The sequence below is a fragment of the Kribbella qitaiheensis genome (genome assembly GCF_042657745.1).
Classification (GTDB): domain Bacteria; phylum Actinomycetota; class Actinomycetes; order Propionibacteriales; family Kribbellaceae; genus Kribbella; species Kribbella qitaiheensis.
Genome location: NZ_JBHSKE010000002.1, coordinates 56,732 through 112,394, shown reverse-complemented (window position 1 = coordinate 112,394; position 55,663 = coordinate 56,732). Strand labels below are relative to the sequence as shown.

At 68.5% G+C, this 55,663-nt stretch carries 53 protein-coding genes and 1 tRNA gene; 36 read left to right on the top strand and 18 right to left on the bottom strand.

Annotation, left to right across the window (positions count from 1 at the left end; genetic code table 11):
- Positions 1–118: 118 nt before the first annotated feature.
- From hppD to ACFPJ1_RS00600, 6 genes are all read left to right on the top strand, one after another.
- On the top strand, positions 119–1,321 hold the full coding sequence (gene hppD, locus ACFPJ1_RS00625) for a 4-hydroxyphenylpyruvate dioxygenase (protein ID WP_380100712.1): 1,203 nt from the start codon (positions 119–121) through the stop codon (positions 1,319–1,321).
- A gap of 167 nt (positions 1,322–1,488) precedes the next feature.
- Entirely contained in the window at positions 1,489–1,959 is a 471-nt protein-coding gene (locus ACFPJ1_RS00620) for a hypothetical protein (protein WP_380100711.1), read from the top strand.
- 43 nt (positions 1,960–2,002) lie between these two features.
- Positions 2,003–3,376, top strand: coding sequence for an FAD-binding oxidoreductase (locus tag ACFPJ1_RS00615; RefSeq protein ID WP_380100710.1), 1,374 nt, complete (start codon positions 2,003–2,005; stop codon positions 3,374–3,376).
- A gap of 150 nt (positions 3,377–3,526) precedes the next feature.
- Positions 3,527–4,135 carry a hypothetical protein gene (locus ACFPJ1_RS00610; RefSeq protein WP_380100709.1) on the top strand — a complete coding sequence of 203 codons (609 nt, stop codon included), beginning with the start codon at positions 3,527–3,529 and terminating at the stop codon, positions 4,133–4,135.
- A gap of 6 nt (positions 4,136–4,141) precedes the next feature.
- A complete protein-coding gene (gene cseB, locus ACFPJ1_RS00605; RefSeq protein WP_380100708.1) occupies positions 4,142–4,840 on the top strand; it encodes a two-component system response regulator CseB in 699 nt (232 codons plus the stop codon).
- Between the two features lie 163 nt (positions 4,841–5,003).
- A complete protein-coding gene (locus ACFPJ1_RS00600) occupies positions 5,004–6,248 on the top strand; it encodes a HAMP domain-containing sensor histidine kinase (protein WP_380100707.1) in 1,245 nt (414 codons plus the stop codon).
- 144 nt (positions 6,249–6,392) lie between these two features.
- Here the strand turns inward: ACFPJ1_RS00600 and ACFPJ1_RS00595 are convergent, their stop codons facing one another.
- The 3 genes from ACFPJ1_RS00595 to ACFPJ1_RS00585 form a co-directional block, all read right to left on the bottom strand.
- Positions 6,393–10,178, bottom strand: a complete 3,786-nt coding sequence (locus ACFPJ1_RS00595; protein ID WP_380100706.1) for an endo-alpha-N-acetylgalactosaminidase family protein — start codon at positions 10,176–10,178, stop codon at positions 6,393–6,395.
- Between the two features lie 160 nt (positions 10,179–10,338).
- Positions 10,339–11,541 (bottom strand): fumarylacetoacetase, encoded by a 1,203-nt coding sequence (fahA, locus tag ACFPJ1_RS00590; RefSeq protein WP_380100705.1) that lies wholly within the window; start codon positions 11,539–11,541, stop codon positions 10,339–10,341.
- The gene (locus ACFPJ1_RS00585) at positions 11,538–12,392 is read right to left on the bottom strand and encodes a hypothetical protein (RefSeq protein ID WP_380100704.1); all 855 of its coding nucleotides are present in this window, start codon (positions 12,390–12,392) and stop codon (positions 11,538–11,540) included. Before ACFPJ1_RS00585 ends, fahA begins: the two co-directional genes overlap by 4 nt.
- A gap of 102 nt (positions 12,393–12,494) precedes the next feature.
- Here ACFPJ1_RS00585 and ACFPJ1_RS00580 point away from each other — a divergent pair, with 102 nt between their 5' ends.
- Positions 12,495–13,685, top strand: coding sequence for a homogentisate 1,2-dioxygenase (locus tag ACFPJ1_RS00580; RefSeq protein ID WP_380100703.1), 1,191 nt, complete (start codon positions 12,495–12,497; stop codon positions 13,683–13,685).
- A 416-nt stretch (positions 13,686–14,101) separates the two neighbouring features.
- On the top strand, positions 14,102–14,728 hold the full coding sequence (locus ACFPJ1_RS00575; RefSeq protein ID WP_380100702.1) for a hypothetical protein: 627 nt from the start codon (positions 14,102–14,104) through the stop codon (positions 14,726–14,728).
- Between the two features lie 24 nt (positions 14,729–14,752).
- Here ACFPJ1_RS00575 and ACFPJ1_RS00570 read toward each other — a convergent pair whose 3' ends face one another.
- Positions 14,753–15,541: a polysaccharide deacetylase family protein gene (locus ACFPJ1_RS00570; RefSeq protein WP_380100701.1), complete on the bottom strand. Its 789-nt coding sequence runs from the start codon at positions 15,539–15,541 to the stop codon at positions 14,753–14,755.
- Between the two features lie 183 nt (positions 15,542–15,724).
- Here ACFPJ1_RS00570 and ACFPJ1_RS00565 point away from each other — a divergent pair, with 183 nt between their 5' ends.
- The 4 genes from ACFPJ1_RS00565 to ACFPJ1_RS00550 all read left to right on the top strand — a co-directional run bounded on the left by ACFPJ1_RS00565 (position 15,725) and on the right by ACFPJ1_RS00550 (position 19,834).
- The gene (locus tag ACFPJ1_RS00565) at positions 15,725–17,560 is read left to right on the top strand and encodes a bifunctional metallophosphatase/5'-nucleotidase (RefSeq protein WP_380100700.1); all 1,836 of its coding nucleotides are present in this window, start codon (positions 15,725–15,727) and stop codon (positions 17,558–17,560) included.
- Between the two features lie 352 nt (positions 17,561–17,912).
- Positions 17,913–18,263: a VOC family protein gene (locus tag ACFPJ1_RS00560; protein ID WP_380100698.1), complete on the top strand. Its 351-nt coding sequence runs from the start codon at positions 17,913–17,915 to the stop codon at positions 18,261–18,263.
- Between the two features lie 120 nt (positions 18,264–18,383).
- Entirely contained in the window at positions 18,384–19,163 is a 780-nt protein-coding gene (locus ACFPJ1_RS00555) for an SDR family NAD(P)-dependent oxidoreductase (protein WP_380100697.1), read from the top strand.
- 92 nt (positions 19,164–19,255) lie between these two features.
- Positions 19,256–19,834: an isochorismatase family protein gene (locus tag ACFPJ1_RS00550; RefSeq protein WP_380100696.1), complete on the top strand. Its 579-nt coding sequence runs from the start codon at positions 19,256–19,258 to the stop codon at positions 19,832–19,834.
- Here the strand turns inward: ACFPJ1_RS00550 and ACFPJ1_RS00545 are convergent.
- Together ACFPJ1_RS00545 and ACFPJ1_RS00540 are read right to left on the bottom strand one after the other, a co-directional pair.
- Complete coding sequence (locus tag ACFPJ1_RS00545) at positions 19,827–20,057, bottom strand: AbgT family transporter (RefSeq protein ID WP_380100695.1); 231 nt, start codon at positions 20,055–20,057, stop codon at positions 19,827–19,829. The genes ACFPJ1_RS00550 and ACFPJ1_RS00545 overlap by 8 nt on opposite strands.
- A 263-nt stretch (positions 20,058–20,320) precedes the next feature.
- Positions 20,321–20,749, bottom strand: coding sequence for a peptidase inhibitor family I36 protein (locus ACFPJ1_RS00540; RefSeq protein WP_380100694.1), 429 nt, complete (start codon positions 20,747–20,749; stop codon positions 20,321–20,323).
- A gap of 93 nt (positions 20,750–20,842) precedes the next feature.
- Here ACFPJ1_RS00540 and ACFPJ1_RS00535 point away from each other — a divergent pair, with 93 nt between their 5' ends.
- Entirely contained in the window at positions 20,843–21,199 is a 357-nt protein-coding gene (locus tag ACFPJ1_RS00535; RefSeq protein WP_380100693.1) for a YciI family protein, read from the top strand.
- Between the two features lie 39 nt (positions 21,200–21,238).
- The gene (locus tag ACFPJ1_RS00530; RefSeq protein WP_380100692.1) at positions 21,239–21,883 is read left to right on the top strand and encodes a class I SAM-dependent methyltransferase; all 645 of its coding nucleotides are present in this window, start codon (positions 21,239–21,241) and stop codon (positions 21,881–21,883) included.
- 442 nt (positions 21,884–22,325) lie between these two features.
- On the opposite strand, the gene ACFPJ1_RS00525 is transcribed toward ACFPJ1_RS00530, so the two are convergent.
- Positions 22,326–22,469, bottom strand: a complete 144-nt coding sequence (locus ACFPJ1_RS00525; RefSeq protein WP_380100690.1) for a CoA transferase — start codon at positions 22,467–22,469, stop codon at positions 22,326–22,328.
- Positions 22,470–22,554: 85 nt separating this feature from the next.
- On the opposite strand from ACFPJ1_RS00525, the gene ACFPJ1_RS00520 reads away from it, so the two are divergent.
- Together ACFPJ1_RS00520 and ACFPJ1_RS00515 are read left to right on the top strand one after the other, a co-directional pair.
- Positions 22,555–22,707 carry an FCD domain-containing protein gene (locus ACFPJ1_RS00520; RefSeq protein WP_380100689.1) on the top strand — a complete coding sequence of 51 codons (153 nt, stop codon included), beginning with the start codon at positions 22,555–22,557 and terminating at the stop codon, positions 22,705–22,707.
- On the top strand, positions 22,704–23,471 hold the full coding sequence (locus tag ACFPJ1_RS00515) for a sulfite exporter TauE/SafE family protein (RefSeq protein ID WP_380100687.1): 768 nt from the start codon (positions 22,704–22,706) through the stop codon (positions 23,469–23,471). Before ACFPJ1_RS00520 ends, ACFPJ1_RS00515 begins: the two co-directional genes overlap by 4 nt.
- A gap of 26 nt (positions 23,472–23,497) precedes the next feature.
- Here the strand turns inward: ACFPJ1_RS00515 and ACFPJ1_RS00510 are convergent, their stop codons facing one another.
- On the bottom strand, positions 23,498–24,496 hold the full coding sequence (locus ACFPJ1_RS00510; protein ID WP_380100686.1) for a YdcF family protein: 999 nt from the start codon (positions 24,494–24,496) through the stop codon (positions 23,498–23,500).
- A gap of 39 nt (positions 24,497–24,535) precedes the next feature.
- Positions 24,536–25,840 carry an ADP-ribosylglycohydrolase family protein gene (locus ACFPJ1_RS00505; RefSeq protein ID WP_380100684.1) on the bottom strand — a complete coding sequence of 435 codons (1,305 nt, stop codon included), beginning with the start codon at positions 25,838–25,840 and terminating at the stop codon, positions 24,536–24,538.
- 174 nt (positions 25,841–26,014) lie between these two features.
- Between ACFPJ1_RS00505 and ACFPJ1_RS00500 the strand changes: the two genes are divergently transcribed.
- Positions 26,015–27,259: a D-arabinono-1,4-lactone oxidase gene (locus tag ACFPJ1_RS00500; RefSeq protein ID WP_380100681.1), complete on the top strand. Its 1,245-nt coding sequence runs from the start codon at positions 26,015–26,017 to the stop codon at positions 27,257–27,259.
- Here the strand turns inward: ACFPJ1_RS00500 and ACFPJ1_RS00495 are convergent.
- Both ACFPJ1_RS00495 and ACFPJ1_RS00490 read right to left on the bottom strand, forming a co-directional pair.
- The gene (locus ACFPJ1_RS00495; RefSeq protein WP_380100679.1) at positions 27,256–30,933 is read right to left on the bottom strand and encodes an AAA family ATPase; all 3,678 of its coding nucleotides are present in this window, start codon (positions 30,931–30,933) and stop codon (positions 27,256–27,258) included. The genes ACFPJ1_RS00500 and ACFPJ1_RS00495 overlap by 4 nt on opposite strands.
- Positions 30,930–32,399 (bottom strand): lipase/acyltransferase domain-containing protein, encoded by a 1,470-nt coding sequence (locus ACFPJ1_RS00490; RefSeq protein ID WP_380100678.1) that lies wholly within the window; start codon positions 32,397–32,399, stop codon positions 30,930–30,932. Before ACFPJ1_RS00490 ends, ACFPJ1_RS00495 begins: the two co-directional genes overlap by 4 nt.
- Positions 32,400–32,517: 118 nt before the next feature.
- On the opposite strand from ACFPJ1_RS00490, the gene ACFPJ1_RS00485 reads away from it, so the two are divergent.
- Genes ACFPJ1_RS00485 through ACFPJ1_RS00475 form a run of 3 tightly spaced genes read left to right on the top strand, consistent with a single transcriptional unit; the run spans position 32,518 to position 37,759 of the window.
- On the top strand, positions 32,518–33,600 hold the full coding sequence (locus ACFPJ1_RS00485; protein ID WP_380100676.1) for a LacI family DNA-binding transcriptional regulator: 1,083 nt from the start codon (positions 32,518–32,520) through the stop codon (positions 33,598–33,600).
- Positions 33,601–35,832 carry an alpha-xylosidase gene (gene yicI / locus ACFPJ1_RS00480; protein WP_380100674.1) on the top strand — a complete coding sequence of 744 codons (2,232 nt, stop codon included), beginning with the start codon at positions 33,601–33,603 and terminating at the stop codon, positions 35,830–35,832. It abuts the gene before it with no gap.
- On the top strand, positions 35,825–37,759 hold the full coding sequence (locus ACFPJ1_RS00475) for a beta-galactosidase (RefSeq protein ID WP_380100671.1): 1,935 nt from the start codon (positions 35,825–35,827) through the stop codon (positions 37,757–37,759). The genes yicI and ACFPJ1_RS00475 overlap by 8 nt, the downstream gene beginning before the upstream one ends.
- A gap of 779 nt (positions 37,760–38,538) precedes the next feature.
- Here the strand turns inward: ACFPJ1_RS00475 and ACFPJ1_RS00470 are convergent.
- A complete protein-coding gene (locus ACFPJ1_RS00470) occupies positions 38,539–39,081 on the bottom strand; it encodes a MarR family winged helix-turn-helix transcriptional regulator (RefSeq protein ID WP_380100669.1) in 543 nt (180 codons plus the stop codon).
- Positions 39,078–40,448: a nicotinate phosphoribosyltransferase gene (locus ACFPJ1_RS00465; protein WP_380100667.1), complete on the bottom strand. Its 1,371-nt coding sequence runs from the start codon at positions 40,446–40,448 to the stop codon at positions 39,078–39,080. Before ACFPJ1_RS00465 ends, ACFPJ1_RS00470 begins: the two co-directional genes overlap by 4 nt.
- Positions 40,449–40,624: 176 nt before the next feature.
- Between ACFPJ1_RS00465 and clpS the strand changes: the two genes are divergently transcribed.
- The 6 genes from clpS (at position 40,625) to ACFPJ1_RS00435 (ending at position 44,314) form a co-directional block, all read left to right on the top strand.
- Complete coding sequence (clpS, locus tag ACFPJ1_RS00460; protein WP_132187310.1) at positions 40,625–40,912, top strand: ATP-dependent Clp protease adapter ClpS; 288 nt, start codon at positions 40,625–40,627, stop codon at positions 40,910–40,912.
- A complete protein-coding gene (locus ACFPJ1_RS00455; RefSeq protein WP_380100663.1) occupies positions 40,909–41,466 on the top strand; it encodes a DUF2017 domain-containing protein in 558 nt (185 codons plus the stop codon). The genes clpS and ACFPJ1_RS00455 overlap by 4 nt, the downstream gene beginning before the upstream one ends.
- A 58-nt stretch (positions 41,467–41,524) precedes the next feature.
- Positions 41,525–42,508 (top strand): aldo/keto reductase, encoded by a 984-nt coding sequence (locus tag ACFPJ1_RS00450; RefSeq protein ID WP_380100662.1) that lies wholly within the window; start codon positions 41,525–41,527, stop codon positions 42,506–42,508.
- Between the two features lie 70 nt (positions 42,509–42,578).
- Positions 42,579–43,022, top strand: a complete 444-nt coding sequence (locus ACFPJ1_RS00445; protein ID WP_380100660.1) for a M67 family metallopeptidase — start codon at positions 42,579–42,581, stop codon at positions 43,020–43,022.
- Positions 43,023–43,074: 52 nt separating this feature from the next.
- The gene (locus ACFPJ1_RS00440; RefSeq protein ID WP_380100658.1) at positions 43,075–43,353 is read left to right on the top strand and encodes a MoaD/ThiS family protein; all 279 of its coding nucleotides are present in this window, start codon (positions 43,075–43,077) and stop codon (positions 43,351–43,353) included.
- A 13-nt stretch (positions 43,354–43,366) separates the two neighbouring features.
- Complete coding sequence (locus ACFPJ1_RS00435; RefSeq protein ID WP_380100656.1) at positions 43,367–44,314, top strand: PLP-dependent cysteine synthase family protein; 948 nt, start codon at positions 43,367–43,369, stop codon at positions 44,312–44,314.
- 34 nt (positions 44,315–44,348) lie between these two features.
- Here ACFPJ1_RS00435 and ACFPJ1_RS00430 read toward each other — a convergent pair whose 3' ends face one another.
- Positions 44,349–44,714 (bottom strand): hypothetical protein, encoded by a 366-nt coding sequence (locus ACFPJ1_RS00430; RefSeq protein ID WP_380100654.1) that lies wholly within the window; start codon positions 44,712–44,714, stop codon positions 44,349–44,351.
- A gap of 180 nt (positions 44,715–44,894) precedes the next feature.
- Between ACFPJ1_RS00430 and murI the strand changes: the two genes are divergently transcribed.
- The 3 genes from murI (at position 44,895) to ACFPJ1_RS00415 (ending at position 46,689) form a co-directional block, all read left to right on the top strand.
- Positions 44,895–45,698, top strand: coding sequence for a glutamate racemase (murI, locus tag ACFPJ1_RS00425; protein ID WP_380100652.1), 804 nt, complete (start codon positions 44,895–44,897; stop codon positions 45,696–45,698).
- Between the two features lie 63 nt (positions 45,699–45,761).
- The gene (locus tag ACFPJ1_RS00420) at positions 45,762–46,508 is read left to right on the top strand and encodes an MBL fold metallo-hydrolase (protein WP_380100650.1); all 747 of its coding nucleotides are present in this window, start codon (positions 45,762–45,764) and stop codon (positions 46,506–46,508) included.
- Positions 46,509–46,533: 25 nt separating this feature from the next.
- The gene (locus ACFPJ1_RS00415) at positions 46,534–46,689 is read left to right on the top strand and encodes an alpha/beta fold hydrolase (RefSeq protein WP_380100648.1); all 156 of its coding nucleotides are present in this window, start codon (positions 46,534–46,536) and stop codon (positions 46,687–46,689) included.
- Here ACFPJ1_RS00415 and ACFPJ1_RS00410 read toward each other — a convergent pair.
- Positions 46,682–47,863 (bottom strand): Gfo/Idh/MocA family protein, encoded by a 1,182-nt coding sequence (locus tag ACFPJ1_RS00410; protein WP_380100646.1) that lies wholly within the window; start codon positions 47,861–47,863, stop codon positions 46,682–46,684. The two genes, ACFPJ1_RS00415 and ACFPJ1_RS00410, sit on opposite strands and share 8 nt — an antisense overlap.
- Positions 47,864–48,008: 145 nt before the next feature.
- Here ACFPJ1_RS00410 and ACFPJ1_RS00405 point away from each other — a divergent pair, with 145 nt between their 5' ends.
- From ACFPJ1_RS00405 to ACFPJ1_RS00390, 4 genes are read left to right on the top strand one after another with little or no spacing between them, the layout of a single operon-like run.
- Entirely contained in the window at positions 48,009–48,896 is an 888-nt protein-coding gene (locus tag ACFPJ1_RS00405) for an SGNH/GDSL hydrolase family protein (RefSeq protein ID WP_380100644.1), read from the top strand.
- Between the two features lie 10 nt (positions 48,897–48,906).
- Positions 48,907–49,623: a ribonuclease PH gene (gene rph / locus ACFPJ1_RS00400; RefSeq protein ID WP_380100642.1), complete on the top strand. Its 717-nt coding sequence runs from the start codon at positions 48,907–48,909 to the stop codon at positions 49,621–49,623.
- The gene (gene rdgB, locus ACFPJ1_RS00395; protein WP_380100640.1) at positions 49,620–50,225 is read left to right on the top strand and encodes an RdgB/HAM1 family non-canonical purine NTP pyrophosphatase; all 606 of its coding nucleotides are present in this window, start codon (positions 49,620–49,622) and stop codon (positions 50,223–50,225) included. The genes rph and rdgB overlap by 4 nt, the downstream gene beginning before the upstream one ends.
- 1 nt (position 50,226) lies before the next feature.
- A complete protein-coding gene (locus ACFPJ1_RS00390; protein ID WP_380100638.1) occupies positions 50,227–50,811 on the top strand; it encodes a hypothetical protein in 585 nt (194 codons plus the stop codon).
- A gap of 171 nt (positions 50,812–50,982) precedes the next feature.
- On the opposite strand, the gene ACFPJ1_RS00385 is transcribed toward ACFPJ1_RS00390, so the two are convergent.
- The 3 genes from ACFPJ1_RS00385 to bcp all read right to left on the bottom strand — a co-directional run bounded on the left by ACFPJ1_RS00385 (position 50,983) and on the right by bcp (position 53,648).
- Positions 50,983–51,063 (bottom strand) — tRNA-Leu (locus ACFPJ1_RS00385).
- 68 nt (positions 51,064–51,131) lie between these two features.
- Positions 51,132–52,730 carry a substrate-binding domain-containing protein gene (locus tag ACFPJ1_RS00380; RefSeq protein WP_380100636.1) on the bottom strand — a complete coding sequence of 533 codons (1,599 nt, stop codon included), beginning with the start codon at positions 52,728–52,730 and terminating at the stop codon, positions 51,132–51,134.
- A gap of 450 nt (positions 52,731–53,180) precedes the next feature.
- Positions 53,181–53,648 (bottom strand): thioredoxin-dependent thiol peroxidase, encoded by a 468-nt coding sequence (bcp, locus tag ACFPJ1_RS00375; protein WP_132294880.1) that lies wholly within the window; start codon positions 53,646–53,648, stop codon positions 53,181–53,183.
- A 159-nt stretch (positions 53,649–53,807) separates the two neighbouring features.
- Here bcp and ACFPJ1_RS00370 point away from each other — a divergent pair, with 159 nt between their 5' ends.
- The 3 genes from ACFPJ1_RS00370 to ACFPJ1_RS00360 are packed head-to-tail and all read left to right on the top strand — an operon-like array spanning position 53,808 to position 55,516.
- Positions 53,808–54,851: a glucose 1-dehydrogenase gene (locus ACFPJ1_RS00370; protein ID WP_380100633.1), complete on the top strand. Its 1,044-nt coding sequence runs from the start codon at positions 53,808–53,810 to the stop codon at positions 54,849–54,851.
- 39 nt (positions 54,852–54,890) lie between these two features.
- Entirely contained in the window at positions 54,891–55,175 is a 285-nt protein-coding gene (locus tag ACFPJ1_RS00365; protein ID WP_380100631.1) for a DUF3618 domain-containing protein, read from the top strand.
- Positions 55,172–55,516, top strand: a complete 345-nt coding sequence (locus ACFPJ1_RS00360) for a GroES family chaperonin (RefSeq protein WP_241995468.1) — start codon at positions 55,172–55,174, stop codon at positions 55,514–55,516. The genes ACFPJ1_RS00365 and ACFPJ1_RS00360 overlap by 4 nt, the downstream gene beginning before the upstream one ends.
- Positions 55,517–55,663 lie beyond the last annotated feature (147 nt).

Sequence of the window (55,663 nt, the reverse complement as noted above, 5' to 3'; positions counted from 1 at the left end):
CTCAAGAATACTGGTCAACCTGCGCAGTCAAACAGAGAACTGTTGCGCAACCTGTCCGCCTCCGGCCAAGCTCACCACCAAGCCGAACCCGACCGACCCACCGACCGGGAGGACCCCGATGACCAGCACCGACCTCACCCCCGCAGAGCTCGACGCCGATCTCGACCTCGACCAGCTGAAGCAGCTCGTCGGACTGGTGCCCTATGACGAGAGCACCGACCCGTTCCCGGTGACCGCGATGGATGCCGTGGTGTTCGTCGTCGGCAACGCCACCCAGACCGCGAAGTACTACCAGCTCGCCTTCGGGATGGACCTGGTCGGCTACTCCGGGCCGGAGACCGGCAACAAGGACAGCAAGGCGTTCGTGCTGAAGGCGGGGTCGGCGCGATTCGTCATCACCGGGGGCGTGCACCCCGCCAGCCCGCTGCACGACCACCACCGCAAGCACGGCGACGGTGTCAGCGACATCTCGCTCGAGGTGCCGGACGTGGACAAGTGCATCAAGCACGCGCGGGCCGCGGGCGCCACCGTGCTGGAGGAGCCGCACGACGTGACCGACGAGCACGGCACGGTCCGCCGCGCCGCGATCGCGGCGTACGGGGACACCCGGCACTCGCTGATCGACCGCAGCCGATACCACGGCCCGTACCTGCCGGGGTTCGTCGAGGCCGAGACCTCGGTGGTCCGGCCCGAGGGGCACCCGAAGCGGCTCTTCCAGGCCGTCGACCACGTGGTCGGCAACGTCGAGCTCGGCCTGATGGACGAGTGGGTGACGTTCTACAACAAGGTGATGGGCTTCGTGAACATGGCGGAGTTCATCGGCGACGACATCGCCACCGACTACTCCGCGCTGATGAGCAAGGTGGTCGCCAACGGCAACCACCGGGTCAAGTTCCCGCTGAACGAGCCGGCCATCGCGAAGAAGAAGTCGCAGATCGACGAGTTCCTGGAGTTCTACGACGGCGCCGGCGCCCAGCACATCGCGCTGGCCACCAACGACATCCTGCGCACCGTCGACATCATGCGCTCCAACGGCGTGGAGTTCCTGGAGACCCCCGACTCCTACTACGAGGACCCGGAGCTGCGGGCCCGGATCGGCAACGTGCGGGCGCCGATCGAGGAGCTGCAGAAGCGCAAGATCCTGGTCGACCGGGACGAGGACGGCTACCTGCTGCAGATCTTCACCAAGCCGATCGGGGACCGGCCGACGGTGTTCTACGAACTGATCGAGCGGCACGGCTCGCTCGGCTTCGGCAAGGGCAACTTCAAGGCGCTGTTCGAGGCGATCGAGCGCGAGCAGGAGCGCCGCGGCAACCTCTGACGTCCGGACTGACCGGTAACTTCGTGACACACAGGGTGACGCGCCCGGAACACTCCGTTCCGGGCGTGCTCATTGTCCGATTACCGGATTGACTGTCAGGTCAGGGGAGGTTCGCGTACCCTGCCCAATGAGTGTGCGTCGGGGCGTACGCTCAGGAAGGGTTTTCGATGAAGACACTGGGCATTCTGCTCAGCACCGCGGGCCTGGCCGGAGTGGGCGTTCTCGCCCTGGCCACACCAGCTCAGGCGGCCGAAGCCGCCAGCTGCTCGGGTGCGACCTCCATCTCGTCCAACAGGATCCTGCGCGACCACAAGCCACCCGGCTTCGGCACCGTCCGGCTGGTCCGGGACAGCTGTTCGCAGTACTGGGCCGAGATCACGATGATCTCGCGGCTGCCGAAGAACGCGAAGGCGAACGCGTACCTGGTCCAGTACGGCGGCGCCAACGCGGGCCGGACGTTGTCGTGCGACAGCGGCGGCGGCACCGACGCGGTGATCGCCGGCCAGCGAACGTGCCGGACGCCGAAGGTGAAGTCGACCGACCGCCGGGTCACGTTCGTGGCGGTCGCCCGCGAGTTCCACAACTACGGTGGCGGCTACGAGGAGATCTCGGAGAACGCGACCAGCCGGACCCGCTGACAAGTCCTGCCACATCCCGCTGGGCGCACTAGGCTCAACCGGTATGAACGATCTAGTCGAGCGTCTCCGGCAGGTGCTGCCGCCGGAGGCGCTGGTAACCGACCATGACCGGATCCAGAGCTACCGCTACGACCGGGCGATGTTCTGCCCGGCCGGTGAGCCGATCGCGGTCGTGCTGGCGCGAGAGACGGCGCACGTCCAGGCGGCGGTGCGGATCGCCGCCGAGGCCGGGGTGCCCGTCGTGCCGCAGGGCGCGCGGTCCGGCCTGTCCGGCGCCGCGAACGCGCTGGACGGCTGCATCGTGGTGTCGCTGGAGAAGATGGACAAGATCCTCGAGATCCAGCCCGTCGATCGGTACGTCGTCACGCAGCCCGGCGTCTTCAACGCGGTGCTGTCGCGCGCCGTCGCCGAGCAGGGGCTCTTCTACCCTCCGGACCCGTCCAGCTGGGAGTTCTGCTCGATCGGTGGCAACCTGTCGACGAACTCGGGCGGCCTGTGCTGCGTGAAGTACGGCGTCACCACGGACTACGTGCTCGGCCTCGAGGTCGTCCTCGCGGACGGTCAGGTGCTGCGGACCGGGCGCCGTACCGTCAAGGGCGTCGCGGGCTACGACCTGACCAAGCTGATCGTGGGTAGCGAGGGCACGCTCGGCATCATCACCGAGGCCACGCTGGCGCTCCGTCCGGCGGCGGCCCGGCCGCGCACGATGGCGGCGCTGTTCGACTCGGGCGTGACGGCCGGCAACGCGATCATCGAGATCATCCGCAGCGGCGTTTCGCTGTCGTTGCTGGAGATCATGGACCGCACCACCATCTCGGCGGTGAACGACTACAAGCGGATGGACCTGCCGACCGAGGCCGCCGCGATGCTGATCGCGCAGTCGGACGCGGGCGGCGAGGCCGGTGCCGCGGACGTGGCGACGGTGGCGAAGCTCTGCCGCGAGTACGGCGCGATCGAGTGCATCGAGGCGGACGACCCGGCCGAGGGCGAACTGCTGCTCGAGGCGCGCCGGGTGGCGCTGACTGCGCTGGAGACGCTGGGCACCACGATGATCGACGACGTCTGCGTACCGCGGTCGCGGCTGGCCGACTTCATCGGCGCGATCGAGGAGCTCTCCGCCAAGCTGGACATCACCGTCGGGGTGCTCGGCCACGCTGGGGACGGCAACATGCACCCGACCGTGGTCTTCGACGCGACCGATCCCGAGCAGGCCCGCCGCGCCCAGGTGGCGTTCGACCGGATCATGGAGATCGGTCTGGAGCTCGGCGGCACCATCACCGGCGAACACGGGGTGGGCGTGCTGAAGCGGGACTGGCTGGTCCAGGAGATCGGTCCGGTGGCGGTGTCGGTGCACCACGCGATCAAGGCCGCGCTGGACCCGAAGAACATCCTCAATCCCGGCAAGGTCGTGATGTGAGGGTTCTTTCAAGTTCTGTGATTCAACCGCAACGGAACTGCCGCGGTCACAGGACGTTCATGGCCGTCGAATGTGACGTGCCGCCCGCACTATGGAAGGCAGTTGGCTGAACCAGCGGGGGAGATTTTGAGGCAAGGCAGGAGGAGACCCATGCGCGCACGGCAGCTGATCCCGGCTGCACTCGCGGTGGGCAGCCTGCTGGCTCTGGCTGGTTGTGCGAACGGCAGCGGGCTGCGGGTCGAGGACTCCAACGTGCCCGCCCCCGCGTCGACGCCGTCGATGTCCACCAAACAAGGGTTCGGGTCGAGCGAGGAGCCGACAGCGAAAGCCGTCCCGGCCGTCACCCTGAGCCTGGACCAGGTCCGCAAGATCCTGCTGGCAGACAAGAAGCTGGACGAGCAGTCGCGCAAGGTGCTGGACAAGTGCACCGTGACCACGCGCTGCCTGAAGCCTGGCCCCACCGTCGACGCGATGCACACCGGCCGGCCCCAGCAGGTGGTGCTGATCCAGACGTTGGACCCCTTCGTCTTCGGCGCGTTCCTGATCGCGCCGGAGCCGTCGCCGCCACGGCGGGTTTGGAGTATCGCGGCTCAACAGTTGAAGATCAATGCCGGTAGGCAAGGCGAGCTGATCGTCCAGTCGGAGATATTCGACCTGGACGACAAGCCCTGTTGCCCGTCCGGAACCCGGGTAGAGGTCTACCGTTGGGTCGGCGGGCAGATGACCAAGGTGAGCTCGCAGGATCAAAAGGGAGACTGAACTTCGGTGGTACCGGAAGAGCCGGCAGCGCGCATCCTGATGGTCGAGGACGACGCGGTGATCCGTGAGGCGACCCAGTTGACCCTTGAACGCCACGGGTACGACGTCACCACGGCCGAGGACGGCCTGGAGGCGATCGAGAGTTTCGAGAAGCTGCACCCCGACGCGGTGATGCTGGACATCATGCTGCCCGGGCTGGACGGCATTTCGGTGTGCCGCCGGATCCGGGAGTCCAGCACGGTCCCGATCGTGATGGTCTCCGCCCGCGGGGACGCGCTCGACGTGGTCCTGGGGCTCGAGGCAGGCGCCGACGACTATGTCACCAAGCCGTTCGACACCCAGGTCCTGGTGGCCCGGTTGCGCGCCGTGATGCGCCGCGCGGTCGCGGACCCGGAGCGGCCCGCGCCGTCGACGGGCGCGAGCATCGAGTCGTTCGGCGACCTCGAGCTCGATCGCGAGGCGCTGGAGGTCCGCCGGGCCGGCAGCACCGTGCAGCTCACGCCGACCGAGCTGAAACTGCTGATCGAGTTCGCCAACAACCCGGGCGTGGTGCTGAGCAGGTCCACCCTGCTGCAGCGGGTCTGGGACTACGAGTGGGGCGGCGACGGCCGCCTGGTCGACGTTCATCTGCAGCGCTTGCGGACCAAGATCGGCGCGGACCGGATCGAAACGGTCCGCGGGTTCGGGTACAAGCTCCGGGCCTAGTGTCCTCCGTCCGTGGTCCGCACGCCATCTCCGGCGCCCAGGCGGGCGCCTCGCTGCGTTGTCGGAAGCGCACGATGAACCCCGCATCGAGCGCTTCCTCCGCCTTGCGATCCACCCGCCTGGACGCCGGAGCTGACGCACTGACCACGGACGGAGGACACGGATGGGCCTCCGCAGCAAGCTGGGCCTGATCATCCTGCTCGTCTCCTCACTCGCGATTCTGGTGCTCTGCGTCGCGGTCTACACGCAGGCACAGTCGTCCCGGCTGGACCGGACCCGCAGCTTCGCCGACGAACGGATCCAGTCCGCGGCGGAGATCTACAACCGCACCGACGTACAGGGACTGGGCGCCCGGCTGGACGATCCGGACCTGCCGCCGCAGTTGCGGGAGGCAGTACTGGAAGGCAAGCGGGCCACCTTCAAGACGGCGTCGCCGAACGCGAAGATGTGGGCGGCCGTCGGGGTCGACGACGGCCGGATCCTGTCGATCGTGCAGGACTACGACACCGACGACGCGTCGATGAGCGCACTGCGCCGTGCCCTCATCCTGGGTGGGATCGGCACGGTCGCCCTGGTCGCCCTGGTCAGTGTCGTCGCGGCCGGCAGCCTGTCCCGCCGCATCGTCGCGGTCGCCGGTACTGCGCGTCGCATCGCGGGCGGTGATCTCGATGCCTCGGCGGCGGAAGCGGCCGGCAAGGGCAAGGACGAGGTGCAGTCGCTTGCCACGGCGCTGGACACGATGGCCAGTTCCCTGCGGGGCCAGTTGGAGGCCGAGCGTCGGTTCACCGCCGATGTCGCACATGACCTGCGGACCCCGGTGACCGGGCTGCTGACCGCCGCTGAACTGTTGCCGCCCGGCCGTCCGAGCGAACTGGTCCGGGACCGCGCGAAGGTCCTGCGGCGGCTGGTCGAGGACCTGCTCGAGATCGCGCGGTTCGACTCCGGTGTCGAGCAGGCCGATCTGGAACACGTCGGCCTCGGCGCATTCGTCGGGTCCGCGGTCGGCCGGCTCCGGATGCAGCAGTCGCTCGCACCGGACAGCGTTGTGGTGCACCGGGTCGGCCGCGAGGAAGTGGTGTCCACCGACTCCCGCCGGATCGAGCGGATCCTGGCCAACCTGATCGTCAACGGTCTGCGGCACGGACGGCCGCCGATCGAGGTGACCGTGGAGGGCCGGACCATCGAGGTAGTGGACCACGGCAACGGTTATCCCGAGGAGTTGATTGCCGAGGGCCCCCGTCGGTTCCGGTCCGGGATGGCCGAGCGCGGGGTTGGCCACGGACTCGGTCTCACCATCGCCGCCGGCCACGCGAAAGTCCTCGGCGCGGAACTCACCTTCGGTACGGCGCCCGGCGGCGGTGCCTGCGCCCGCCTGGTTCTGCCCGGCACTCCTGAGACGGAGTCGTAACACAACTATTCGCCGCGAGCAGGCGTCTCCTCACATGCCGGGGTTCACGGTTTCGGTCAACGTCGTCAAGTAACAGCGGCTAACCCAGTACAGCGGCGCCATACTCGGGGGAGATGGCGCCGCTGTCTGCTGTTCGGGCAGTTCCTACCGGGTGCCGTAGACGTTCAGTTCTGCGGCCGAGCCGAAGACCGCGCCGTTCAGCGAACTGGTGCCGACGAACTTCACATAGCGGCCGGCCTTCGCGGGGAAGTCGACCCGCTGCACGGCTGTGGAGTTGGGGAACTCACCGGTCTTCACCGGCGCACCCCAGTCCTGCCCGTCCGCGCTGACGTAGATCTCGTACCCCTTGAACATCCCGTTCGTGCCACTCTGCCGGGGCAGATAGCCGAACCCGTCCACCTGGTACGTCGTACCGAGGTCCAGCGTGATGTGGTGCGGATACGTGGCCGGGGTGGGGACCTCGGACCACGCGGAATGCCAAAGGGTGCTGGGGTTTCCGTCGAGTGCGGCGATCGCCGGGCCATCGGTGGCGACGTCCTCGCTGCTCACGTCGGCAACCTTGATCCTCGACTGCGGCACGATCCCGGGCGGCAACAGCGTCGCCGCGGCCTTGGCCGTCGCCGTACCACCGGTTGCCGTGAGCACGTACTTGCCCTCCGGTGTCCCGGTTGGCGGGGTGACATTCCAGGTCGTGGTGACACTGGTGCCGGCGGCAACCGTCGGATGAGTCGCCGGAGTTGTTGCCTCGACGGTCCACCCGGCGGGAGCCGTGAGGGCCAGCGTGATGTTGTTGACGGCAACCACGTCGTTGTTGGTGAAGGTGGTGACCACCGTGTTCGCCTCGCCCGACACCATGCCGTTGAGGCCCGCTCCGGACAAGCTCAGCGAAGTACAGTCGGCGGCTTCGCTGGACGCGCCGAGGTCGGTGACAGCGAAGTTGTCCATGATGAAGTCGGCCTGGTCGCCACCGGATGACAGCTTGCGGAGGCCGACCCAGTAGTCGCCGCCACATCCGGCCACGAACTCCTGGTCGAAGGTCGTCTTGGTCCGCTGCGCGCCGATCGGGGTGGACTTCACCTCGACGGACTGCGGGCGGTCGACGCCCTGCACCCAGGTGTACTGGCCGGCCTGCCCGCTCTCGTAATCGAAGCTGAGCTTGTACTTGTGACCCGGCTTGAAGTCGACGGTCCATGGTGCGGTCCGGTAGACGAGGCCCTCGTTCTCCTCGTGCGACTTGAGCGACCAGTCGCCGTCGAGCACGTCGTCGACGAGCTTGCCGTTCCAGCCGGCCTGCGTGTACGGCGCGTGCTTCTTCAGCAGGCTGGTCCGCGGGTCCGTGGTGCCACCCGCATCGCCCTTCACGAACGGTCCCCAGCCTTGGTCGACGTTCTCGAAATCGTCTACCAGGCCGGCGCTCGGCCGCTTCGTCTCGACCACCCGGACGTCGTCGATGCGGACCTTGGCGTTGCCGGCCGCGGCTCCGATGCTCAGGTCGGCGGTAGGGCCGGTGGCGTCGAAGAGCACGCGCGCCCGCTGGTAGTACAGGTCCTGCTTGTCGTCGGACGCGACATTGTTCTGCGCCGTGGATCGGCTGAGCGAGGTGCTGACGCCGTTCACGGAGATCGTGGTCTTGCGGGACTTGCCCGGCTCGACCTCGATCCAGGCGGACGCGCTGTAGGTGCGGCCCTTGGTGAGTCCGGTGATGCGCTGCTTGAGCGCGGTCTGCTCGGGTCCGAGGACGGCGACGTGCTGTCCATTGGCCAGGGTGTCGAGCTTCGCGGAACCGGTCGGGTTCCAGGCTTTCAGCTCACCCGCGTTGAAGCCGGGATCCTCGAGGTGGCTTCCCTCGCCCCAGTTGGCCGTCTGCGGCGCCGGGGCCTCGTCGGGGTACAGGACGTAGGGCTGGCCAGGTTCGGCCTTCAGGGTCACGACGCCCTTGCGGACCGGTGCCGTGGTCACCTTGACCCGGCCGGTGTCGGTCAGCTTGTAGACGGTGAACCTGCTCGTGCTCGCCAGCGCCGCGGGCACCTGCCACGCAGTCAGGCCGCCTTCGGGGTTGTAGTGGTACAGCTTCTTGTTGTTGTCCCACGGCAGCAGGTACTTGTCGCCGTCGAGCACCTTGGCCGCACCGACGTACAGGCTGCGCTTGCCGTTCTCCACGGTGCCGCGGACGCCGCCGGTGAAGGCGATCTCGTTCGGGTTCCAGTCGCTGATCTTCTGCTGCTGGAGGAACTTGGCCGGCAGGTTGCGCTGCCAGATGTTGGCGTAGAACTTGTTCCAGTCGGTCTCGCTGGTCCAGCCCTCGAACTCGACGATCGACGACTGGCCGAGGATCGGGTCGGCGTTCCAGACGTCCTTCTCGTGGTTGCGGACGAACCGGATGATCTGGCTGTTGAGGCCCTTGTTGGTGGCGCCGCCGTAGTCGAGGTCGTTGGCCCAGTGCGACCACAGCGAGGTGCGCTCGTGCCGGTCCGCCCACTCGGTGGCGACCTGCCAGCCCTGGTCGACGAGCTGCCTGGTCAGGCCGTCGGCCAGCCAGCCGGACTGGTAGTACACGTCGATGTAGAGCTCCTGCAGGTTCTTGTCGGTCTCGTCCCGCAGTTGCTGGAAGCGCTTCACGATGTTGCCGGTGGCAAGGTCCGGGCGCTGCTTGATGTAGTAGCTCTGGTTCAGCCAGTTCCAGCCCTTGCTGGACTTGTCCACCAGGTCCTCGCTGAACGCGTTCGCCTCGGGGTAGGACTCGGTCGCGTTCACATGTACGCCGAACGCGGCGTTCCAGTCCTTGCCCTTCTTCAGCAGCGTGTTCAGGTCGGCAAGACCGCCGGCGCGGATGTTGTAGTTGCCGCCGTAGTCGGGGTGCGCGGAATCGTGGCCCTCGGAGCCGTAGCCCTTCAGCAGCGCCATCTGGCCGAGTCCGTCAGTGGCCAGCGAGATGCGCTTCACGTCGTCGAGCGTTCGCAGGAACGGGTGCGTCGCCTGGCTGGCGAAGTTGAACGGGATGTGCGTGACGACCCGGTTCTTCACCTGGTCGCCGCCCTTCGGCTCGGTCATGATCGAGCGGAACGCGATCGCGCCGTCCTGCCAGTCGACGGTCTTGTCATCGTTCGCGTCCGGCGTCACGACGACCTTCGCCCAGGGGAGCGGCTCGGTGTACGGCGAGGTGTCGGCGCGGTACGTCCACTGCCCGCTCCACACACCGACCCGGCTGGTCCCGTCGGCGGCCTTGCGAGCGCGGTGCCAGAAGCGCGCACCGTCGTCCACGGACTGCCCGGACGGCTTGTCGTAGACCGAGTTCGACTCGATCCCGGCGGCCAGCTCGTTCGTGTTGACGAACGCGTACGCCGCTCCGGTGGCCGCGGGCTCGGCCGGGGTCGTCGGGGTGACCGGGGTGATCTTGTCCGCGGTACGGGTGGAGTCCGGGTCCAGCGTGGTGAAGGCGGTGGTCGCGCCGGCGTCGGTGCTGGCGACGGAGACCAGGTCGTGGTCGGGGATGTCGATCGTGTTCACCCGGCTGGTCTCGGTGTCGCGGATCGCGTCGATGCTGAACGTGGTCACTCGGCCGGTCACGGCCAGGCCGGCGTCGAGCTCGACTCCGGGGAGCGCGTCGAAGGCCAGCTTGTACGACGCCCGGCTGCCGGTGATCGTCGGTGGGCCGGCCAGGTGCGCGGTCCGGGCCGTGCCGTTGATGGTGATCGTGGAGATGGCGTCGGGCTGGCCGCCAAGGGTCTTGCCGGACGCGTTGTCGGCGTACCGGATGACGCGCGGGAAGTCGGCGCCGACGGTGACGGTCAGCTCGTTCGAGCTGAGGGTAAGCGGGTCTGCCGCGGTCGGAGCGGCCTGTGCGGGGACGGTCAGTGCTGGGGCGGCCACGAGAAGGCCGCCGGTGAGGGCGAGAGCGGCGGTCAGAGCCGCTGGGCGAATGGGAATCACGGGTGCACTCCTGGAAGGACGGAAGGGGTGTCGATCCGGATTCTCTGCGCAGGAACGAGCATCAGTCAAGAGAAACGAACAGTTATGAACAGAATTGGCAGTTTTGACAGCACAAAGCCCGCCTGCAGTCAGTGACCGGAGGCGGGCTCGGGATTGCGGTTCAGACGGCTGGGAGGATGCGGCCGGTGACGGAGCCGAGGCCGATGAGGGTGCCGTCGGCGGCGGTGGCGTGGGCGGTGATGGTGACGTCGTCGCCGTCCTGCAGGAAGGTGCGCTCCTCGCCGTTCACAGTCAGCGGCTCGCGACCGCCCCAACTCAGCTCGATGAACGAGCCGCGTTGATCCTTCCTCGCCCCGGAGACCGTGCCGGAGGCGAAGAGGTCGCCCGTGCGGACAGAGGCGCCGTTCACCGACAGATGAGCGAGCATCTGGGCCGGCGACCAGTACATCTCCTTGTACGGCGGACTGCTGACGAGCTGGCCGTTCAGGTACACCTCGAAGGTGATGTCGTAGTTCGTCAGCCTGGCGCCCGCGAGGTACGGAAGGACGGCCGGTTCCTGCTTGCCGAGCGGGACGGCCGCGGCCTCGAGTGCCTCCAGCGAGACCACCCAGGGGGAGATCGAGGTGGCGAACGACTTGCCGAGGAACGGCCCGAGTGGCACGTACTCCCAGGCCTGCAGGTCCCTGGCGGACCAGTCGTTCACCACGACCACGCCGTACACATGGTCCCTGAAATCGTCAACGGAGACAGGCTTTCCGAGCTTCGACGGGCTCCCGACGACGAAGCCGAGCTCCACCTCGATGTCGAGCCGCTGCGACGGCCCGTACGTCGGGGCGTCGTCGGCCGGGGCCTTCCGCTGCCCCGAGGGGCGGACGATGTCGGTGCCGCTGGCAACCACTGTGCCGGCGCGGCCGTGGTACCCGACCGGCAGGTGCTTCCAGTTCGGCAGCAGTGGTGCGGAGTCGGGCCGGAACAGTCGGCCGAGGTTCGTGGCGTGCCGCTCGGAGGCGTAGAAGTCGACGTAGTCCGCGACCTCGAACGGCATCAGCATCGTCACCGCGGACTGCGGGATCAGGTGCGGCTCGACCGCGTCCCGTTCGTTGGAGTTCCAGACCAGTTGCAGCAGCCACCCGCGGGTCGCGTGCCAGGTCCGCGGGCCGCGCGCGAGGAACGCGTTCAGCGTCGGCTCGGCGAAGACCTGCGCGCCGTCCAGCATCTGCGCCGACGCGACCAGCGCCAGATCGATCACCTGGTCGCCGATCGCGGCGCCCACCCGGGGCTCCTCGTCCCCGACCCGGAAGATGCCGAGCGGCAGGTTCTCGGGTCCGAACGGGGAGTTTGCGGGGATCTCGATCCAGGTCACTTGGTCTCCAGCAGGCCGAGTTCGGTCAGGTCGTGACGGGGTTCGTCGATGCTGCACGAGCCGAACGAGGTGAACCACTTCCTGGTGCCGACGGCCTGGGCTTCGGACAGGGTCCTCGCCTGTGCGGCGAGTGGTTGGCCGTCGCGATTCTCCAGCAGCGCGGCCATCTCGTCCTGGGCGGCCCCGTCGAGCGAGGCCCGGGTGGCGAGCAGGACGTTGAGGAAGCCGTGGTGCTCGAATCCGGTGTCGGCCGCGGTGTGCCGGACGGCGTTGTGCAGGCCGGCGGTGCACTTGAAGGCGACCTCGCGATCCAGGCAGGCGGTGATGAACGCCGCGACCTGGTCCGCGTTCGGGAACAGCGAGGCGTCGAGGCCGCCGGTGCGTAGCTTGGCCGCGTACCCCGCGTCGGCGACCACGTCGAGCGCCCGCTCCCAGGCGCCGTCCAGGCCGATCTCGACGAAGGCGTTCTCCTCGTCCAGGCAGTCGTCGCAGGCGCGGACCACCCGCAGCGCGTTGCGGGACAGGTCGTCCTCGTCGCGGAGTCGCACCTCGACCGACTTGACGACCACGTCGGCCGAGCGGTCGCCGTACCGGACGGCCGGTTCGATGCCGCCGGCGCCGCCGATGATGACCACGCTGACCTCGAGCGGGCCGCCGCCGGTGCGGGCCGCCTCGGCGGCGACCTTCATCAGGTCGTCATCGGTGCACACGAACGGGCCGACGAGGTCTGCGTGGTCCGACTTCCGGTGCGCCCGGTGCGCGGCCACGGCCTCGACCAGGGGCAGGTCCCCGGGCGGGAACATCGCCGCGTCGTCGACCAGGTGCCGGAACAGGGCAGGGATGGTTGACATGCTGGTGAGCCTAACGGATGCTTTCGGTAAGCGGACACAAGTGTCCGATAAACGTACGACACCGGTCGATCACCGGTGTGTTTCCGTTCGGAAGAAGGAGCCATGGCGCACTACCGGCAGGCCGGGCAGATCCCGCCGAAGCGACACACCCAGTTCCGCAGGCCCGACGGTGGGCTGTACTACGAGGAACTGATGGGCGAGGAGGGGTTCTCGTCCGACTCGTCGCTGCTGTACCACGCGGGGGTGCCGTCGGCGATCGTCGATTCGCAGGTCTGGGAGTTGCCGGACCTCTCGACCACGCCGAACCACCCGCTGACGCCGCGTCACCTGAAGTTGCACGACCTGTTCAAGGCCGGCATCGACAACAACGCGGTCGAGCACCGCCGGCTCGTGCTGGGCAACGGCGACGTCCGGATCTCGTACGCCGTGGCCGCCGAGCCGTCGCCGTACTACCGCAACGCCATCGGCGACGAGTGTGTCTACATCGAGCGCGGCTCCGCAACCGTCGAGACCGTGTTCGGCGTGCTCAACGCGGCCGAGGGCGACTACGTGATCATCCCGCGAGCCACCACGCACCGCTGGCTGCCGGGCGCGGACGGAGTACAGACCTACTGCATCGAGGCGAACAGCCACATCGCCCCGCCGAAGCGCTATCTCAGTCGATTCGGCCAGTTCCTCGAGCATGCGCCGTACTGCGAACGTGACCTGCATACGCCGGGTGACATCTTCGTTGTCGAGGGCAACGATGTGGAGGTGCTGGTCAAGCACCGTGGGAACGGGCCGAGCGGGATCGTCGGCAGTCGGATGACGTATGCGACCCACCCGTTCGACGTGGTCGGCTGGGACGGTTGCCTCTACCCGTACACCTTCAACGTGAGCGACTTCGAGCCGATCACCGGCCGCATCCACCAGCCGCCACCCGTGCACCAGGTCTTCGAAGGCAACAACTTCGTCATCTGCAACTTCGTCCCGCGGAAGGTGGACTACCACCCACTGTCGGTACCCGTGCCGTACTACCACTCGAACGTGGACTCCGACGAGGTCATGTTCTACTGCGGCGGCGACTACGAAGCCCGCAAGGGCTCCGGCATCGGCCTCGGCTCCATCTCCCTGCATCCAGGCGGCTACGCCCACGGCCCCCAGCCGTCAGCGATCGAGGCCTCCCTTGGCGCGGACCGTTTCGAGGAGCTTGCGGTGATGGTCGACACCTTCCGCCCCCTGGAACTCGGCGAAGGCGGCACCGCGGTGGATGACGGGGTGTACGCCTGGACCTGGGCCGGCCGCCGCCTCTAACCCCACACCCCTCCTGCGCGGCCCCCTCCCGTGGGCGCGTCTCCTCCGTCGCTTCCCGCGGAGGGTGACGACCCGAGGCGACAGCTTGAACGTGCGTGCTCGATGGGTTGCGGGCCGGCGGCGGTGATGCCACCCGCCGCCGCTGGTCTGGGCGGCGTACCGAGTGACAGGAGGTTGGTGGGAAACTGCTCGTCCTGCGGGAGTTGCCAGGCGCGGCTGGGAGCTGAGGGCTGGAGTACGTCCTGTCGGTCGGTACGCCGACCCGGGGCCATGGCAAGGGAGTGCCCGACACCGCGGTTCGGCTGCTCGTCGTGTGGCTGGTCTCGCCAGGTGGCTGGTCGATCTGCAGGTGGGGTGGGCGGGAGTACGGGGGGTGTGTTGCTGCGGGGGAGTTGGTGGGCTGCGATTGTGTACCTATGACTGAGCAGGCGCCGGTGCAGACCTATGTTGTCGGCATAGATCGGGAGGTTGTACTGCGGCGGCGGGGTGTGGTTAGCAGGGTGCAGCGGCGAGGGGCTTGGATCACCTTGGCGATCGGGGCCCTGGGCATCCTTGTGGCGTTGGCCGCGTTGGTTGCCTTCCGGGGTGCGGGGTTGTGGCCGTTCGCGCTGTTGTTGATCGCGGCGATGGTGCCGCTGGTGCTGAGTACGGTGCTCGCGCTCAGGCTGGAGAAGGAACGGCAGCAGTGGTACGCCGCGAATGAACTACCGCCGGTCGCGATGCGGATGTCGCCGAAGGCGCTCGAGTTGGCGGTCGAAGGGGCCGCCTACCCGGTGATCCTGCCTTGGAAGACCGTGAAGGGGTTCCGGCAGGTGAAGATCTTCCGGCAGTTCGTACTCGAGCTGCAGCTGGCTCCCGGGATCGGGGCCACCACAGCCGGAGTACGCGGGCTCGACCAGCCGGCCGTGCGCGCCGTCATCAAGCCGAGCCCGCTGCTGAAGCCGACCGGCCTGTACCTCGTGAACGCGCTCGACCAACCGGTCCACGTGATTGACCAGGCGCTCAAGCACTTCTCCGGCGGCACAGCCGGCATCGACCACTGAGAACGGCTCAGCAGGGCAGGGCGGTCAGCAGCCCAGGGCTTGGTAGGTGTAGCCCTGGGCGGTCAGTCTGGTCAAGGCGTGGTCCAGCGCGGCGACGGTCTGGGCGCGGTTGCCGCCGCCGTCGTGCATCAGGATGATCGCGCCGGGGCGGGCGCCTTGCAGGATCGCGCGTTCGATCTTCGCCGTACCGGGCTTCTCCCAGTCCAGGGTGTCGATGTCCCAGAGCACCTGGCGCTGGTGGTACGACGCCGCGACCGCCGCCACGTAGGCGTTGGTGTCGCGGTACGGCGGACGGAAGCACTTCGACGGTACGCCCGACGAGATCTCCTGGCGGATCTTGGCCGGTGGCAGGTGAGTCAGCATCGGGTGGTCCCAGGTGTGGTTGCCGACGTGGTGCCCGAGGCGCTTCTCCAGTGCCACCAGGTCCGGGTGCGCAGCCGCCTCACGGCCGAGCACGAAGAACGTCGCCTTCGCCTTGTGCTTGGCGAGCAGGCTCAGCACGCGCGGCGTCCACTCCCGCTGCGGCCCGTCGTCGAAGGTCAGGTAGAGCACCTTCCCCGTGGGCCCATGAGGCTGCGCGTTCTCCTGATGCGTGACCGGGTGGGACGTCTGCCCGGTCCGCCGCGCCGGCGGCGTAGTACGGCGGCCCTCCGGTACGACGGCGAGCGGGGGCTGGTGCGCGGCGGGTCTGACCTCGGAGTGCACGACCGGGCCCGCGGTCGCGTGGTCGGAGGAGGGCTTGGCTGCTTGGGCGAGGGCGGCCCCGAACAGGACGGCAGCGACGAGCAGGAGTCTGCCGGGCGGCAAGGTCATGGGCGGCATCCTCTCGCGGGCGAGGGGCCATCCCGTCACCACCCCAGGGTGTGTCGCACGTATCGTGCAGCCCAGGTCGCGTCCTCCCCGCCCGGGAAAGGACGAGCCCGAAGCCAGAACCCGACGACGCGTGAGGCGGACATGACGGACAGCAGGAGCGAGGACCAAGTGGTGGATCGGAGCATGGGCAGGCGAACGGTGATCGGGGGCGCCGCGGCGACGGCCCTGGCCGCGGCCGGCTTCCAGGCGGTCCCCGCGTACGCCGGCGGCTCGCACGGCTGGGGATCCAACGACCGGACGGTCCGGCTCAGCGTGATGGGTACCACCGACCTGCACGGCAACGTGTTCAACTGGGACTACTTCAAGAACGCCGAGTACGACGACACCGCGCACAACGACATCGGTCTGGCCAAGGTCTCGACCCTGGTCAAGGCGGTCCGCGCCCGGATCGCCGAGGAGCGCCGTACGCCGGCCCCGCTGATGATCGACGCCGGCGACACCATCCAGGGCACCCCGCTGGCCTACTACTTCGCCAAGATCGAGCCGATCACCGGAGGCCACCTGCACCCGATGGCCGCGGCGATGAACGAGATCGGGTACGACGCCGCCGCGCTCGGCAACCACGAGTTCAACTACGGGCTCGACATCCTCCGCAAGTTCCAGCGGCAGTTGCGGTTCCCGCTGCTCGGCGCCAACGCGCAGGACTGGACCACCGGGCTGCCGGTCTTCCCGCCGTACGTGCTGAAGCGGGTGCACGTACCGGGCGAGAAGCCGATCACGGTCGGCATCCTCGGCCTGACCAACCCGGGCATCGCGATCTGGGACAAGGCGAACGTCGAGAACAAGGTCAAGTTCGGCGGCATCGTCGAGCTCGCCAAGATCTGGGTACCGCGGGTCCGCAAGGCCGGCGCCGACGTGGTGATCGTGTCCGCGCACTCCGGCATGGACCTGTCGTCCTCGTACGGCGACGCGCTGCCGGTCCCGGAGAACGCCTCTGCTCTGATGGCCGCGACGGTCCCCGGCATCGACGCCGTACTCGTCGGCCACGCACACCTCGAGATCCCCGAGCGGCTGGTGACGAACGAGGTCACCGGCGAGCAGGTCGTCCTGACAGAGCCGCTCAGGTGGGGCATGCGGCTCTCCCTGATCGACCTGGACCTGCAGAAGGTCCGCGGCAAGTGGAAGGTGGTCGGACGGCACAGCCAGGTGCTGAACGCGAACACCGTCGCCGCCGACCCGAAGGTCACCAAGCTGCTGCAGAAGGACCACGACAAGGTCGTCGAGTACGTCAACTCCAAGATCGGCACCTGCACCGAGGCGATGTCCGCGGCGACCGCGCCCTGGGAGGACACGGCCGCCCTGGACTTCGTGAACTTCGTCCAGGCCGACGCGGTCAGCAAGGCCCTCGCCGGTACTCCGGAGGCGGCGTTGCCCGTGCTCGCGATCGCGGCGCCCTTCAACCGGGCGGCGGCGATCCCCGCGGGTGACGTCTCGGTGCGGGACGTCGCCGGGCTGTACATCTTCGACAACACCCTGCTCGCGGTGACGATGACGGGTGCTCAGGTGAAGGACTACCTCGAGTTCTCCGCGCAGTACTTCCGGCAGGTCAGCGGACCGGGGCCGTTCGCGCCCGACCAGGTGACGAACGCGCCGACGCCGACCGCGCCGGGTGGAACGCCGGACTACAACTACGACATCCTCGGCGGGCTGGCGAAGCCGCTGGCCTACAAGATCGACATCGCGAAGGCGGTCGGGGCCCGGATCACCGACCTCACGTACGGCGGGGAGGCGGTCACGGCGGACCAGAAGTTCGTCGTCGCGGTGAACAACTACCGCCAGTCCGGCGGCGGCAACTTCCCGCACGTCAAGACCGCCCCGGTGCTCTACAACCGCCAGGTCGAGATCCGCCAGCTGATGATCGACTACGTCACCACCACCGGCGAAGTGAACCCGAACACCTTCCACACCACCGACTGGTCCCTAACCGCCAACGGCACCCCCATCGTCATCACCCCCTGATCCCCCTGATTCCTCCGCACCACCCGCTCCTCCCCGCCCCGGCTCACACCTCCGCGCCTCGACCCGCGCGAAAGGTGTGAGCCGGCGCTCATTCGTGGATCTGTGTTCTGGGCAATCGCTCTCATCGCCCGAAACCCACGACTCGACGATCGCGGTCAGGTGGTGGCGTCCGGGGATGCTGCGGAGGAGGTGGTGGTGGCTGCTAGCAAGGATCAGCTGGTTGCCGAGATCACCAATCGTCGATGTGATGGCGCAGGGGTGGTGCGTGGAGCGGGGTACGGGTGATCGGGACGAAGGAGCTCCTCATCCACGACGCCGGCGTCGCTTGATTGCAGACGGCTATTGTGCCGGGATGGACATCCCTCAGCTGACCCACGTGCGAGTCAATGTGCGGGACCTCGCCACGGCGGTCTCGTGGTACGAGCGGCTGCTCGGTGTGCAGGCGGAGGGGCACTGGCCGCCTGACAATCCCACCTACGCCCACTTCACGCTGGGCCCAGCGCAGTTCGCTCTTGGGCAGTACGAGCCGGCGCCGGCGACGGGTGCGCGGTTCAACTTCGAGGTCGGTGACGTCGACGAATGGTGGGCCAGGCTGGGCCCCGACGCAGACGTAGTAGAGCCGCTTTTCGACACCCCCTACGGCACGCGCAAGTTCACCATCCGCGACTGCGACGGCAATGAACTGGGGTTCGTGCAGAGGTAGTCAACCCGCGCGGGTGTGGTGCTCGGCCACAGTCCACGAGCCTGGGTCCACGAGCCTGGTTGCGACCTCGTGATTAGTCGGCTAAGTTTTTGGTTAGCCGACTAAAGGATGGAATGGGTCATGGATCTGGGATTGCGCGATTCGGCGGTGCTGGTGACGGGTGGATCTTCGGGGATCGGGCGGGCGACGGCGGTCGGGTTCGCCCGCGAGGGGGCTCGAGTGGCGATCACCTACAACTCCCGGCAGGACGCGGCCGAGGGGGTCGCCGGGGAGATCAAGGCAGCCGGCGGCGAGGCGTTCGTCGTACCGATGGACCTGCGGGAGCCGGAGTCCGTCGAGGAGGCGGTCGGTGCGGTTGTCGCCGCGTGGGGCGGGCTCGATGTGCTGGTGGGGAACGCGGTGAACTGGGGGAGCGGCAGCTTCCACGACCGGCCGACCCGGATCGAGGATGCGAAGGCCGAGCAGTGGGTGCCGGTGATGCGGGCCAACCTGGAGGGCAATTTCCACCTCGTCCAGCAGGCGGCTCCCGCCCTGCGCCAGTCGAACCAGGGCCGGTTGGTCTTGCTGTCAACGGATCTGGCCGAGCGTGGCATGCCCGGTTCCTGGGCGTACGGCGCGGCGAAGGCCGGGCTGCACGGCCTGGTGGCGAGCCTGCAGCACGACCTCGGCCAGGACGGCGTACTCGTGAACATCGTGATGCCCGGCATCACCCTCGAGAACGGTGAGCACCGGGTGATCCCGAAGCCCGCGCTGGCGGAGATCGCGCAGAAGTTCACCGCCCGCCGGCTCCCCGAGGCGGCGGACGTCGCGGCTGCGATCGTCTTCCTCTGCTCGCCGCGGACCACCGCCACGCAGGGCGAGATCATCCGCGTCAACGGCGGCTCGCCGATCCCGGCCTGATCGATCGCGCCACCTCGGGGACACGGCAACGCCGGGAGATCAGGCCTGAGGCTTGTACCGTAGCTGTCAGGACACTCTGAAGGAGCGTTGCGATGACGCGGGCGTTGATCGTGGTCGATGTGCAGAACGACTTCTGCGAGGGCGGGAGCCTGGCCGTCCGCGGCGGCGCCGACGTGGCGTTCCGGATCGGGCAACTGCTGCACCAGTGGCAGGAGGCCGACGAGAAGGACCGGGAGTACGCGTACGTCGTCGCGACCCGGGACCACCACATCGACCCGGGCGACCACTTCTCCGCGAATCCCGACTTCGTCAACTCCTGGCCCCGGCACTGCGTGGCCGGCACCGACGGCGTCGGCTTCCACCCGAACCTCGACCCGCAACCGTTCGACGCGATCTTCGACAAGGGCGAGCACGCCGCGGCGTACTCCGGGTTCGAGGGGAAGTGCCAGGACGGCCAGGGGTTGGCCGCGTGGCTGAAGGACAAGGGCGTCACCCAGGTCGACGTGTGCGGGATCGCCACCGACTACTGCGTCCGCGCGACCGCGCTCGACGCGAACAACGCAGGCTTCGGTACGACGGTGCTGGCCGGGCTCACCGCAGGGGTGGCCCCGGCCAGCTCCGAGCAGGCCATTACCGACCTGTGCACGGCGGGAGTCACTGTCACTACCTGACGGGTGCCCCCGGACCGAGCGGGATTCCGAGCGCCCACCAGGCGAGGAACAGCAGCGTCCACGCGACCGTCATCGCGACCGCCAACGGTGCCGCGTACGACGCGAGCGTGCCGACCCCGGCGTCCTTGCGATACCTCTGCAGGAACCCCAGCGCCATCACGAAGTACGGGCTCATCGGGGTGATCGCGGTCGAGCCCGAGTCTGCGAGCTCTCCACCGGTCAAGACCTCAGGCGGCTGCTAGCGACGCCGGTGGGAGAGTTTGGTGCCGCCGCTCCTACGTCGCGGCTCGGCACCACGGGGCACTACCGCCGGGTTCTGGCGGGCGTCACCGAGCGTGCCGGACCTGCACCACCCACCAATCTCCCGTAGGACCGAATCCTCCTGCAGCCGCCCGCTCAGCTGACCAGGCGAACATCGCCACCCGCGTGCTTGGTGAGTGGTGCAGGTCCGGGCGTACCAGCGTGGGGTCGGCGTGCCACCCGCGGTCAGCGGCCGCCGAGGCCCTTTGCCAGGAAGCCGAAGGTGGGCGCTGCGGCGCCGGGCTTCAGGAGGTAGGTTCTGCCGGTGCAGTCCGCGTTGCTCCAGAAGCGGGCGTATTGGCCAGTGCGGTTTCGAGCGGATCGGACGCCCGCCCAGTAGTAGTCCAGCCCGACGCACTGTCCGGGTTTCACGGTGTTGGACATTCGCACCTCGCCGGTCCAGAACGTGCCGGCGTACTGGCACAGAGTGCCGTTCCAGCACGCGCCGGCTGCCGCGGTCGTGGCCGGCGCCGGTCTCTCGTTCGTGGTCGCACTGCTGGCAGTCGGCTCCGTTCGGTTCATCGACGCTGCCGTCGAGGTCGAGACCTGTGCCAGGCTGCCACCGAGCAGAGCCAGGGCTGCCGTACCTGTTGCGATCGCTGTGTGCCGATTCATCTGCTTCTCCGTTCTGTCGTCGATGTCATGACCACAGAAGAGCCGATCTTGCTTTCAAACCGCTTTCAGTTGCGTGTCACTTAGGCTTGCGGCATGAAGTTCGATCAGCACACTCTCGTTCTGTTGGTGCGGCCGGCAGCTGCGCCCGAACTGAGCGAGGAGGAGGCTGACGCGCTCCAGGACGCCCATCTCGCCTTCCGTGCGGACCTGCGCGAGCAGGGCTATCTCGTTGCCGGTGGGCCGTTGCTTGATCAGGATGACGAGCGTTTGCGCGGAGCTTCGGTGATGTCGGTCGACCCGGAGACCGCGCGCGAGTTGTGCAGTGCCGATCGGGCGGTCAGGGCCGGGCGCCTCGCCGTACAGGTGATGACCTGGATGGTGCCTGCGGGCAACATCCGCTTCGAGAAGGTTTCCGCTCCGCGCTCAGTGGCCGAAACGGACGCGGACTGACCGGCGCGTCGGCGAGTTCGGTCAACTATTGTTCCGTGCGTGGATGCCAAGACTGACGAGCTGAGGGCCGCGCACGATGTGCTTGCGGAGTGGTATGCCGAGCGCCTGGTGGGAGCGCTGGAAGCGATGCCCATCGAGCGGGCGGTGCTTGGGCTGTTCTGTGAAATGACCCTTGCCGCGGACCTCGGCACCGACGTCGCGGACATCGGTTGCGGGACGGGCCGGCTGGCTCCCTTTCTCAAGGGGCACGGCGTGTCTCCACGCGGAGTCGATCTCTCGCAGGAGATGGTCAACGTGGCCCGGCGTGACTACCCGGACTTCACCTTCGACGTTGCGGACCTGCGTGACCTGCCCTTCGAGGACGCCTCGCTGGCAGGGGCGGTCTGTTGGTACTCGCTGATCTTCCTCGCGCCTGCCGACAGGCCGGTTGCCTTCGGTGAACTCGCTCGCGTCGTGAAGCCCGGGGGTTACCTGGTCACCGCGTTCAAGGACGGTGACGGCAAGCTCCGGCGCGGTGGCCGCAGCGCCGGGCTCGGGGTCGAGTACGACGGGTACTGGCTGTCGGCGGAGGAGATGAAGCGCCACCTCACCGCCGCCGGTTTCGCGACGGTGTTCTGGGCCGGCCGGCCCGCCGAGGAGCAGGAAACCACTCCGCAGGGTTACCTGCTCGCTCGGAGAAGCTGACCCCAAGGCGGACCGGCAGTTACGGACGGCTCCCAGCCAACAGCCTCAGAGACTGACCGCGCTGATTACTTACGCCCCTGCTTGGTGGGCGGGATGATCGCGCTGTCGGAGGGGTTGGCTTTCGGCTGTTTAGGTTGCTTGGGTTTGCGGACTTCGCGTCCGCCCTTGTTCTTCGACATCTCGGGCTCCGGGGCTCGGTTCGGATGGGCTGGGTTCGCTGGGCGAACCTCGTGCGCCGCGGTACTCCTGGGCCTCGGTGGTTGCTCTCGACGGTACACCTCTGGGGAGATGTTCAGCTGAGATCCGCCAGTTGTTTGCGAAGGCGGTCGGCGTACGGCGGGAGGAGGCGATCCGCGACCTCGAGGGCGTGGTGCGGCCAACACGCCCGCGATCGGCGTACCGACGCGTTGCGGGTCGTCCGGACCCGAGCCGGTCAACGACATCAGCCCGGCCTCGCCCTGGGCGATCTGGTCGTAGCCGGCCCGGCCGCCTCGGGGCCGTCGTGGCCGAAGCCGGTGATGGACAGCACCACCAACCGCGGCTTGCGCTCGCGGAGTTCGGCGATGCCGAGGCCGAGGCGTTCCATAAGGTGGTCTCATGGCCGACGACCGCTTCGCCCGTCCCGTACTCCGTACCCGGCTGTATGAGCACGTCGCCGAACAGATCACCGGGTGGATCAGCCCGGCCGGCCGCGGGAGTCGCTGGCCGGTCACCAGCGGATCGCCGACGCGATCGCTGCGGGTGACCCGGACGCGGCGCCCCAGGCGATGCATGACCACGTGATGCTGGTCAGCGACGTCGCCCTGCTGCGCGAGCAGCCGTGACGGGGCTCGAACAGGTGGCGATCCTGGCGGCCGGGCTCGTCGCGGGCATCCTGACGTCGACGGTCGGTGTCGCCTCGCTGTTGAGCTTCCCGGTGCTGCTCGCGATGGGCATCCCGCCGGTGGTCGCGAACGCCTCGAACACGGTCGGCCTGATCCCGGCCGGCCTCAGCGGCTCCGTGGGCTATCGCCGCGAACTGCGGGAACAGCCGCGCGTCACCTGGTTCGTCGTCGCCACCTGCGCGATCGGGTCGATCGGCGGAGCGGCGCTGCTGCTGTGCCTGCCCGCCGGCGTGTTCGAGGTCGTCGTACCGTGGCTGATCCTCTTCACCTGCCTGGTCGTCGGCGCGCAGCCGTGGATCTCGCGCTGGTTGCGGTCGCGGCACGAGGATCCGGACTCGCTCGAGCCGCGGACGAGGATGTCGCCGGTCACCACCTTCTTCGCCGCGCTGACCGGCGTCTACGGCGGGTACTTCGGAGCCGGGTCAGGGGTGATGATGATGGCGGTGCTCGGGCTCGGGCTCGACCTGGAGTTGCGCGTCGTCAACGCACTCAAGACGCTGGCTGTGCTCGCCGCGAATGTCATCGCTGGGCTGATCTTCGTCTTCGTCGCCGACCTCAACCTCACCGCGGTCGGCCTGCTGGCCGCCGGCTCAGTGGTGGGCGGCTATGCCGGAGCCCACATCGGCCGCCGGCTCCCACCCACCCTCCTCCGCATCCTGATCGTCCTCGCCGGCATCACCGCCGCCGTCGTAATGCTCCGCTAGCCGCGGTGCTGGGCCCGTTGACAGAGTCAGATGACGGGCAGGAGGGCGTGGGCGAGGATCAGCAGGACGATGACGGTGTTGGCGAGGCGGTGGTCGGCGAGGATGGCGATGAACTCGCGGATGGTTGCGCTAGGCCAGTAGTAGGCGGCGGTCGGCGAACCGATCACCTGGCCGTTGACCTTCGCCTTGCGGGCGATGAAGGCGGCGCGCAGGACGTGGAAGTTGTTCGTCACCACCAGACAGCGGTACTTCGGAACCAGGCCGACCATGATCTCGCGGCTGAAGGTGAGGTTCTCGAAGGTCGAGGTCGAGCGGTCCTCGCGCAGTACGCGGTCGGCGGGGACGCCGTGCTCGATCAGGTAGTCGGCCATCGCGTGGGACTCCGGTACGTCCTCGTCAGGCCCCTGCCCGCCCGAGGTGATCAGCTGCGGAGTGCGGCCCTTGCGGGTTTGCTGGTCGTACACAGCGTGGGCGCGATCCAACCGGCTGGCCAGCAACGGTGGCACCCGGCTGCCGCGGAGTCCGGCGCCGAGCACGACGATGAAGTCGACCTTCCGGCTGAACCGGAAGCGCCCGTAGACGAGGGCGTAGACCAGGAAGCAGACGAAGAGGAACGACACATAGGTCAGGACCCCGATCAGCACGCTCCGCACGATCTCCAGCGGACGCCAGCCGATCTGCTGGACCAGCACGCTGAACACGACAAACCCGATGATGCCCAGCCCGGCCAGCAGCGACAGCAGGTTGGCCGGCCGGCGCCCCTCGCGCCGGAGCATGACCACGCCGTTGGCGATGAGGAACACGGCCAGCACCGCGATGCTCAGCGGGATGCAGACGAGTACGGCGACGACGAGCACCTTGGCCGCCGACTCCGAGACCTTCTCGAGGGCGAACACCACGCCGAGGCCCGCGAACAGCAACGTCAGCACGAGGTACACCCCGTTGCGCAGCAGCCGCTGATCGCGCAGGAAGCTCACCAGGAACAGCACGAACCAGACCCCGGCCACGCCGAACGAGATGATCACGCCGGGTATCAAACCACGGGCCGGGCACTCACCAGCGGATCACGAGGGCGGGTTGCCGGCCTGTATGTCCTGCCGGACTGCCTCGGTCCGGGTGACGAGTTCGTCGATGCTGATCCGGTCGAAACCACGGACCGCGCTGCGCACGATGCCCTTGCCAGGGGCAACCAGTTCCGCGGGGATCGCGGCCGAGCCATGGAGTGCGCCGAAGACGCTGCCGGCGGTGGCGCCGTTCGAGTCGGTGTCCCGCCCGGCGCCGACGACCAGTCCGAGCGTCCGCACGTAGTCGTCCTCACCCCAGAGCAGCCCGGCGGTGATGATCGCCGCGTTGTTCAGGGTGTGGACCCAGTTGTAGTCGAGCTTGTGGTCGATCCAGTCCAGTGCCTCGGCCGCCGTCGCGCCCGCCTCGGACAGGTCGAGCAGTTTCTGCTGGCTCTCGGCCATCCGTGAGCGCGACGGAACCACGGACAGCGCAGTACGGAGTGCGTCGGCTGCGGTGTCGGCGACGAGAGCCTGGGCGACCAGGGCGGCTGCCCACTGGGCGCCGTAGATGCCGTTGGCCGTGTGGGAGAGGACCGCGTCGGTGCGGGCCATGCGTGCCGCAGTGGTCGGGTCGCCCGGGTTCACGTAGCCGTAGGTGTCCATCCGGATCAGGGCGCCGATCCACTCGCGGTAGGGATTGCGGTTGGTGGCGGTGTTGGGCGGCTTCAGACCACTGACCAGGTTCCGGTACGCGACGCGCTCGGCGGTGTAGGTCTGCGTGAACGGCATCCGGTCGAGCCACTCGCGGGCGATGTCCTCGGTCGACAACGCGGCGCCGTAGGTCTCCAGCAGGTGCAGTCCGAGGATGGTCCAGTCGAGGTCGTCGTCCCGGGGGATCGCGTCGAATCGGCCTGCCGAGGCCTCCGCCGCCGACGAGTGCAGCGATCTGATCCCCTCGGGGAGCGGGTCCACCAACGGGACGAAGCCGCTCAATGGCCAGTCGCCCGCGGCACGCAGGTAGCGCTCCACCTCGGTGTGGCTGAGCCCTTCGACCGGCTTGCCCATGGTGTTGCCGATCGCCCGGCCGAGCCAGGCGCCGCGGATGCGATCCGGTACGTCGTCGCCGGCCGGGGTGACCACCGCCCCCGGGCCGAGGGAGGACAGGTCCGACGGCTCGTCGTACGGCCAGTCCTGTCGGCGGCGCAGGTCGCGCAGCGCGTACTCGATGGCGGCCAGTTCGTGCGGGTCGTCCGCCGCGGCTGCCGCGCGGGCCCGGTCGAGCAGGTTGCCGGCCGGGTAGCCGGCGCTCAGCAACTGCTCGGCTTCGTCGGGGACGAGGTCGCGGGGATCCAGGACGTTGTGCACGGGTGCTCCTTGAACTGACCGCCATCGGGCGGCGGTGGCGTCAGGCCGGACTGCGGTGGCGTCAGGCCAGGCTAGGTGCCGATCGGGTCCACCTCGGGGACCTGTGATGGGGTGGGTTGTGTAAGGCTCGACACGGGAGTGCCGGTCGGTCGGTGCGGGATGAAGGGTGTCGAAATGGGCGAGCTGACGAACTGGGCCGGCAACATCACCTTCTCGACGGAGGTCCGGCGGCCGGAGTCGGTGCTGGACCTGCAGGAGCTGGTCAGGGGCTCCGAGCGGGTCCGGGTACTGGGGACCGGGCACTCGTTCAACCGGATCGCGGACACGAGCGGCACCCTGGTCTCGGTGGCCGACCTGCCGCGGGTGATCACGGTCGAGGGCGACTCCGTCACGGTTTCCGCCGGCCTCCGGTACGGCGAGATCACCGCCGCACTCCAGGCCCAGGGGCGAGCCCTGCACAACCTCGGTTCGTTGCCGCACATCTCCGTCGCGGGCGCGTGCTCGACCGGAACGCACGGATCCGGCGACACCAACGGCACCCTCGCCTCGGCGGTCTCCACGATCACCTTCATCGGCGCCGACGGCGAGCTCGTCACGCTCACCCGCGACGACCCCGACTTCCTTGGCTCGGTGATCTCGCTCGGCGCCCTCGGGGTCACGGTCCGCCTCACGCTGGACACCCAGCCGTCGTACGAGATCAGCCAGGTCGTGTACGACGGGCTCCCGGTCGGGCGGCTCGGCCCGGACTTCGAGGAGATCTTCGCCAGCGCGTACAGCGTCAGCGCGTTCACCGACTGGCTCGACCCGGACGTGATGGTCTGGCGCAAGCTGCGCTCCGGTACGCCGTACGAGCCCGAGTGGCTCGGTGCGCGGATCGCCGACGGGGCCCGGCACCCGATCAAGGCGATGCCGGCCGACTTCGCCACCCAGCAGGACGGAGTGCCCGGGCCGTGGAACGAGAGGCTCCCGCACTTCCGCCTCGAGTTCACCCCGAGCAACGGCGAGGAGTTGCAGTCGGAGTACTTCCTGCCGCGCGCCGTGGCAGGTCAGGCGTTCGAGGAGATGCGGACCCTCGGTAAGCGGTTCGAGGGGCTCCTGCAGATCTCCGAGGTGAGGACGATCGCCGCGGACGACCTCTGGCTGAGCCCGAGCCAAGGCCGCGACACCGTCGCCCTTCACTTCACCTGGATCCAGGACGAGGCCGCCATCCGCCCGGTGGTCGAGGCCCTCGAGGCAGCCATCCTCCCGCTCGGCGCCCGCCCGCACTGGGGCAAGGTCTTCACCACCGACGCCGCCACCCTCCGCGAGTGCTACCCGAAGGTCTCCGAGTTCATCAACCTCGCCGCAAAGTACGACCCGACCGGCAAGTTCCGCAACGACTACCTGGACACCTACTTGCCGTCTGCAGCGGGGCACTAGGAGGCGTAGTACTCGCTGCCCTTCTGTGGCTCGAAGGTTTTCGCGAGCGACAAGACATCGGTCAGCGCGGTGATCTCGACTGTTGGTGCGATCCCCACCAGCCGCGCGAGCAACGTGTCGAGGGCGGTCGCGTTGCTGAGGGTGAGGGGCACCAGACGGGCGATCAGGCTGGTCTTGTCGATGGGAGACAGGTCGGCGGACAGCACCTCGGCGGACAGCCACGTGGCCATCCACGGCGTGAACGACTGGTTCGGTACGACGACCCAGGTGTCGGGCGGCAGGACTTCGGAGCGCGAGTGAGCCGGATTGGCGTACGCAAGGGCCGCGATGGGCAGGTGGAAGACGTCGAGCGCGAGCCGCTCGATCGTGTCGACGTGGGAGATGGCGTCCATCGCGACGTGATCCCCACGTCTGCGGAGGTCGAACTGCTCGCCGACCCGGTGGCGGCCGCCGAAGTCGGTCACCCGCGCCGTAGGTGAGGAGACGAAGTTCTCGACCTGCCCGGAGATGTCGGCCATCGGCTCCGTCAGCTGCGCCATCCGGTTAACCGCCGCCGTCATCCGCGCGCAGAACCGTGGGTCCCGGATGTTGTGAGCGGCCAGCAGCGCCTGGTGCAGACAGTCGAGCCTCGGCGATAGCAGTTCACGCCGTACGACCAGGTTCGCCTCAGCCAGGGTGAGGAACGCGGGTGCCCTGAGGCCCGCGAAACCCAGTCTGAGTCCGGCTGCCTTGTCCAGCAGCCGACCGGCCGCGATCAGATCACCAGTACTGGCGAGGGTCTCGGCCATCGCCGCCATCCGGCGCCGGTGGAACGACCACAGATCGTTGCCACCGGAGTGGTACGGAGCAGCTTCACTCGGGGCATGACCAAGCAGTGAGTCCGCCGTGCTCTCGAGATCTTGCGCCGTCGCGATGAGCCCCGCCTGGCCGGCCGCACCGGCCCGTCGATCGACGCTGAACCCGAGAGCGTCGCTGAAGCGAACCGGCGACGGATTCAGCGCACTCTCCACCACGTGGACGATGTGGGGTCGTGCCTGGGCCGGGTCCGGGAGGAGTCGCACAATGGCGTCGCGGAGCACTGCGAGGGCACGGTTCCGGTAGTCGGCGTACGGGTTGGCGCCTTGCAGGTCGATGTACGCGTCCAGCAGCGCGTCGCCGTGACCGGGGTTCGCCAGCGCCGCGTTCACCAGCACTTGTACCTCGGCGTCGGCCTCGTCCGGTGATCCCTCCGGACCCTCGGGATAGCTGGATGGCTGAGGGCCCTCGAGGTCGCCGTCGGCCGACAGGACCGTGATGATTTGCTGCGCCTGATCGAGCAAGTCTGGTTCGCGCCTCGGCGTTGGCACCGCAGGGTGTGGATCCGGCGCCAGTGCCTCGCGGACTCTGGCCGCCAGGTCGCCGAGCAGCGATGCTCCTCCACCCTCCTCGTCCAGCAGGCGCCGTACCTCGTCTCCGGCCTGATCCGCGGCCAGCCAGGCGATACACAGGCGCGCGGCGGTCTGCCACTTGCTGCCTGCCGGAAGGAGTTCGAGACGCCAGGCAGCTTCCTCCCAGCGCCCGCGGGCGGCCAGCTCGAAGACAGCGGCGGGCTGCAGCCAGCGGGTCCGAGCGTCGACATACTCCAACGACATGGTCACGAGCGTGCTGACGTCGATGGGTTCGACCTCCGCGAGGCGTTCGATCAAGCGGTTGACGTCGGCTGCCAGGCCGGCACCGTCCTCGACCTTCTCGACTCGCGCCTGCTGGTATTCGTGGTTCCGGGTCAGCTCGACGATCGCGCGCAGTCTTGGGCCTTGCTCCTCGGGCGGTGTGTTCGCGACTTCCTCGAGATGGTGGCTGACCCCTTTGGCCAGGGCGTACCGGAAGTGGTGCTCACGCCAGCGGTCACACCAAGAGAGGATCGCCTCTCTGGCCTGCCGGGTGCCTTCGATGCCCAGCCCGCGCGAGACATAGTCCTTGAGTCGCCAGTGGGCGAACGCGATGCCCACCTCCTCCAGATCACCGCGGACATAGCGTTTCACCGTGTTCAGGGCGGGTCCGAAGGAGAAGAAGTCGAGCCCGTCGGTCCCGCTGACGTCGATCAGTTCGGCCTGGGTCATCGGCGCGAGTGCGACGGTCAAGTACGACAGCAGAGTCCGTACTTCGGCGTTGGGCGCGGATCGGTTCAGATCGGCCCACCACGCGCCGATGTAGTCCTGGAGGCCGTGCTCGACCCGGGCGAGGTCGTCGAGGTTCGCGATCTCGTGATCGACGACCTGGTCGCAGAGCAGCCGGACGTAGAACGGATCGCCCTGGGCGCGCTGGGTGAGAACCGCGAAGGCTGCCGGTTCGAGCAGCCAGGCGGGCGCGCCCGCACCTTCGAGAATCGCGCGCACAGCGTTGTCGTCGAACGTTCCGAGCTTCAGCACCCGGGGATTCCGCAGCCCGAGTTCCCTCTGCCAGTCGGTTCCCGCCACGGACCGCGCGGAGAGTACGACATGGACCCCGGCGGGCAGTTCACGCGGCAGGGTCGCCTTCGACAGGGACCAGCCCTCGATCTCGTCGACGCCATCGATCACGATGACGACCGGACCCGGCGGCGGCCGGCCGGCGTCCAGCAGATCCAGCCAGCTCGCCTCCAGGATGCCGAGCGACCCGGTCGCGTTCACTGGCCGGCCCCACGCCCAGGAGGCCTGCTGCAGCAACGACTGGAAGAAGTCGAACTGCCGGTCGGCCGTGCCGTACTGCCTGCTGATGAAGTGATAGACCGGGCTGACGTCGACCCGCTCGGTGAGGCGCCGAAGCCACTCGGCCAGCAGCGCTGTCTTGCCGGTGCCCGCGTCACCGGTCACGAGGCAGTAGCCCGACGGCTGGTCGACGAGGAAGCGGTCGAGGGTGCTGAGTTGCTCCTCACGTCCGGCGACGAACGAGTACTCGTCCATGAGTTGGCGATAGCGCAGCCGCAGGTCCGCGTTGATCCGCTCCATGCCGTCCGGCCTGGGGTCGTAGACCTCGATCCCGACGATGTCCTGCAGATAGGCGACGTCGATGGCGAACTGGAACTCCCGCCCGGGGAAGGCCAGTTGCTCCAGTCCGGCCTCGGTCGCGCGGTCGTACGACATCAGGCCGTCCGTTCGCCCGCTGCCCTCGGGGGTCGCCGGATTGATGGCCTCCCTGGCCATCGCGAAGCCGGTGCACTCGACCAACGCGTACTCGCCTCGCGTGACCAGTTCGCGCAGCACCTCCCCGTTCGTCAACAGCCCCTCGGTGAACACGCCGCCGTTCTCGCGCTGTCGGCGGACGCCGCTGTCCGCACGACGCCTGTCGATGCCCGTCGACACCGCGATCAGGGCGTGCCCGTCGAGTACCACGACGATGGGGAGCAGGTCCTTACCCAGCGCAGCTCCCGCCAGTAGCAGTGCCAGGTCGAGGCAGGTGCCGTCACCCGCACCGCGCAGAATCGCGTCGGGCGGCCGCACTTCCTGCCGAGCCTCATCGGCGCGGTACATCTCGCGCGACCAGCGGATGTCCATCGCCAGCAGTGCCTCGTACAGCTCGCGGAGGATCAGGCTCAGGTTCCCCGCGGCGTGCGCGTCGGCGGTCGGCGAGGCGAGCCGGACCGACCCGGCCGTGCTCGCGAGCACGTAGCCCGCCAGCGCCTTCTCGTTGCCCTTCGGCCAGACCGGCCAGGTCATCCGGCCACCTCGAACACATCCGTCACCGGCAGAGCCTGGTACTGCGGGCCCGCCACCTCAACGGTCACCCGGTACTGGCCTGGCGCGAGTTCCCCCAGCTCGGCGACGGCGTAGTCGTCCGTCCGGGGGAGCACGGTCTGCGTCGCGGCACCAGCTCCGCCGGTCGGCTCGACCACGACCCGCAGTACGGACTGGACGGGGTGGTTCTCCCTGTCGACCAGCCGCGCGCGCAGTACGACGGGCTCGTCCGGCAGGAACACATCGTCGACGACGAGATCGACGGCGGTGATCCCTGGCGCGTAGCTGCCCTGAATGTCCCGCATGTGCCTGCTCTGCGACTGGCGGAGCCGCTCGACCAGGTCGTCGAGCGCCGACGCGCTGTTCTGCAGACCGCTGTGCTTGGCCCCGACGAAGGTCGCGCCGAACGCGGACTCCATCTCGATCGGTATGGCCGAGACCCGGGGCACCGTGCCGTCACCACCAGCGACGTCGTCCTCGATCCAGCCCGGCAGCTCGTTGTTCAGCGTGAGCCGGTCATCCCGCAGGAGCGCCGACTGCTGCGTGTCCTGGTAGACGCCGACGAACGGCACGACGGCGTACGCCCTGTTGTACGCCGGGTCGTTGGCGTGCTCGGTGACCTTCGTGCGGATCTCGTCGTGGAATTCGGCAGCGGCCGCGACATAGCGGGCTGCCACCTCTTCGAAGCCGGCATCGACCACAGGCAACCGAACCTCACTAGGGCGCTTCCACTCGCCGTCCTGCTGCACCGACCTGTAGATCGGCAGCAGTTCGTAGACGGACGGGCAGCTGAGCAGTACCGCGGTCAGGTCGACGAAGGCCCTCTTGTAGCCGTTGGCCAGATAGCCGACCGCGTCGAGCGAGCCACGGTACGGCGTACCGAACGTCACCAGGGCTTTGGTCTCGCGCCATCCCTCGAGTACTTCGAGCCAGTAGCGGGCCACCAGCCCACCCATGCTGTGCGCGACCAAGATCAACCGCGCCTCGGGTTCGCCAGAGTGGTCGCGCCAGGCGGTGAGCTTGTCCCGGATACCGGCCTCGAAAGTCTGTGCGCTGGCGCGGTTGCTCAAGCGCCAGTCGTAGGGAAAGGCCAGCAGATTCGCCGGTCTCGGGTCCGACCAGTCTCCGGGCGTGACGTCGAACCTGCTCGTCAACGCGTCGTAGATCGGTTTGTAGCCGTCGATCTTCGCCAGGCCGAAGATCCCGTGGAAACCGTCGACCAGACCGGTCGCGGCGACATCGGTCGCGGGAGGCTCGGCCCGGGGATCGTGCTGCGGCACGGCAAGCTGCTGAAGGCTGTCCCCGCGGGAGCGCAGATAGGACCACAGCGCCCGGCCGGACACGTCCCACAGGTCGCGGCGGTCGCCGTTCCCGGTCGCTTGCGAGAGCACGCTGCCGGTGATTCCGGGCAGCACGACGATGACGTCACGCATCTTGAGCTTGGCCATCGAACCGGCCCCCCTTGCACCCTGAGGCCAAACAATCACTGCCTGCTGACCAGGTCAACTGTTGACGCCCCGGAGACCTTGGCCTAACTTTGTCGAAACGTTTCGACAAAGCGTTTCGATGATCACCGGAGGTGGCCGGGTGGTTGGCGTGGCGACGATGACCGACGTGGCTCGGCGAGCCGGTGTGTCGGTGAGCACGGTGTCGTACGTGCTGACCGGGACACGGCCGATCTCCGAGGCGACCCGGGACCGGGTGCTCGCGGCGATGGCCGAGCTCGACTACCAGCCGAACGCGATGGCGCGCGGGCTGGCCAGCCGGAAGAGCAACATCGTCGGCTTACTGCTGCCGCTCACCGGGCGTGGGCTGGGCGCCACCGAGACCGCGTTCGTCACCGGCGCCACCGAGGCTGCGCGCGAGGCCGGGTATCACTTGATGCTGTGTCCGGTCGGCGCTGCTGACAGCGACGAACTGCAGTCGCTGGCGACCCAGCGACTGCTGGACGGATTCCTGGTGATGGAGGTGCAGCTGACCGATCGCCGGGTCGAGCTGCTCCGCAAGCTGGAGTCGCCGTTCGTGCTGATCGGGCGGACAGAGGACGGCACCGGACTGGCCTGTGTGGACATCGATTTCGAGCAGACCGTGAACGACGCGGTCGCGCACCTGGTCGAGCTCGGGCACGAGACGATTGCCTACATCAACCATTCGCCAGCCAGCCTGGCCAGCGGGTACGGCCCGGCCAAGCGGACCGAGGCGGCCTTCCAGGCGGCACTCGAGCGGCACGGGATCACCGGCGTGATGGTGCCGACCGAGGACACCGCCGGCGGTGGCCGGGCCGCGATCCAGCGGGCCCGGGAGGAGTGCCCGGCTTTGACCGGCGTACTGGTGATGAACGAGAACGCCGCGCTCGGGATCCTCGCGGAACTGCGCGAGGCCGGCCTCGACGTACCGGGTGATGTCTCGGTGGTGTCGATGGTGACCTCGGAAGTGGTGGCCGACCTGGCGAGTCCCGCGCTGACCGCGATGACCTCGCCGGGGGCTGCGCTCGGCGCGGCGGCCACCCGGGTGCTGCTGAAAAGGCTCGCCGAGGACGACGGTTCGACGTACCAGGAGTTGTTGCCCTGTGCGTTGGAGGTTCGGGGGACCAGCGGCAGGGCGAAGAAGAGGAAGACGGCCAGGAGTGCACGGGCAGAGAGGCAGTAGATGAAGTTCACTGACGGCCACTGGCAGCTTCGCGAGGGCGTGACCAGGCTCGGGCCGGCCGAGGTGGAGAGTGTCGAGGCCGGCGAGCGCTCGCTCACCGTCTACGCACCGGCCAAGCGGATCGTGCACCGCGGCGACACCCTCAACCAGCCGCTGTTCACGATCACCTTCAGCTCGCCCGCGCTCGGGATCATCGGAGTCCGCGTCCAGCATCACAGCGGCGGCCGGCCAGCGCGTCCGGCGTACCGGCTGAACAGCGGGGACGGGCACCCGGTCAAGGTGGAGGTGGACGCGGAGACCGCGAGGCTGACGAGTGGTGGGCTCACCGTGGTGGTCGGGCTCGATGGGCCTTGGAATGTGCGGTTCGAGCGGGACGGCCGGCTGCTGACCGGATCGGCCGCGGGCAGCGTCGGGCTGATCACCGATGCGGCCGGGCGCATCTACCTGCACGAGCAGTTGGCGTTGGGCGTCGGCGAGACGGTCTACGGCCTGGGCGAGCGGTTCGGTCCGCTAGTGAAGAACGGGCAGGTCGTCGACATCTGGAACGCGGACGGCGGCACGTCCAGCGAACAGGCGTACAAGAACGTGCCGTTCTACCTGAGCAGCTCCGGGTACGGCGTCCTGGTGGACACGCCGGCGCACGTGTCTTTCGAGCTCGGGTCGGAGATCGTGTCGCGCAACCAGTTCAGCGTCGAGGGACAGGAGTTGAGGTACTACGTCATCGACGGGCCGACGCCCAAGGAGGTGCTCACCCGCTACACCGGGCTGACCGGGCGGCCGGCCCGAGTGCCCGCGTGGTCGATGGGGTTGTGGTTGTCGACCTCGTTCACCACCGACTACAACGAGCCGACGGTGACGAGCTTCGTCGACGGGATGGCCGAGCGGGACCTGCCGCTGAGCGTGTTCCACTTCGACTGCTTCTGGATGCGGCAGTTCCACTGGTGCGACTTCCTCTGGGATCCCGCGGCGTTCCCGGACCCGGCGGGGATGCTGCAGCGGCTGAAGGCGCGAGGGCTGCGGATCAGCCTCTGGATCAACCCGTACATCGCCCAGCGCTCGGTCCTCTTCGAGGAGGGGCGCGAGCTCGGCTATCTGCTGAAGCGCGCGGACGGCTCGGTCTGGCAGTGGGACATGTGGCAGGCCGGGATGGCGATCGTCGACTTCACCAACCCGGCGGCGACCGCGTGGTTCCGGTCGAAACTGCAGGCCTTGATCGATCTCGGGGTGGACTGCTTCAAGACGGACTTCGGCGAGCGGATCCCGACCGAGGGCGTGGTCTGGTACGACGAGTCTGATCCCGGGCGGATGCACAACTACTATCCGCACCTCTACAACGAGGCCGTGTTCGACCTGCTGCGGGACAACCGCGGCGAGGGCGACGCAGTACTGTTCGCGCGGTCGGCGACGGCCGGTGGACAGCAGTTCCCGGTGCACTGGGGTGGCGACTGCGAGTCGACGTTCGAGGCGATGGCGGAGTCGCTGCGGGGCGGATTGTCCTTGGCCGCTTCGGGATTCGGCTACTGGAGCCACGACATCGGGGGCTTCGAGGGAACGCCGGACCCGGCGGTGTTCAAGCGGTGGGTGCCGTTCGGGCTGTTGTCGTCGCACTCGAGGCTGCACGGTTCCGGGTCTTACCGGGTGCCGTGGGCGTTCGACGACGAGGCGGTCGACGTACTGCGCTCGTTCACCAAGCTGAAGCTGTCCCTGATGCCCTACCTGGCGGTGGCCGCCTCCGAGGCCCACACGGCCGGTACGCCGATGATGCGGCCGATGGTGCTGGAGTTCCCCTCGGACCCGGCGGTCGCCTATCTCGATCGGCAGTACATGCTCGGCCCCGACCTGCTGGTGGCTCCGGTGATGAGTGCCGAGGGGGAGACCAGGTTCTACCTGCCGGATGGTCTTTGGACGGACCTGCTGACCGGGGAGCGGCTGGCCGGTTCTCGGTGGGTCACTCGGACCTATGGCTTTGACGGGTTGCCGCTGCTGGTCCGGCAAGGTGCGGTGATCGCCTTCGGGGCCGTGGACGATCGGCCGGAGTACGACTGGGCGGAGGACGTGGAGTTGCGCTGGTTCGAGCCGGTCGAAGGTGAGGTCGCGCAGGTCCGTCTCCCCGGGCCGAACGGGGAGACTGCCGCGGTGATCGACCTGACACTGGTCGACGGTGCGCCGCAGAGCCGGGTGGTCGAAGGTGTCTGCGAGCGCTACGAGGTGAAGGTTGTGCTCGGTGGCTGAGTTGTACTACGGGGGCGACTACAACCCGGAGCAGTGGTCCCCGGCGGTCTGGGCCGAGGACATGGCGTTGATGCGACAGGCCGGGGTGAACCTGGTGACCGTCGGGGTGTTCTCCTGGTCGAGCCTGGAGCCGGAGCCCGGCCGGTACGAGTTCGGCTGGCTCGACCGCGTGCTGGATCTCCTTGCCGGTAACGGGATCCGGGTGAACCTGGCGACTCCGACAGCCTCTCCGCCGCCGTGGTTCAGCCTTGCCCACCCGGAGGCTCTACCCGTCACGGCTGACGGCGTACGGCTTCTGCATGGCAGCCGGGACACGTACTGCGTGTGCAGCCCGGCGTACCGGGAGGCCGCCGTCGGGATCGCCCGGGCTCTGGGGGAACGGTACGGCAGCCACCCGGCGCTGGAGATGTGGCATGTGCACAACGAGTACGGCACCACCTGCTACTGCGATCAGGTAGCCGTGTCCTTCCGGCGGTGGTTGGAGAACCGGTACGGCGGGTTGGCCGCGCTGAACGAAGCGTGGACGACTGCCTTTTGGAGCCAGGGGTACTCCGCGTGGGAGCAGGTCTTCCCGCCGCGGCGGACGCAGTACCTGGCGAATCCCGCGCAGGTGCTGGACTTCCGCCGGTTCTTCTCGGACGAACTCCTTACGGCGTACAGAGAACAGAAAGCGGTACTCCGGTCGCTGAGCGCGGGAATCCCGATCACGACCAACTTCGTGTTCGGCTCATGGGTGCCGGTGGATCACTGGCGCTGGGCCCGCGAGGTGGATCTCGTTGCCATCGACCACTATCCGGAGGGCGCGGGGATCGAGGCCGAGCAGCAGACCGCCTTCGGTGCGGACCTGGCGCGCTCGTGGGCCGGCGGTGGTTCGTGGTTGCTGATGGAACAGGCGGCCGGGTCGCTCAACGACGGCGGCCGGATGCATGCGAAGGAGCCCGGCCGGATGGCCCGGCACAGCGTCTCGCACATCGCCAGAGGTTCGCGGGGATCGCTGTTCTTCCAGTGGCGTGCGTCCCGGGGTGGATCCGAGCGTTTCCACACCGCGACAGTTCCGCACGCGGGTCCGGACAGCCGGGCCTTTCGCGAGGTCACCGCGCTGGGCGAGATCCTGCCGAGGTTCGCGGAGGCCGACGAAGGTGCGGTCGAGGCCGAGGTGGCGATCCTGTGGGACGCAGAGTCCTGGTGGGCGACCGACGGGCCGGGCCTGCCGTCGCCCGAGATCGACTATCTGGCGGCCGTGCGAGCGGCGCACCGGCAGTTGTGGTCGTTGGGCGTCGGCGCCGATTTTGCCCACCCCACAGGGGATCTGAGCCGCTACCGCGCCGTCATCGTGCCGAGCCTCTACCTGGTCTCGGACGAGGCCGCCGCCGCGATCAACCGGTACGCCGAAGGTGGTGGGCAACTGCTGGTGACCTCGCTGAGCGGGATCGCCGACGCCACCTCGCAGATCCGGCTCGGTGGATATCCCGGCGCCTTCCGCGATGTCCTCGGGATCCGGGTCGAGGAGTTCCTGCCGGTGGACTCGGTCGACCTCGACACGGGCGATCACGGCACCGGTTGGAGCGAACGCCTCCGCCTCGAAGGCGCCGAGCCTCTCGCACGCTACCAGGGCGGACCACTCGACGGCATGCCCGCGATCACCCGTCACCACAACGCCTGGTACGTCTCCACCTGGCTCGACGACCCGTCGTACAAGTCCCTTGTGGACAAGGTGATCCGCGCCGCCGGCATCACTCCACCCGGTCTCCCGGAAGGCGTCGAGGTGATCACCCGCAGATCGGGCAAGACCCGCTGGCGCTTCATCCTCAACCACACCTCGCACCCCGTCGCCCTCCCCGGAGGCGGCGTCGACCTACTAACCGGCGAGACCTTAGGCGACGAGTTCACGGTCCCGGCCGGAGCCTGGGCAGTCCTAAGAGACTGACCGCCGCCACCAACGCCACGACCCAGTACGGCCTAGCCACGGCGACAAACTCCCGTGACCAGGTCTTCGCCTCGCCTGGTCGACGGCATTTGCCGCCGACTTCTCCGAACCGCCTGAGTGAGACCCCGCCGCCCCCGAACGGACAGCTGGTCGACACAGACGGCCTATCTGTCAGCGATTTCGTCCGGCAAGGAAGAAGCTGCCGCACTTTGTGCTTCGGGTGAGTGCCGGGGTCGCCTGGGTCTGCTCAGGTGGTGCACAAGGTGCCGGTTTCGGGGCGTCGGTCGGTCCGGTGGTTTGGGGTGGTGGTCGCTGCCGGTGTGCTCTGGTGGGTGCCGGGGGTGTTGCCGCACTTTGTGCTTCGGGTGAGTGCCGGGGTCGCCTGGGTCTGCTCGGGTGGTGCACAAGGTGCCGGTTTCGGGGCGTCGGTCGGTCCGGTGGTTGGGGTGGTGGTCGCTGCCGGTGTGCTCGGGTGCGCGCCGGGGGTGTTGCCGCACTTTGTGCCCCGGGTGAGTGCCGGGGTCGCCGGGGTCTGCTCGGGTGGTGCACAAGGTGCCGGTTTCGGGGCGTCGGCCGGTCCGGTGGTTGGGGGTGGTCGCTGCCGGTGTGCTGTGGTGGGTGCCGAGGGTGTTGCTGCACTTTGTGCTTCGGGTGAGTGCCGGGGTCGCCGGGGTCTGCTCGGGTGGTGCACAAAGTGCCGGTTTCGGGGCGTCGGCCAGGTGGGTGGGTTGGGTCCCTGCCGGTCAGACTTTGTGGAGCCCGAGCGGGGGGAGGCGGGCCTAGCCGGGGAGGTCGTCGATGTTGGCGGTGATGGTCCAGAGGAGGTTGCGGAGGAGGCGGCGGTGTTCGGGGGACATGCCTTGGAGGGCCCTGTCGCCTGCTTGGGTGTGCAGGCGCTTGACGGTCTGGGCTAGCTCCCGGCCGCGGTCGGTGAGTTCGATGCTGACCTGGCGGGCGTCGGTGGTGTTCTTCAGCCGGCGGACCAGCCCGGCCGCTTCCATCCGCTGGGTCGTGCGGGTGGCGGTGGGGACCTCGACGTCGAGGACCTTGGCCAGTTGGGCGACCGGGAGGGAACCAAGGTGCAGCAGCTTGGCGAGCACGATCTCTTGCCCGGTGTGGACGCCAGTGCCGGTGAGTTCGTCGCTGACCGCCTTGCGGGCCGCGCGATCGGCGAACCGCAGCGCGATCAGGATGTCCCCGCCGCTGGCCGGAGCGTCGGGGTCCCACCGCATGGGCTCGGCGGCCGCGGCGGGCTGTCCGCGCTCCGCAGTACCGCCGTCCGGGTTCAAATCGCGCTCGGCAGTACCGTCTGCTGTACTCACCTCGCGCTCCGGGACGCGAAGGGATTGCGGGCGTTCAGATCACCCATGTACTCCGTCGGGATGGCCGGCTCGCCGCGGCTGAGCTGGCTCGCGCTGCGGGGGAGCTCGTCGCGGACCTTGAGGTGGTGCGCCTGCGACTCGTCCGGGGTGGTGCGGCCGACGATCTTGCCGGCCTCGACCAGCGGCTTCAGCAGGTCACGGTCGTCGCCGTCGTCCACCGGCGGCTCGCCGACGCCGATCAGCTCGACCTCGGCGACACCCTTGGCCGAGCGGCGGCGCAACGCGTACTTGCGGCCGCCGATCGAGATCTTGTCCGGGCTCTTCTTGGCGACCGGCAGCAACGCGCCGCTTGAGTCTTCGCGAGCGACCAGCTTGTAGACGAACCCGCAGGTCGGGTAGCCGCTCCCGGTCACCAGCGAGGTGCCCACGCCGTACCCGTCGACGGCCGCGGGGGCGAGGGCCGCGATCTGGTACTCGTCGAGATCGCTGGTCACGATTATCCGGGTCTTGGTGGCGCCCAGCGAGTTGAGCTGGTCGCGGACCTGGCCGGCCAGCGACGGCAGGTCGCCGGAGTCCAGCCGTACCGCGCCCAGGTCGGTGCCGGCTACGTCGATCGCGATCGCGACCGCCTCGGTCAGGTCATAGGTGTCCACCAGCAGCGTGGTTCCCTTGCCCAGGGCATCCACCTGGGAGGTGAAGGCGTCCCGCTCGGTGTCGTGCAGCAGGGTGAACGAGTGCGCCGCCGTACCCGCGCTGGGGATGCCGAACCGCCGGGCCGCCTCCAGGTTGGAGGTCGTCGCGAAGCCCGCGATGTACGCCGCGAGTGCCGAGGCGACCGCCGCCTCCTCGTGGGTACGGCGTGAGCCCATCTCGATGCAGGGGCGGCCGCCGGCCCACCAGGTCATCCGGGACGCCGCGCTGGCGACTGCGGAGTCGTGGTTCAGGACCGACAGGAACACGGTTTCCAGCAGCACCGCCTCGGCGAAGCTGGACTCCACGATCAGCACCGGCGACCCGGGGAAGAAGATCTCCCCGTCGGCGTAGCCGAAGATGTCGCCGGTGAACCGGTAGTCCGCCAGCCAGTCGGCCGTCGGCTGGTCGACGATGCCCTGCTCGACCAGGAAGGTGACCGTCTGCTCGTCGAACCGGAACCGCTCGAGGACGTCGAGCAGCCGGTTCACGCCCGCGACCACGCCGTACCGGCGGCCGTCGGGCAGGCGGCGGGCGAACAGCTCGAAGACGGACCGGCGATGCGCCGTGCCGTCGGCGAGACTGGCCTGCAGCATGGTCAGCTCGTAGTGGTCCGTCAGCAAGGCTGTCGTAGCGTTCACGAGTGCAAGTGTCCCCCGCCGGTCGTTCGTGCACATCTCCGGCGCCCAGGCACGCACCTCGCGGCGTTGGAGAAACGTCCACGATGCTCCGCATCGAGGACGCCTCTCCGCCTTGCGATGCACGCACCTGGACACCGGAGCTGAAGCACGAACGACCGGCGGAGGACACTGCCTATTGCGAGCCGGGAACCGATGATGGAGAGAATGGGTAAGTGACCACCGCACCGAGCGAGCTCGAGAGCCCCGAAGTCGACGAGGCGATCGAGTTGAGCCCACCGTGGGTGACCATCGTCTGGAACGACCCGGTCAACCTGATGGACTACGTCACGTTCGTGTTCCAGACCTACTTCGGCTACTCCAAGCAGAAGGCGGAGAAGCTGATGATGCAGGTGCACCAGGAGGGCAAGTCGGTCGTGTCGAACGGCAACCGCGAGGCGATGGAACGCGACGTCGAAGCCATGCACAGCTACGGCCTCTGGGCCACCTGCGAGAAGTCGTGACAAGGTTCCGCAAGCGCAAGAAGACCGTGATCGTCAGCTTCGCCGAGCACGAGGCCGACATCCTGGCGAACCTGCTCCGCAACCTGGTGGAGCTGCTGTACGACGGGATGCCGCCGCGCGCGAGCGAGTCGAGCGACCCGCTGGCGGCACTGCTCGACAACGACGGGCCTACCTCGCCGCCGGAGGACGTGGTACTGCAGCGACTGCTGCCGGACGCGTACAACGCGGACGACCAGGCGTCGTCGGAGTTCCGGCGGTTCACCGAGCGCGGGTTGCGCGACGGCAAGGCGTCCGACGCCAAGCGGGTCCTCGCCGCGCTGGAGGACGCCGACGCGGTGGCGGACGGGATCGTGCTCGAGGGCGACGACCAGCTCGCCTGGCTCCGCGCGCTGAACGACCTCCGGCTGGCGATCGGTACCCGCCTGGACATCAAGGAGGAGGACGACTACTCCGTCTGGGAGAAGCTGCCCGACGACGATCCCCGGCGTCTCACCTACGACCTCTACGACTGGCTCGGGTACCTCCAGTCCGCCCTGCTGCACAACATCCGCTGACCGCCGATCACCCGTACTCCGGCCGCCGTACTGCGGGCCCGGCACTAGTGTTGGCGGCATGGAGAAGCGGACGTTGGGTCGGACCGGTCGGGATGTCGGTGTGGTCGGGCTGGGGGCCTGGCAGCTCGGGGGCGACTGGGGCGAGGTGGACGAGAGCGACGCGCTCGCGGTGCTGAACTCGGCCGTCGAGGGCGGGGTCACCTTCATCGACACCGCCGACGTGTACGGCGACGGGCGCAGCGAGCGACTCGTCGGACAGCTGCTTCGGCAGCACCCGGACGCCGGTCTGACGGTGGCCACCAAGATGGGCCGCCGGGTCGAGCAGATCCCCCCGAACTACAACCTCGACGCCTTCCGTGCCTGGAACGACCGCTCCCGGGAGAACCTGGGCGTCGACACGATCGACCTGGTCCAGCTGCACTGCCCGCCGACCGAGGTGTACTCCACCGACGCCGTGTTCGACGCACTCGACACGTTGGTGCAGGAGCGGCGCGTCGCTGCGTACGGGGTGAGCGTGGAGACCTGCGCCGAGGCGCTGACGGCGATCGCGCGGCCGAACGTGGCGTCGGTGCAGATCATCCTGAACGCGTTCCGGCTGAAGCCGCTCGACGAGGTGCTCCCGGCCGCCGAGCAGGCCGGTGTCGGCATCATCGCCCGGGTCCCGCTGGCGAGCGGCCTGCTGTCCGGCAAGTACGACGAGAACACCACCTTCGGCGCGGACGACCACCGCAACTACAACCGCCGGGGCGAGGCCTTCGACGTCGGCGAGACCTTCTCCGGGGTCGACTTCGGCACTGGCCTGGAGGCGGTGAAGCGGCTGATTCCGGTCGTCCCCGAGGGCGCCACGATGGCCCAGTTCGCGCTCCGCTGGATCCTCGACCAGCCCGGCGTCTCGGTCGTCATCCCCGGCGCCCGCAACCCCGAGCAGGTCCGGGGCAACCTCGGCGCCGCCGCCCTGGCCCCACTCACCGAAGGGCAGTCGAAGGTCGTCCAGACCGTCTACGACGAGCTGATCCGCCCCCAGATCCACGACCGCTGGTAGCACCTGTCCGCATATTGGACCGACCTCGCAGTTGGCGGGGCGGGGTCGGCGGTCGCCGTACCGTGGGGGCGTGCTGATCATCGACACCGCGACGTACGAGGCGATCGTGGCCCATGCCCGCCGGGACCACCCGGATGAGGCATGTGGCGTGGTCGCCGGGCCGGAGGGCTCGGACCGGCCGGCGCGGTTGATCCCGATGCTGAACGCGGCCATGTCGCCGACGTTCTACGAGTTCGACTCGGGCGATCTGTTCCGGCTCTACAAGGAGATGGACTCCCGCGACGAGGAGCCGGTGGTGATCTACCACTCGCACACCGCCACCGAGGCGTACCCGTCGCGCACCGACATCAACCTGGCCCAGGAGCCCGGCGCGCACTACGTGCTGGTGTCCACGCGGGACGGCGCCGAGTCTCCGTCGTACGACGGGCCGGTGGAGTTCAGGTCGTACCGGATCATCGACGGTGAGGTCACCGAGGAAGAGGTCCAGGTGGTCCCCGCCTACCCGGCGGAATGAGCGGCAACGCGGCGGATGTTGGTAATGGGTAAAGACCGAGGAGAGAACTGATATGGCGATCGAACTGCGGGTTCCGACGATCCTGCGCACGTACACCGGCGGCGAGAAGGCGGTGAACGGGGCGGGTAGCACGCTGGCCGAGTTCATCGACGACGTCAACGGCAACCACCCGGGCCTGAAGGAGCGGATCGTCGAGGGCCAGCCGGAGGAGCTTCGCCGGTTCGTCAACGTCTACGTGAACGACGAGGACGTGCGCTTCACCGGTGGCCTCAAGACCGGGGTGAAGGACGGCGACGTGGTCGTCGTGCTGCCCGCGGTCGCCGGCGGCTGACGGAGCCCTGGTCATGCGCTTCGACAGTCTGCTCGACTCCGTCGGCGGTACTCCGCTGGTCGGCCTGCCGCGGCTGTCCCCGACCGCGGACGTGCGGTTGTGGGCCAAGCTGGAGGACCACAATCCGACCGGCTCGATCAAGGACAGGGCCGCGCTGCGGATGCTGCTGGACGCCGAGAAGGACGGCCGGCTGCGACCCGGCAACACCATCCTCGAGCCGACCTCGGGCAACACCGGGATCTCCCTCGCGATGGCGGCCAAACTGCGCGGCTACCGGATGGTCTGCGTGATGCCGGAGAACACCTCCGAGGAGCGCCGGCAGATCCTGCGGATGTGGGGGGTCGAGATCATCTCCTCCCCGGCCGCGGGCGGTTCGAACGAGGCCGTCCGGGTGGCCAAGCAGGTGGCGGAGGAGCACCCGGACTGGGTGATGCTCTACCAGTACGGCAACCCCTCGAACGCGGCGGCGCACTACGACGGCACGGCCCGCGAGATCCTCGCCGACCTCCCCTCGGTGACGCACTTCGTCGCGGGCCTCGGCACCACCGGCACGCTGATGGGCGCCGGGCGGTTCTTCCGTGAGCACAAGCCCGACGTCCGGATCGTCGCCGCCGAACCCCGGTACGGCGAACTGGTCTACGGCCTGCGCAACCTCGACGAGGGTTTCGTCCCCGAGTTGTACGACGAGTCGCTGATCGACGCGCGGTTCTCCGTCGGCCCGAGAGACGCCGTACGCCGAGTCCGGGAGCTGCTGGACAACGAAGGCATCTTCGCGGGGATCTCCACCGGGGCGATCCTGCACGCGGCGCTCGGTCAGGCAGCCAAGTGCGTCCGCGACGGTCAGACCGCGGACATCGCCTTCGTTGTCGCCGACGGCGGCTGGAAGTACCTCTCGACCGGCGCCTACGAGGGCACGATCGACGAGGCCGAGGACCGCCTCGAGGGCCAGCTCTGGGCCTGAGGTTCCTTGACCTGCTGGCGGGAACGGCCCGGGATCAGGGGGTCTTGAAGAGCACTTTGCGTCCTAGGCGGGGATGCACACCGCGGCCCTTGCAGCTGCTGCAGGGGCGCTGTGCGTAGCTGAAGACCGCGCCTCGGTGCCGTCCGGCGCCCTTGCAGCGATTGCACTTCCGGTTCGGGTGCAGAGACAGCGAGACGACGTAGCCGGCGAAGAGGGCGACCGCGAGCAGCAGCAGCATGCCGGTCGGCCCGAGGGTCGACGCGATTTCCGCGCTGGTGCCGGACGCGTTGGATTCCGCAGCCTGACCGGCGGCCGAGCCTGCTGCCGCGGCGTTGGTGGGGTGCGGATTCGGAGCGGCGGTGGAACTCAGGGCCACCGCGATGTGGACTGCCAGGTTCATGGCATCGCTAGAGGCGGTTGCAAACACATCCGACAAGAGTGGCCTGGGTCACGTCAGATTGCAATTCCGCAGAGTAAAGATGTGGATAACTCCGGCGTGTCGTTAACCCTGCATAGGTAAGGGTTACTTCAGCTCTGCCCGCTTCCGGTCCTGTCGGCGAGCACGGCTAAGGTTCGACTCGTGGCAGACGCACCGATCGGCATCTTCGACTCCGGCTTCGGCGGACTCACCGTCGCCCGCGCGGTGCTCGACCAGCTCCCGCACGAACCGATCCTCTACCTGGGCGACACCGCCCGCCAGCCGTACGGTCCCAAGCCGATCGCCGAGGTCAGGGAGTATGCGCTGGAGTGTCTCGACCACCTGGTCGAGGCCGGCGTGAAGACGCTGGTGATCGCCTGCAACTCGGCCAGCGCCGCGATGCTCAGAGACGCCCGCGAGCGGTACGACGTACCGGTGGTCGAGGTGATCCTGCCGGCGGCCCGTCGTGCGGTCGCCGCCACCCGGAGCCAGCACGTCGGGGTGATCTGCACGCAGGCGACAGCCACCTCGCTGGCCTACGACGACGCGTTCGCCGCGGCGCCGCAGGTGGATCTCCTGACCCAGGCGTGTCCGCGCTTCGTGGACTTCGTCGAGGCGGGCGTCACGTCCGGTCCCGAGCTCCTCGCGGCCGCTCACGAATACCTTGATCCGCTGGTGGAAGCGGGCGTCGACACGCTCATCCTCGGCTGCACGCACTACCCGCTGCTGACCGGCGTCATCTCGTACGTGATGGGCGACAACGTCACCCTGGTCAGCAGTGCGGAGGAGTGCGCGAAGGACGTCTACGGCGTGCTCACCAAGAGCGGCCTGCTCCGCGCGGACGACCTGCCCGAGCCCCGGCACCGCTTCGTCACCACCGGGAGCCCGGACGAGTTCGCGGCGATCGGCTCGCGCTTCCTCGGACCGGTGATCTCCGGTGTCGATCAGTTCGCGTGGGTGCGCTGAGTAGTTGCCGGTGCCACACAGCGTTTCCTGCGAAGCCGGCAACCCGCCGGTAATGTTCCAGTCATGAAGCTCACCGTGCTCGGCTGCTCCGGGTCCGTCCCCGGGCCCGACTCGCCCGCCTCGAGCTATCTGGTCACCGCGGACGGGTTCAACCTCGTCCTCGACCTCGGCAGTGGCGCGCTCGGAGTCTTGCAGCGCTACCTCGCCGTCAGCGAGATCGGCGCGATCGGCCTGTCCCACCTGCATCCTGACCACTGCATGGATCTGTGCGGCCTGTACGTCGCGGCGAAGTACTCGCCGACGTCGCCGTTGCCGAGGATCCCGGTCTACGGCCCACCGGGAACGGCCGGCCGGATGGCGCTTGCCTACGACCTGCCCGAGAACCCGGGGATGCAGGAGGAACTGGAGTTCCACACCTGGCAGGCGATCCAGCAGATCGGCCCGTTCACCGTCCGGACCACCGCGATGGTGCACCCGGTCCCGGCATTCGCGATCAGGGTTGAGCACGGCAACAAAGCACTCGTCTACACCGGCGACACCGGCCCGAACGACGGCCTCGTCGAGCTCGCCCGCGGCGCGGACCTGCTGCTCTGCGAGGCCGCCCTGCGCGACGGCGACGCGAACAACCCGCACGATCTGCACATGACTCCCGCCGATGCCGGCGAACACGCCAAGCGTGCCGAGGTGAAACGCCTCGTCATCACCCACGTCCCGCCCTGGTTCAACCGCGACACCCAGGCAGAAGGCGCCCGCCGCACCTTCCCCGGCGACGTCCAGGTGGCCACCCCGGGCAAGCTCTTCGAGATCTGATGGCCGGTACCGGTGTGGCTCGTGCATGGCACGGGTGACCCCGCGGCCGGCGAGCGCAGTACGGGATCTGGCTGAGCACATCCCCGACCACGGGTTGCACTTGATCGAAGGCGCCGGCCACTCCCTCTGGCGGGAGCGGCCGGACGCGCTTCGCGAAGTACTGCAGGCCTTGCTCAGCTAGGAGTCTGGCCGCGGTCGAAGTACTCGACCAGGGCCGGATCGAGCGCCGGTACGTCGATCGGGGTGCCGTTGGCGCGCAGCGAGGTGGTCGCCGCGTAGCCGGCTGCCACTGCCGCGCGGGCGGCGACCGGCGAGGTCAGGGTGGCGCCGCCGTCGCGCACGAAGCGGACGAACTCGGCCACCAGCCGGGGATCGGCGCCCGCGTGGCCGCCCTCGGCTTCCGGGATCTGGACGACCTGGTCGGCGTCGTCGCGATAGCCGGAGCGGCGGCTGTTCCACACCTTGACGATGTCACCCGGACCGTCGCCGAAGTTCTCCAGCCGCCCGGCCGTGCCGATCACCGTGTAGTTGCGCCAGTAGTCCGGCGTGTAGTGGCACTGCTGGTAGGTGAGGTACACCCCGTTGTCCAGTTGGAGATTCGCCATCGAGAGGTCCTCGACGTCCATCACCGGCGCCATCCCGGTCTGGCTCAGCGGCGGCCAGTTGTCGTCGGAGACGAAGTCGGCGAACCGCTGCCCGGAACGATCCATCCGGTCCTCGATCCCGCCGTACACGGTGAGGCCGCCGAAGGCGTTCGCCCTGGTGGTGTAGCCGCCGGCCAGCCAGTGCATCACGTCGATGTCGTGGGCACCCTTCTGCAGCAGCAGGCTGGTGGTCCGGCGACGATCCGCGTGCCAGTCCTTGAAGTAGAAGTCGCCGCCGTGCCCGACGAAGTGCCGGCACCAGATCGCCTTCACCTCGCCGATCGCGCCGGAGGCGATCAGTTCGCGCATCGTCAGCACCACCGGCATGTGCCGCATGTTGTGGCCGACGTACAGCCGGGCGCCGCTCTCGTACGCGGCCTGCAGCACCCGGTCGCAGCCGGAGGTGGTGATCGCCAGCGGCTTCTCCACGAACACCGGTACGCCGGCCCGGAGGAAGTCGATCGCCGGGTCCTCGTGCAGGTCGTCGGGGGTGGTCAGAAAGACGCCGTCCAGCTTCAGATCGAGCATCTCGCGATGGTCGCCGTAGGCCGTTGCGTCCGGCAACTCGTCCAGCGTCGCCTTCCGCTGCACCTCGCTCGGGTCGCAGACCGCGACGAGGCGGGATCCCGCACCGGGTAGGTGCGCATGCCGCGCGATCTTGCTCCGGGCCCCGAGGCCGACCACTCCGAACCGTAGGTCTTCAGTACTCATGCACCAGGCTCCTGCACGTAGATGATTGCAGAAGCCTATGTCCGAACACTTCCGACCTTCAACACCCATCCGCTCCTGAGGTGTCCACCAGGCTGTCACCTGTGTCTCACCCTGGCATCGACCAGTCACGTCACCATGACGGAATGTGAGCCTCCACTATGTGGCACTGGGCGACTCGACCACCGTTGGTGTCGGGGACCCGCTGAATGGCACGACCACCGACCTTTCCGGTGCCGGAGCGCGGCCGGGGCAGGGGTGGCGAGGCTGGGCCTTGCTGCTCGCGGATGCCCTGGGCAGTTCCCACCGTGTGACGTTCTCCAACCTCGCGACCAGTGGCGCCACCGCAGCGATGGTGGCGACCGAGCAACTCCCCGGCACCGGCACCGGCCCGATCGACCTCGCGTCGCTGATCGTCGGGGTGAACGACACGCTGCGATCGACCTTCGACCGCGGCGAGATCCGCGACTGCCTGCAGTACTGCGCGGAGCACCTGACCGCCCGGGGCGCGTTGCTGCTGACCGTCCGTTTCCACGACCACGGCCAGGTGTTCGGACTGCCGTCCTGGTTGCGCCGGCCGCTGTGGCAGCGGATCGAGCAGGTCAACACCGTGTACGACGACCTGTACTCACGGTTCGGCGGGATCCGGATCGACATGGCGGACTACCCGGAGGTGTACCGCCGGGACTTCTGGAGCGTCGACCGGCTGCACCCGGGGGAGCGGGGGCACCGGCGGCTGGCCCGCGCCTTCTCCGACGAACTCCACCGGCGTGGGACGCCGATCGCAGTACCGCCTGAGCTCGACTGTGCAGGGGTGCCGCCGACCAAGTGGGCGGACGCCCTCTGGATGGTCCGCGAGGGCGTCCCCTGGCTCGGCCGACGGGCCGGCGACCTCACCCCCTGGGCCGCCCGCATGGCCCTGACCCAACTACGCCCACCCACCCCACGCCCGACACAGGCCCGGTCGACCACCCCCGCTCTCACACGGACAGCTGTCTCATCCGCCGATGCAGAGGTGCAACGCATTCGGGCATAGGGTTTCCCGCATGGCTCGTATCGATGGACGTACCGCTGACCAGCTCCGGCCGGTGACCCTGACCCGGAACTGGCTCGACCACGCCGAGGGATCGGTGCTGATCGAGTTCGGCAAGACCCGGGTGCTCTGCGCGGCCAGTGTCACCGAGGGTGTGCCGCGCTGGCGCAAGGGCTCCGGCCTCGGCTGGGTCAGCGCGGAGTACGCGATGCTGCCGCGGTCCACGAACACGCGCTCGGACCGGGAGTCGGTGAAGGGCCGGATCGGCGGCCGGACGCACGAGATCTCCCGGCTGATCGGCCGGTCGCTGCGCGCCGTGATCGACTACAAGGCGCTCGGCGAGAACACCATCCTGCTGGACTGCGACGTGCTCCAGGCCGACGGCGGCACCCGGACCGCCGCGATCACCGGCGCGTACGTCGCGCTCGCGGACGCGGTGTCGTTCCTGCGCGACCGCAAGGCGCTGAAGGGCGAACCGCTGACCGGCTCGGTGTCCGCAGTCTCCGTCGGCATCATCGACGGCGCCCCGATGCTCGACCTCTGCTACGAGGAGGACGTCCGGGCCGAGACCGACATGAACCTGGTGCTCACCGGCGACGGCAAGTTCATCGAGGTGCAGGGCACCGCCGAGGGCGCACCCTTCGACCGCGCCGAGCTGGACAGCCTGCTCGAGCTCGGCACGGCGGGCTGCGCCGAGCTGACCAAGCTCCAGCAGGAGGCGCTGGCATGAGCAAGATCCTGCTGGCATCGAACAACCAGAAGAAGCTCGAGGAGCTGCGCCGGATCCTCGCCCCGATCGTGCCGGGCATCGAGGTGCTCGGCCTGGCCGACGTCGCGCCGTACGAGGAGCCAGCCGAGACCGAGCCGACCTTCGAGGGCAACGCGCTGCTGAAGGCGAAGGCGGCCTTGGCCGCGACCGGGCTGCCGTCGATCGCGGACGACAGCGGAATCTGCGTGGACGCGCTGAACGGCATGCCCGGGGTGCTGTCCGCGCGCTGGTCCGGCCCGGCGAAGGACAACCACGCGAACAACCTGCTGCTGCTCGGCCAGCTGGAGGACGTGCCGGACGAGCGCCGGGGCGCGTCGTTCGTGGCGGCTGTCGCGTTCTGCCGGCCGGACGCGGAGGACGTCGTCGTCCGCGGCGAGATGCCCGGCTCGGTGATCCGCGAGCTGCGCGGTACCGGCGGCTTCGGGTACGACGTGCTCTTCCAGGCGGAGGGGTACGACCGGACCACCGCCGAACTGTCGATCGAGGAGAAGGACGCGATCTCGCACCGGGGCAAGGCCCTGCGCGAGATCGCCCCGATCGTCGCCCGAGCCCTGGAGGCCTGAGATGTTGTTCGCCGGATCCGATCGTGACGGGGTCGCCGAGGGGCGGATCACCACCGCCTACCGGCGCTGGTCCGAGGCCCGGGTGGTGGAGGGCCGGATCTACCGGACCAACGCCGGCCGGATCGAGATCGAGAGCGTCCGCGAGGTCAACCCGGACCTGATCGCGGACAACGACGCCGACGTGATCGCGGCGGACCGGCAGAACGCGAAGGACGTCCGCCGCCGGTTGCGCGGCAACGACGACTGGCCGACCTTCCTGGTGAAGTTCCACCTGGTCGAGGGCCCGGACCCCCGCGAAGAGCTCGCCGCCTCCGCGGATTTCTCGCCGGAGGAGCTCGAAGACCTCAAGGCCCGGCTCGCCAAGCTGGACGAGCTCAGCCGCCACGGCGCCTGGACCACCGACACGCTGCGCCTGATCCAGTCCAAGCCCGCGGTCCGCGCCGGCGATCTGGCCGCCGACCTCAACCGCGAGACCCCCGGCTTCAAACTCGACGTCCGCAAACTGAAGAACCTGGGCCTCACCCACAGCCTCGAAACCGGCTACGAACTCTCCCCCCGAGGCAAGGCGTACCTAGACACCCTCTGACCCACCGTCACAGTTCGTGCGATCCATAGCCTGGCCCTAGGCAAGGCCGATACGGAGAGGTGGCGGCGAAGAGTGCGGGGCTCGCGCTCGTCGCGTCGTTCTTCATCCCGGGCCTGGGGAATGATCGACGCCTACCAGGGCGCCAGGAACTGGAACACCAGCTAGCAAGGGTGCCAGAGGCGGGACTCGAACCCGCACACCCGAAGGCACCGGCACCTAAAGCCGGCGTGTCTGCCGTTCCACCACTCTGGCAACGAGGAACCGCGTTCCCAAGCGCCCATCTTAGGGACTTGGGAACGCGGTTCGCCCGGTGGTCTTGCTCAGCGGTTCTGCAGCGCGTCGATGAAGACCTGCTGGAGGTCCGACGGGTTGCGGGCCACGTAACTCTGGCCGCCGGTCGCCTGGGCCAGTTGGCGCAGTTCCCCGGCGTCGGTGTCGGGACCCATACCGAGGGCGATGATCCGGACCGGCCGGGCCGGGTCGCGCAGCGACTCGAGCGTCTGCACGGCACGTGCCAGACTGAGGCTGCCCGGGTCGTCGTTCTTGCCGTCGGTGAACAGCAGGACCGAGTTGACCGCACTCGGGTCGTAGCTGCTCCGGACCGCCCGGACCGCGGCGATGGCTGTGTCGTACAGACCGGTGCCGCCGTTCGGGATCGCCGACTGGGTCGTCAGGCTGCCGAGCATCCTCTGCCGTTGCGCCGGCGTCAGCTTGGCGATCGGGACCAGTTCCCGGAAGTCGGCACCGAGGTCACCGATCTTGGTCGAGAAGGTCCACAGGCCCAGCGCCGCGTTCTCCGGGAAGAGCTTCAGACCGCTGGCGGCCGCCTCGATGGTCAGCTGCATCCGGGTCTTGTTGCCGACCTTCTCGGCCATCGATCCGGACACGTCGATCACCGCGAGCGAGTGGGCCGACAGCGACAGCTTGGTCCACTCGAGCAGGCCCTTGCTGATCGCGGCCGTGGTCGGCTTAGTCAACTGGGTGACGTCGCCGACCCCACGCCCGCCGCCGAGCGGGCTGAGCTGCGGGTCCCGGAAGCCGGCGTCGTCGCGAGCCTGGCCGGCCGCGTCGGTGAGCATCTCCGCCGCGAGCGCCTTGCCCGCCTCGGTGACGGCTTCGTTGTTGGCCTTGGCGGTGACGACGACCGGGTAGTCGAGCACCAGCGTTCCGGTGCGCGGCAGGATGGCCTTCAGCTGCGCCTCGGGGTGCTCTTCCTGGTACTTGACGAAGCTCGCCTCCGACGCCGGGACGACGACGTTGCTGCCGTCCTGGTTGGCCCGGCCGAACAAGCCGTTCACGTCCGTGTACGGCTTGGCCATCGAGCCGAGCCGCTGCGCCAGCGGGATCAGGACGCCGGCGGTCTGCAGATCCGTCGCGCTGGTCTTCGCCCGCTCCGACGCGATCGACAGCAGTGCCAGGGTGCCGGATGACTGGGTCAGCGGGTCGAGCAGCGCCGGCGCGTTCGGTGGGGCGAACGAGCTGAGCCATGACGACGTGTTCGCGAAGTTCTCGCTCCGGCCGACCAGCACGAGGGGTGAGCTGGCGACCGACGGCACGGCGATCGCCGGCACCGTCTGCCCGTCATCGGCCTGGGCGATCCAGAGCGAGGAGTCCGGCACCCAGAGGTCGGGCCCGTTGTCATCTCCTTGCTTTACCTCCTGGGCGACCTTCGCCGAGGGAGCACCGCTGATGGTGAACTGCAAGCACGGACCGTCGTTGTTGTCCTTGTTGGCCAGTGACTTCGCGGCCGACTCCAACTGCGGCTGGAGCTCGGGTGTCGTGCTGAGCCGGATCTGGGTGGGGTCGTCGCACGACTTCCCGCCCAGGAACCCGTCGGCACCCGATTCCGATCCGAAGGAGCGGACCACAAATACGGCGCCCAACGACAGCACCAGTAGGCCGACGGCGGTCAAATACACCGGACGACGGTTGTTGTTACTTTTCGTCACCGCAGAGGAATGTTTTCCCATCGCGGCAGGTCCCTCCCTCCCAGAGGCAGACTGCGGGCGCAGATTACCCGGTTTGCACTGGTCAGGGCGAAGTTGGAGACCTTTGTTCACGCCGTGGACCAGGGGTTGCATCTGGACGCCGACTGCGCGGCCGGTACTGGTCGTCCCTGAGGAGGCTCGAAATGTCGCGGAGGGTAGCTAGGCGACTCCTATCCGGTGAGCTCGGAGTGTGATCCAAATCACAGTGACTGGTCGCTCAAGCGACCGTTGCATGCACCATGCCCATGAAACGGTTGCGGGTTTCCCTTCGAACCTTGACATGACAACGACCGCAGCCAGTAGACCCCCGGCGTACCGAAAAGGTTGTCTTTCACGATCACGCGGCAGGCCTCGAAGGCCGCGCGCCCCGCGGAGGTGAGGTCAGAGGCCGAGGTCGCGGCGCAGCTTGGCGACGTGGCCGGTGGCCTTGACGTTGTACTGCGCGACGGCGATCTTGCCTTCCGGGTCGATCACGAAGGTCGAGCGGATCACGCCGGTCACCTTCTTGCCGTACATCGTCTTCTCCCCGAACGCCCCGTACGCCGACAGGACCTCCTTGTCCGGGTCGCTCAGCAACGGGAAGGTGACCCCGTCGCGCTCCCGGAACTTCGCCAGTTTGGCCGGCTTGTCGGGGGAGACGCCCAGTACTGCGTACCCGGCGGCCGCGAGCGAGTCGAGGGAGTCGCGGAAGTCGCAGGCCTGCTTGGTGCAGCCGGGTGTCATCGCGGCCGGGTAGAAGTACACGATCACGTTCTTGCCGCGCAGGTCCGCCAGGGAGACGTCGTTGCCATCGGCGTCGGGAAGGGTGAAGTCGGGTGCGGCATCGCCGACGGACAGACGTTCGGACATCAGGAGCCCCTCCACGGATCGGTTGATTGTCAGACATTCTGCCGTACGCCGGTTCGCGAGGCGGAAGTGGCTCCTGGTGCCTGTGTTATCCCGCTTGCCGGGAGGCGGCGAACGGCGGGGTGACTTGCGTGTCGGGGTAGGGCGGGATGGAGTGGTGGCATGCGGGCGATGACGGTGGTGCCGGGCAAGGCTGACTCTGCCGCTGTCGGCGAGGTAGCGGAACCGCCCGAGGCGGACGGATCGGTCCTGGTCGAGGGACTTCTCACCGGCATCTGCGGCACTGACCTGGAACTCGTCTCCGGCGCCTTCGGCAGCGGACGCCCGGGCTCGGACAAGCTGGTGATCGGCCACGAGTCCCTCGGCCGGGTCCTGGACGCTCCGCTCGGCTCGGGCTTCAACCCCGGCGACCTGGTGGCCGGAATCGTGCGCAGGCCCGACCCCGAGCCCTGCCCGGCCTGCGCCCGGGGAGAGTGGGACTTCTGCCGCAACGGCCGCTACACCGAGCGCGGCATCAAAGAGATGGACGGGTACGGCGCTGAGCGCTGGCGGGTCGACCCGTACTTCGCCGTACCGGTTCCCGCCGAGCTCGGGCACCTCGGAGTACTGGTGGAGCCCACGAGCATCCTCACCAAGGCCTGGGACCAGGTCGACCAGGTGGCGGCGCGGTCCTGGTTTGCCCCGGAGCACGTACTGATCACCGGTGCCGGGCCGATCGGTCTGCTCGGGGCGCTCATCGCTCGGCAGCGTGGGTACACCGTGCACGTGCTCGACCTGGCGACGGACGGACCGAAACCCCAGTTGGTGCGGGACCTCGGCGGTGAGTACCTGACCAGCCTCGCCGACCTCGACGTAGTACCGGACGTCGTCATCGAGGCCACGGGCGCCGGGCAGGTCGTGGTGGACAGCGCCACGCTGCTGGGCTGGGCGGGCGTCATGTGCCTGACCGGGATCTCCCCGGGCCCGGAGTCGATCGGCGTACAGATGGACGCGTTGACGCGGCAACTGGTGGTCCGGAACGCGGCGCTGGTCGGCTCGGTCAACGCGGCGAAACGGCACTACGCGGACGCGGTGGACGTGCTGCTGGCGGCGGACCGGGACTGGTTGAACAGGCTGATCACCCGGACCGTGCCGCTGTCGGACTGGCCCACGGCCCTGGTCAAGGAGCCCGACGACATCAAGGTGGTCGTCGATCTCCGGGCCTGACCTGCAAGGATGTGATCAAACACAGTGAAGGGAGCCCTGGTGTCGGACACGCAGGCTCAGAGCGCCAAGCAGCAGGCTCGGAGCACCCAGCAGATCGAGGCGGACATCGCCGCCACCCGTGCGCGACTGGCCTCGACCGTGGACGAGCTGGTCGAGCGGGCGCACCCGAAGAACGTCGTCAAGCGGCAGGTCGACCAGGCGAAGGCGCAGGTCTTCGACGAGCGCGGCGAGCTGCGCACCCAGAAACTGATCGCGGTCGGCGGAGCCGTGGTCGGCGTGGTCGGGATGCTGCTGATGATCCGCCGCCTGGTGGGTCGCCGGTGACTCCTCGCAAACGTCTCTCCGACGACGACAAGCTGCCGATCCGGATGCTGCACGACCGGGTGCTCGTCTCGCTCGACCCCGAGGTCGGCGAGCGCAAGTCCTCGGCCGGCATCCTGATTCCCGCGACCGCGCAGATGGGCCGCCGGCTGGCCTGGGCGAAGGTTGTCGCGGTCGGCGCGAACGTCCGCACCGTCGAGGTGAACGACCGGGTCCTGTTCGACCCGGAGGACCGCGCCGAGGTCGAGGTCCGCGGCGACGACTACGTGCTGCTGCGCGAGCGCGACCTGCACGCGGTCGCCGCCGGCCGCCTCGAGGACGGCCAGACCGGCCTCTATCTCTAGCGGTGCTTGGCCGCTAGAGATGTGGTGTTTGTCGTGTGTTTCAGGCGGCCCTTGCAAGGTGTTCGTGGTCGATGTGGCTGCGGGCGTGGCGGTCGATGGTGGTCGTGGATGAACTGGTTGAGGCGGAGGCGGGCGAGGTCGTCACCG

Coding starts and splice junctions, on each gene's coding strand:
- ACFPJ1_RS00495 (WP_380100679.1), bottom strand. CDS start 30,933: ATGACCTGGCCGGTCTGGCCGAAGGGCAACGAGAAGGCGCTGGCGGGC.
- ACFPJ1_RS00570 (WP_380100701.1), bottom strand. CDS start 15,541: ATGACCTTGCCGCCCGGCAGACTCCTGCTCGTCGCTGCCGTCCTGTTC.
- ACFPJ1_RS00555 (WP_380100697.1), top strand. CDS start 18,384: ATGGATCTGGGATTGCGCGATTCGGCGGTGCTGGTGACGGGTGGATCT.
- ACFPJ1_RS00550 (WP_380100696.1), top strand. CDS start 19,256: ATGACGCGGGCGTTGATCGTGGTCGATGTGCAGAACGACTTCTGCGAG.
- ACFPJ1_RS00565 (WP_380100700.1), top strand. CDS start 15,725: ATGGGCAGGCGAACGGTGATCGGGGGCGCCGCGGCGACGGCCCTGGCC.
- ACFPJ1_RS00500 (WP_380100681.1), top strand. CDS start 26,015: ATGGGCGAGCTGACGAACTGGGCCGGCAACATCACCTTCTCGACGGAG.
- hppD (WP_380100712.1), top strand. CDS start 119: ATGACCAGCACCGACCTCACCCCCGCAGAGCTCGACGCCGATCTCGAC.
- ACFPJ1_RS00430 (WP_380100654.1), bottom strand. CDS start 44,714: ATGAACCTGGCAGTCCACATCGCGGTGGCCCTGAGTTCCACCGCCGCT.
- rdgB (WP_380100640.1), top strand. CDS start 49,620: ATGAGCAAGATCCTGCTGGCATCGAACAACCAGAAGAAGCTCGAGGAG.
- ACFPJ1_RS00615 (WP_380100710.1), top strand. CDS start 2,003: ATGAACGATCTAGTCGAGCGTCTCCGGCAGGTGCTGCCGCCGGAGGCG.
- ACFPJ1_RS00575 (WP_380100702.1), top strand. CDS start 14,102: ATGACTGAGCAGGCGCCGGTGCAGACCTATGTTGTCGGCATAGATCGG.
- ACFPJ1_RS00390 (WP_380100638.1), top strand. CDS start 50,227: ATGTTGTTCGCCGGATCCGATCGTGACGGGGTCGCCGAGGGGCGGATC.
- ACFPJ1_RS00580 (WP_380100703.1), top strand. CDS start 12,495: ATGGCGCACTACCGGCAGGCCGGGCAGATCCCGCCGAAGCGACACACC.
- ACFPJ1_RS00370 (WP_380100633.1), top strand. CDS start 53,808: ATGCGGGCGATGACGGTGGTGCCGGGCAAGGCTGACTCTGCCGCTGTC.
- ACFPJ1_RS00420 (WP_380100650.1), top strand. CDS start 45,762: ATGAAGCTCACCGTGCTCGGCTGCTCCGGGTCCGTCCCCGGGCCCGAC.
- ACFPJ1_RS00525 (WP_380100690.1), bottom strand. CDS start 22,469: ATGGAACGCCTCGGCCTCGGCATCGCCGAACTCCGCGAGCGCAAGCCG.
- ACFPJ1_RS00485 (WP_380100676.1), top strand. CDS start 32,518: ATGATCACCGGAGGTGGCCGGGTGGTTGGCGTGGCGACGATGACCGAC.
- ACFPJ1_RS00440 (WP_380100658.1), top strand. CDS start 43,075: ATGGCGATCGAACTGCGGGTTCCGACGATCCTGCGCACGTACACCGGC.
- yicI (WP_380100674.1), top strand. CDS start 33,601: ATGAAGTTCACTGACGGCCACTGGCAGCTTCGCGAGGGCGTGACCAGG.
- ACFPJ1_RS00600 (WP_380100707.1), top strand. CDS start 5,004: ATGGGCCTCCGCAGCAAGCTGGGCCTGATCATCCTGCTCGTCTCCTCA.
- ACFPJ1_RS00415 (WP_380100648.1), top strand. CDS start 46,534: ATGGCACGGGTGACCCCGCGGCCGGCGAGCGCAGTACGGGATCTGGCT.
- ACFPJ1_RS00540 (WP_380100694.1), bottom strand. CDS start 20,749: ATGAATCGGCACACAGCGATCGCAACAGGTACGGCAGCCCTGGCTCTG.
- ACFPJ1_RS00450 (WP_380100662.1), top strand. CDS start 41,525: ATGGAGAAGCGGACGTTGGGTCGGACCGGTCGGGATGTCGGTGTGGTC.
- ACFPJ1_RS00610 (WP_380100709.1), top strand. CDS start 3,527: ATGCGCGCACGGCAGCTGATCCCGGCTGCACTCGCGGTGGGCAGCCTG.
- ACFPJ1_RS00620 (WP_380100711.1), top strand. CDS start 1,489: ATGAAGACACTGGGCATTCTGCTCAGCACCGCGGGCCTGGCCGGAGTG.
- ACFPJ1_RS00435 (WP_380100656.1), top strand. CDS start 43,367: ATGCGCTTCGACAGTCTGCTCGACTCCGTCGGCGGTACTCCGCTGGTC.
- ACFPJ1_RS00410 (WP_380100646.1), bottom strand. CDS start 47,863: ATGAGTACTGAAGACCTACGGTTCGGAGTGGTCGGCCTCGGGGCCCGG.
- ACFPJ1_RS00465 (WP_380100667.1), bottom strand. CDS start 40,448: ATGTGCACGAACGACCGGCGGGGGACACTTGCACTCGTGAACGCTACG.
- ACFPJ1_RS00560 (WP_380100698.1), top strand. CDS start 17,913: ATGGACATCCCTCAGCTGACCCACGTGCGAGTCAATGTGCGGGACCTC.
- bcp (WP_132294880.1), bottom strand. CDS start 53,648: ATGTCCGAACGTCTGTCCGTCGGCGATGCCGCACCCGACTTCACCCTT.
- rph (WP_380100642.1), top strand. CDS start 48,907: ATGGCTCGTATCGATGGACGTACCGCTGACCAGCTCCGGCCGGTGACC.
- ACFPJ1_RS00490 (WP_380100678.1), bottom strand. CDS start 32,399: ATGGCCAAGCTCAAGATGCGTGACGTCATCGTCGTGCTGCCCGGAATC.
- ACFPJ1_RS00585 (WP_380100704.1), bottom strand. CDS start 12,392: ATGTCAACCATCCCTGCCCTGTTCCGGCACCTGGTCGACGACGCGGCG.
- ACFPJ1_RS00535 (WP_380100693.1), top strand. CDS start 20,843: ATGAAGTTCGATCAGCACACTCTCGTTCTGTTGGTGCGGCCGGCAGCT.